46 protein-coding genes are annotated in these 57,671 nt (G+C 46.0%); 29 read left to right on the top strand and 17 right to left on the bottom strand.

Features of this window, described 5'->3' with window-relative positions; genetic code table 11:
- The first annotated feature begins 267 nt into the window (after positions 1-267).
- From ACWHX8_RS09220 to ACWHX8_RS09195, 6 genes are all read left to right on the top strand, one after another.
- Positions 268-1,704: a sugar transferase gene (locus ACWHX8_RS09220; RefSeq protein WP_447971659.1), complete on the top strand. Its 1,437-nt coding sequence runs from the start codon at positions 268-270 to the stop codon at positions 1,702-1,704.
- Positions 1,705-1,791: 87 nt separating this feature from the next.
- Positions 1,792-2,814, top strand: coding sequence for an NAD-dependent epimerase/dehydratase family protein (locus ACWHX8_RS09215; RefSeq protein ID WP_447971658.1), 1,023 nt, complete (start codon positions 1,792-1,794; stop codon positions 2,812-2,814).
- Positions 2,815-2,864: 50 nt separating this feature from the next.
- Positions 2,865-3,635, top strand: coding sequence for a WecB/TagA/CpsF family glycosyltransferase (locus ACWHX8_RS09210; RefSeq protein ID WP_447971657.1), 771 nt, complete (start codon positions 2,865-2,867; stop codon positions 3,633-3,635).
- Between the two features lie 76 nt (positions 3,636-3,711).
- Positions 3,712-4,638 carry a class I SAM-dependent methyltransferase gene (locus ACWHX8_RS09205; RefSeq protein ID WP_447971656.1) on the top strand — a complete coding sequence of 309 codons (927 nt, stop codon included), beginning with the start codon at positions 3,712-3,714 and terminating at the stop codon, positions 4,636-4,638.
- A 133-nt stretch (positions 4,639-4,771) separates the two neighbouring features.
- Positions 4,772-5,755 carry a GDP-L-fucose synthase family protein gene (locus ACWHX8_RS09200; RefSeq protein WP_447971894.1) on the top strand — a complete coding sequence of 328 codons (984 nt, stop codon included), beginning with the start codon at positions 4,772-4,774 and terminating at the stop codon, positions 5,753-5,755.
- 125 nt (positions 5,756-5,880) lie between these two features.
- The gene (locus ACWHX8_RS09195; protein ID WP_447971655.1) at positions 5,881-7,005 is read left to right on the top strand and encodes a bifunctional UDP-4-keto-pentose/UDP-xylose synthase; all 1,125 of its coding nucleotides are present in this window, start codon (positions 5,881-5,883) and stop codon (positions 7,003-7,005) included.
- Positions 7,006-7,146: 141 nt separating this feature from the next.
- On the opposite strand, the gene ACWHX8_RS09190 is transcribed toward ACWHX8_RS09195, so the two are convergent.
- Positions 7,147-8,388, bottom strand: a complete 1,242-nt coding sequence (locus ACWHX8_RS09190; RefSeq protein ID WP_447971654.1) for a glycosyltransferase family 4 protein — start codon at positions 8,386-8,388, stop codon at positions 7,147-7,149.
- Positions 8,389-8,710: 322 nt separating this feature from the next.
- On the opposite strand from ACWHX8_RS09190, the gene ACWHX8_RS09185 reads away from it, so the two are divergent.
- From ACWHX8_RS09185 to ACWHX8_RS09160, 6 genes are all read left to right on the top strand, one after another.
- Complete coding sequence (locus tag ACWHX8_RS09185; RefSeq protein WP_447971653.1) at positions 8,711-9,874, top strand: glycosyltransferase family 4 protein; 1,164 nt, start codon at positions 8,711-8,713, stop codon at positions 9,872-9,874.
- A gap of 116 nt (positions 9,875-9,990) precedes the next feature.
- Positions 9,991-11,289, top strand: coding sequence for a hypothetical protein (locus tag ACWHX8_RS09180; RefSeq protein WP_447971652.1), 1,299 nt, complete (start codon positions 9,991-9,993; stop codon positions 11,287-11,289).
- Positions 11,290-11,411: 122 nt separating this feature from the next.
- Positions 11,412-12,110, top strand: a complete 699-nt coding sequence (locus ACWHX8_RS09175; protein WP_447971651.1) for a hypothetical protein — start codon at positions 11,412-11,414, stop codon at positions 12,108-12,110.
- Between the two features lie 57 nt (positions 12,111-12,167).
- Positions 12,168-13,112, top strand: a complete 945-nt coding sequence (locus tag ACWHX8_RS09170) for a sulfotransferase domain-containing protein (RefSeq protein WP_447971893.1) — start codon at positions 12,168-12,170, stop codon at positions 13,110-13,112.
- 179 nt (positions 13,113-13,291) lie between these two features.
- Entirely contained in the window at positions 13,292-14,758 is a 1,467-nt protein-coding gene (locus tag ACWHX8_RS09165) for an O-antigen ligase family protein (protein WP_447971650.1), read from the top strand.
- A 10-nt stretch (positions 14,759-14,768) separates the two neighbouring features.
- Positions 14,769-15,944 carry a glycosyltransferase family 4 protein gene (locus tag ACWHX8_RS09160; protein WP_447971649.1) on the top strand — a complete coding sequence of 392 codons (1,176 nt, stop codon included), beginning with the start codon at positions 14,769-14,771 and terminating at the stop codon, positions 15,942-15,944.
- Between the two features lie 6 nt (positions 15,945-15,950).
- Here the strand turns inward: ACWHX8_RS09160 and ACWHX8_RS09155 are convergent, their stop codons facing one another.
- The 8 genes from ACWHX8_RS09155 to ACWHX8_RS09120 all read right to left on the bottom strand — a co-directional run bounded on the left by ACWHX8_RS09155 (position 15,951) and on the right by ACWHX8_RS09120 (position 28,241).
- A complete protein-coding gene (locus tag ACWHX8_RS09155) occupies positions 15,951-18,794 on the bottom strand; it encodes a right-handed parallel beta-helix repeat-containing protein (RefSeq protein WP_447971648.1) in 2,844 nt (947 codons plus the stop codon).
- Between the two features lie 654 nt (positions 18,795-19,448).
- On the bottom strand, positions 19,449-20,846 hold the full coding sequence (locus tag ACWHX8_RS09150; protein ID WP_447971647.1) for a right-handed parallel beta-helix repeat-containing protein: 1,398 nt from the start codon (positions 20,844-20,846) through the stop codon (positions 19,449-19,451).
- Positions 20,847-21,141: 295 nt separating this feature from the next.
- Positions 21,142-21,915 carry a hypothetical protein gene (locus tag ACWHX8_RS09145; protein WP_447971646.1) on the bottom strand — a complete coding sequence of 258 codons (774 nt, stop codon included), beginning with the start codon at positions 21,913-21,915 and terminating at the stop codon, positions 21,142-21,144.
- A 62-nt stretch (positions 21,916-21,977) separates the two neighbouring features.
- On the bottom strand, positions 21,978-23,471 hold the full coding sequence (locus tag ACWHX8_RS09140) for an AAA family ATPase (RefSeq protein ID WP_447971645.1): 1,494 nt from the start codon (positions 23,469-23,471) through the stop codon (positions 21,978-21,980).
- Positions 23,472-23,476: 5 nt separating this feature from the next.
- On the bottom strand, positions 23,477-24,967 hold the full coding sequence (locus ACWHX8_RS09135; RefSeq protein ID WP_447971644.1) for a GumC family protein: 1,491 nt from the start codon (positions 24,965-24,967) through the stop codon (positions 23,477-23,479).
- Positions 24,968-25,076: 109 nt separating this feature from the next.
- Positions 25,077-26,237 carry a polysaccharide biosynthesis/export family protein gene (locus ACWHX8_RS09130; RefSeq protein WP_447971643.1) on the bottom strand — a complete coding sequence of 387 codons (1,161 nt, stop codon included), beginning with the start codon at positions 26,235-26,237 and terminating at the stop codon, positions 25,077-25,079.
- Between the two features lie 57 nt (positions 26,238-26,294).
- Positions 26,295-26,990, bottom strand: a complete 696-nt coding sequence (locus ACWHX8_RS09125) for a polysaccharide biosynthesis/export family protein (RefSeq protein ID WP_447971642.1) — start codon at positions 26,988-26,990, stop codon at positions 26,295-26,297.
- 552 nt (positions 26,991-27,542) lie between these two features.
- Positions 27,543-28,241, bottom strand: a complete 699-nt coding sequence (locus ACWHX8_RS09120; RefSeq protein WP_447971641.1) for a polysaccharide biosynthesis/export family protein — start codon at positions 28,239-28,241, stop codon at positions 27,543-27,545.
- Between the two features lie 574 nt (positions 28,242-28,815).
- Between ACWHX8_RS09120 and ACWHX8_RS09115 the strand changes: the two genes are divergently transcribed.
- The 6 genes from ACWHX8_RS09115 (at position 28,816) to ACWHX8_RS09090 (ending at position 33,523) form a co-directional block, all read left to right on the top strand.
- The gene (locus ACWHX8_RS09115) at positions 28,816-29,043 is read left to right on the top strand and encodes a HEAT repeat domain-containing protein (protein ID WP_447971640.1); all 228 of its coding nucleotides are present in this window, start codon (positions 28,816-28,818) and stop codon (positions 29,041-29,043) included.
- Between the two features lie 318 nt (positions 29,044-29,361).
- On the top strand, positions 29,362-30,135 hold the full coding sequence (locus ACWHX8_RS09110) for a HEAT repeat domain-containing protein (RefSeq protein ID WP_447971639.1): 774 nt from the start codon (positions 29,362-29,364) through the stop codon (positions 30,133-30,135).
- 69 nt (positions 30,136-30,204) lie between these two features.
- Positions 30,205-30,738: a peptide deformylase gene (gene def / locus ACWHX8_RS09105; RefSeq protein WP_447971638.1), complete on the top strand. Its 534-nt coding sequence runs from the start codon at positions 30,205-30,207 to the stop codon at positions 30,736-30,738.
- A 100-nt stretch (positions 30,739-30,838) separates the two neighbouring features.
- Positions 30,839-32,563, top strand: coding sequence for an ABC transporter ATP-binding protein (locus ACWHX8_RS09100; RefSeq protein WP_447971637.1), 1,725 nt, complete (start codon positions 30,839-30,841; stop codon positions 32,561-32,563).
- Between the two features lie 108 nt (positions 32,564-32,671).
- Positions 32,672-32,854 (top strand): DNA gyrase inhibitor YacG, encoded by a 183-nt coding sequence (locus ACWHX8_RS09095; protein ID WP_447971636.1) that lies wholly within the window; start codon positions 32,672-32,674, stop codon positions 32,852-32,854.
- A 123-nt stretch (positions 32,855-32,977) separates the two neighbouring features.
- Positions 32,978-33,523, top strand: a complete 546-nt coding sequence (locus ACWHX8_RS09090) for a hypothetical protein (protein ID WP_447971635.1) — start codon at positions 32,978-32,980, stop codon at positions 33,521-33,523.
- A 22-nt stretch (positions 33,524-33,545) separates the two neighbouring features.
- On the opposite strand, the gene lpxD is transcribed toward ACWHX8_RS09090, so the two are convergent.
- Positions 33,546-34,589 (bottom strand): UDP-3-O-(3-hydroxymyristoyl)glucosamine N-acyltransferase, encoded by a 1,044-nt coding sequence (lpxD, locus tag ACWHX8_RS09085; protein ID WP_447971634.1) that lies wholly within the window; start codon positions 34,587-34,589, stop codon positions 33,546-33,548.
- 300 nt (positions 34,590-34,889) lie between these two features.
- Here lpxD and ACWHX8_RS09080 point away from each other — a divergent pair, with 300 nt between their 5' ends.
- Together ACWHX8_RS09080 and ACWHX8_RS09075 are read left to right on the top strand one after the other, a co-directional pair.
- A complete protein-coding gene (locus ACWHX8_RS09080) occupies positions 34,890-35,249 on the top strand; it encodes a VanZ family protein (protein ID WP_447971633.1) in 360 nt (119 codons plus the stop codon).
- Positions 35,250-35,354: 105 nt separating this feature from the next.
- Entirely contained in the window at positions 35,355-36,086 is a 732-nt protein-coding gene (locus tag ACWHX8_RS09075) for a tetratricopeptide repeat protein (RefSeq protein ID WP_447971632.1), read from the top strand.
- Positions 36,087-36,208: 122 nt separating this feature from the next.
- On the opposite strand, the gene ychF is transcribed toward ACWHX8_RS09075, so the two are convergent.
- The 4 genes from ychF to ACWHX8_RS09055 form a co-directional block, all read right to left on the bottom strand.
- Complete coding sequence (ychF, locus tag ACWHX8_RS09070; protein WP_447971631.1) at positions 36,209-37,279, bottom strand: redox-regulated ATPase YchF; 1,071 nt, start codon at positions 37,277-37,279, stop codon at positions 36,209-36,211.
- Between the two features lie 86 nt (positions 37,280-37,365).
- Positions 37,366-38,730, bottom strand: coding sequence for a lipase/acyltransferase domain-containing protein (locus ACWHX8_RS09065; protein ID WP_447971630.1), 1,365 nt, complete (start codon positions 38,728-38,730; stop codon positions 37,366-37,368).
- A 375-nt stretch (positions 38,731-39,105) separates the two neighbouring features.
- Entirely contained in the window at positions 39,106-39,555 is a 450-nt protein-coding gene (locus tag ACWHX8_RS09060) for a DUF5069 domain-containing protein (RefSeq protein WP_447971629.1), read from the bottom strand.
- A gap of 78 nt (positions 39,556-39,633) precedes the next feature.
- The gene (locus tag ACWHX8_RS09055; protein ID WP_447971628.1) at positions 39,634-40,308 is read right to left on the bottom strand and encodes a DUF3386 family protein; all 675 of its coding nucleotides are present in this window, start codon (positions 40,306-40,308) and stop codon (positions 39,634-39,636) included.
- A gap of 230 nt (positions 40,309-40,538) precedes the next feature.
- Between ACWHX8_RS09055 and ACWHX8_RS09050 the strand changes: the two genes are divergently transcribed.
- From ACWHX8_RS09050 to pelG, 8 genes are all read left to right on the top strand, one after another.
- Positions 40,539-41,465, top strand: a complete 927-nt coding sequence (locus tag ACWHX8_RS09050; protein ID WP_447971627.1) for an NAD-dependent epimerase/dehydratase family protein — start codon at positions 40,539-40,541, stop codon at positions 41,463-41,465.
- Between the two features lie 3 nt (positions 41,466-41,468).
- Positions 41,469-44,258, top strand: coding sequence for a bifunctional glycoside hydrolase 114/ polysaccharide deacetylase family protein (locus ACWHX8_RS09045; protein WP_447971626.1), 2,790 nt, complete (start codon positions 41,469-41,471; stop codon positions 44,256-44,258).
- 28 nt (positions 44,259-44,286) lie between these two features.
- A complete protein-coding gene (locus ACWHX8_RS09040; protein ID WP_447971625.1) occupies positions 44,287-48,045 on the top strand; it encodes a tetratricopeptide repeat protein in 3,759 nt (1,252 codons plus the stop codon).
- Positions 48,046-48,061: 16 nt separating this feature from the next.
- The gene (locus ACWHX8_RS09035) at positions 48,062-48,592 is read left to right on the top strand and encodes a penicillin-binding protein activator LpoB (protein ID WP_447971624.1); all 531 of its coding nucleotides are present in this window, start codon (positions 48,062-48,064) and stop codon (positions 48,590-48,592) included.
- Positions 48,592-49,941, top strand: coding sequence for a PelD GGDEF domain-containing protein (locus tag ACWHX8_RS09030; RefSeq protein WP_447971623.1), 1,350 nt, complete (start codon positions 48,592-48,594; stop codon positions 49,939-49,941). The genes ACWHX8_RS09035 and ACWHX8_RS09030 overlap by 1 nt, the downstream gene beginning before the upstream one ends.
- On the top strand, positions 49,901-50,926 hold the full coding sequence (locus tag ACWHX8_RS09025; protein WP_447971622.1) for a hypothetical protein: 1,026 nt from the start codon (positions 49,901-49,903) through the stop codon (positions 50,924-50,926). The genes ACWHX8_RS09030 and ACWHX8_RS09025 overlap by 41 nt, the downstream gene beginning before the upstream one ends.
- 115 nt (positions 50,927-51,041) lie before the next feature.
- Positions 51,042-52,592 carry a GT4 family glycosyltransferase PelF gene (gene pelF / locus ACWHX8_RS09020; RefSeq protein ID WP_447971621.1) on the top strand — a complete coding sequence of 517 codons (1,551 nt, stop codon included), beginning with the start codon at positions 51,042-51,044 and terminating at the stop codon, positions 52,590-52,592.
- Entirely contained in the window at positions 52,556-53,926 is a 1,371-nt protein-coding gene (pelG, locus tag ACWHX8_RS09015) for an exopolysaccharide Pel transporter PelG (RefSeq protein ID WP_447971620.1), read from the top strand. Before pelF ends, pelG begins: the two co-directional genes overlap by 37 nt.
- A gap of 37 nt (positions 53,927-53,963) precedes the next feature.
- On the opposite strand, the gene ACWHX8_RS09010 is transcribed toward pelG, so the two are convergent.
- The gene (locus ACWHX8_RS09010; RefSeq protein ID WP_447971619.1) at positions 53,964-54,551 is read right to left on the bottom strand and encodes a hypothetical protein; all 588 of its coding nucleotides are present in this window, start codon (positions 54,549-54,551) and stop codon (positions 53,964-53,966) included.
- A gap of 501 nt (positions 54,552-55,052) precedes the next feature.
- Between ACWHX8_RS09010 and ACWHX8_RS09005 the strand changes: the two genes are divergently transcribed.
- Positions 55,053-55,811, top strand: coding sequence for a transglycosylase SLT domain-containing protein (locus ACWHX8_RS09005; RefSeq protein WP_447971618.1), 759 nt, complete (start codon positions 55,053-55,055; stop codon positions 55,809-55,811).
- 31 nt (positions 55,812-55,842) lie between these two features.
- On the opposite strand, the gene ACWHX8_RS09000 is transcribed toward ACWHX8_RS09005, so the two are convergent.
- Entirely contained in the window at positions 55,843-56,817 is a 975-nt protein-coding gene (locus ACWHX8_RS09000; RefSeq protein ID WP_447971617.1) for a hypothetical protein, read from the bottom strand.
- Positions 56,818-56,981: 164 nt separating this feature from the next.
- Entirely contained in the window at positions 56,982-57,650 is a 669-nt protein-coding gene (locus ACWHX8_RS08995) for an SOS response-associated peptidase (RefSeq protein ID WP_447971616.1), read from the bottom strand.
- Between the last annotated feature and the right edge of the window lie 21 nt (positions 57,651-57,671).

Below are 57,671 nucleotides of genomic sequence, written 5' to 3'. Positions count from 1 at the left end.
AAACCCTTAGTGAAATAACGACGTCAATATATAGCATTGAATTTAAAGATAAAAATAATATTTTCTCTCCATGAGAAATAAGCCTATAAATTGCATGCCTATTTATTGGCTCTGTGGGTTCAACAAGTCTCGATTTTGATCAATTCACCTATTTGTTTTCATGATCACCTCTCAATGATGTCTCAGTGAGCCTTGTTGCCATAAGGTAACTAGCATCATGCACACTAACCGTACTACGCGCTGATTTATCGAAAGATGAATGGATATATGCAAATTCGACGAAAAATTTTGCTTGAAAGCCTCAAAGGAGTTGATCTTATTCTTTTGGGACTCGCATTTTCCCTTGCGGTTGCCCTTGCATACTCCTCTTCAGGAAATATTTCATTCAGCGAGTTTTTTGCGATTCGCGTTAAAATCGAAAACATTCTTTTTGTCAGTGGCATGGTTATTGTGTGGCATAGTATTTTTTCATTCTTTCAAATCTATGAATCCCGGCGTCTCTCAACCCTCAAGGACGAATGCCTCGATCTCCTGAAGGCCATGTCGCTTGCGACGCTGGTCTTAGTGACAGCAGCCGTGATTTTTAAAGTCGATATCATCACGCAATGGTTCGTTCTGGCTTTTTGGAGTGTGGGGTTGATCCTTCTTGTGGGCAGTCGACTCATTTTGAGATTGACGTTAAAGCAAGCCAGGCTGAATGGACGAAATATTAGAAATATTTTAATTGTAGGCACCAACCCGCGAGCCGTGCAGTTTGCACGAGATATTCAAGCGAAACCTGAGTTAGGGTATAAACTTGTTGGATTTTTAGACGAACCCTGGGATGGAACTGAAAGCTTTTCACAAACAGGGTATTCGATTGTCTCGGATTTCGAGAACTTTCAAAGTTTTCTTCGGTGTTTTGTGATCGATGAAGTCATGATTGCGCTTCCTGTAAAGTCCTACTATGCACAGGCAGCACAAATCGTGGAACAATGTGAAGAGCAGGGGGTCCTCATCCGTATCTTAGGCAACATGTTTTCACCTAAGGTTGCCCATGAACGGGTCGAACATTTTGGGACGCATTCACTCTTGACACTGCAACCTGGGGCACTTGGGGATCAAGCCTTTTTCTTTAAGCGAATTATCGATATTTCAGTATCGTTGCCTCTTCTGATGATGTTGCTACCATTTTTTGCCTGTATTGCCCTTGCGATTAAACTCACTGAAAAGGGTCCCGTTTTTTTTGCTCAAGAACGTATTGGGCGCAATAAACGGCAATTTCGTCTCTTTAAATTTCGTACGATGGTGCCTGGTGCAGAAAAGATGCTCAAAGAAATTGAACATCTCAATGAAGTGCAAGGAGCCGCGTTTAAGATCGAGGACGACCCCAGACTCACGCCGTTAGGACGCTGGCTGCGAAAAACAAGCATCGATGAACTCCCGCAATTTTGGAATGTGTTAAAGGGTGACATGAGCCTCGTCGGTCCTCGCCCCTTACCCATTCGAGACTTTGAAGGGTTTACCGAAGATTGGCACCGTCGACGTTTTAGTGTTCCCCCTGGGATCACCTGCTTATGGCAAGTGAATGGGAGAAGTCGGCTTTCTTTTGAAAAATGGATGGAACTGGATATGCAATATATAGATCAATGGACACTGTGGCTGGATCTCAAGATTCTCTTGAAAACCATCCCGGTAGTCTTGAAAGGAACAGGCGCGGCATAAACAATCGCCACTTGGATAGTGAAGGGTAGAAATTATCTTGTATCTTTTGGAACAGAATCATCATGCAATAACGATTAGGAGGATCGAATGAGTAAGGATCGAGTCTTAGTTACTGGTGCTGGAGGATTTATCGGCCACCATTTAGTTACCGCGTTAAAAAAGATGGGATACTGGGTTCGTGGGGTAGATATCAAAAATCCTGAATACGCGAAAACGGATGCTGATGAATTTTTCTTGTTGGACCTTCGGCGCTGGGAAAATTGCCTCAAAGCCTCTGAGTCGATCGACGAAGTCTATGCTTTGGCTGCCGACATGGGAGGAATGGGATTCATTTCTAACCATCATGCCGAAATTTTGCACAACAACATACTAATTAATACCCATAGTCTCGAAGCCGCGCGTGTGCAAGGTGTGAGTAAATACCTGTTTACGTCGTCTGCATGCGTGTATCCTGAACATATGCAGACCGATACCAATGTTATCCCTCTGAAAGAAGACGATGCGTACCCTGCTTTTCCGCAAGACGCATATGGGTGGGAAAAGTTAGTCATCGAACGCCTCTGCATGCACTATCGAGACGAATATGAATTATCAACGAGAGTTGTACGCTTCCATAATATTTTTGGTCCTTTAGGAACATGGGATGGGGGAAGAGAAAAAGCTCCAGCTGCCCTATGCCGAAAAATTGCAAAGGCGAAATTAACGGGGGATTCGACAGTCGAAATTTGGGGTGATGGGGAACAGACCCGATCCTTTTGCTACATCGATGATTGCGTCGCCGGATTGATTAAACTCATGAAATCAGAATTTTCTGACCCTATCAATCTTGGGCAGGATCGTATGGTATCAATCAATCAGTTGGCGGACATCATCGCGAACGTCGCAGGAGTTTCGATAACACGGAAGCATATTCCCGGCCCGCAAGGTGTACGGGGTCGAAATTCGGATAATACATTGTTGCGACAGGTTCTGGATTGGGAACCAAGTATTTCCCTGGAAGAAGGGTTTGCCAGGACCTATCCTTGGATCGAACAACAAGTTCAAGAACAAAAGCATGGGGCCAAGATGGTGACTGAGGTTGTCTCGGCTACCACCAGCGCAGCGAGCTAGACACTAAGGGGGGAATGAAGAATTGAGCATGCTATGGTGGTTTTGGCCAAATGAATGATCAGGTAATCCCACGCGTGAATGTGCTTGGTGTCGGGGTGAGCGCTATCAATATGACGCAGGCCATCGATACCTTTGACCAGTGGATTCGAAATAGAGAACGCCACTATGTCTGTATTACAGGCGTGCATGGGGTAATGGAAAGCCAGCAAGATAGCCGTCTTCGTGATATCCATAATCAAGCTGGGCTTGTCACACCCGATGGAATGCCCTTAGTGTGGATTAGCCGTTGGCAAGGTTATTCAAATGTTCATCGTGTGTATGGGCCGGACTTACTGCTACGTGTCTGCCAACATTCAGTCTTAAATGGATACCGACATTTTTTTTATGGTGGAGCTGACGGCGTCGCCCAAACATTGGCAGATCGCCTTGTCAGCCGATTCCCCGGGTTGAAGGTCGTGGGTGCCTATTCTCCACCTTTTCGAGAGCTGACGTCCCAAGAAGATGAAGAGATTCTATATATGATCAATGAGAAACAACCACATTTTGTCTGGGTAGGAATGAGTACCCCGAAGCAAGAACGATGGATGGCTGCGCATCAGGGAAAACTTTCGGCTGCAGCTATGATCGGTGTCGGTGCCGCGTTTGATTTTCATGCAGGGCTGAAAAAACAGGCCCCGCATTGGATGCAACGCTCTGGCCTTGAATGGTTTTTTCGACTTCTTACCGAACCACGACGATTATGGAAACGCTACCTGACAAATAATCCGAAGTTTCTCTATGCCATGTGTTTGCAAACATTGAAAATTCGTCAATATGAATAAATTCTTCTCTGTGTTACGAGAGTTAGGATGACTCCTTCTTCAAACGCAAGATTTATCGAAAGTAGATTGGCTGACCATGAACGCAAAAAAAATTGCTAAGTCTTGCTTACTGACAACGCAAAAGATTTGCCTGAAACTTGGCTTTCACCTTCTTCCCGTGCATCACTATACCTCTGTTCCAAATGTGCTTGAACTTCAACGAGAGCCAGACCTATGGCGAAGAAAGTCAGAATTACCTGGGTTACTGATTAATCTGGAAGAGCAAGCAGCTAATCTCAAGACCATATGCATGCCGTATCAAAAAGAGTCTGAAGGGAATAAAACCTATAGAGAAGCGGTTGCAGAGCATTGGGGACCAGGCTATGGGTATATTGAAGCCCAGGCATTGCACGCCTTCATTCGCCATTACAAACCTAAAAAAATCATTGAAGTGGGAAGTGGCGTGTCCACGTCGTGTATGCAAAAAGCTCTAGATATGAATTATGAAGAAATAGGCGAAAAGGCAAAATTGCTATCGATAGAACCCTATCCTTCAGAAAAACTGAGGCAAATGCCGGGCCTTGAACTTATTTCTGAAAAAGTACAACGCGTGCCATTCGATGTTTTCTCTGAGTTAGATAGCCATGATCTCTTATTTATTGACTCTTCTCACACTGTACGAGTAGGGGGAGATGTAAATTACCTAATCCTGGAAGTGTTACCACGTCTAAAGAAAGGCACTCTTGTTCATTTTCACGATATTTTTTTCCCATATGATTATCAACGGGATGTACTTCAAACGCTATTTCATTGGCCTGAAACATCGCTGCTACAAGCCTTTTTGTGTTTCAATCAACATATTAAAGTGATTTTTTGTCTTAGCCTTATGCACTATTTCCAAAAGAACGACCTTAAGTCTGTATTTCCTGAATACGAACCCCAGGTAGATAACACTGGGATTCCAATCGATTCAATGCAAATGCATAAACATTTTCCCTCATCCATCTTTTTTCAAATCCAATAGTGCATATACGCGAAAAAATACACCCTCACGAGTCCAGAACAATGCGTTTTTATATGAAAAAGCCCATAGACTGTCACCACTCCTTATGCATTATTCTGAATAAGGGCTTAGCTCACCCGATGATCAGGACATGATGAAGCTCGATAGTAGAATATTTGTGGCTGGCCATAAGGGAATGCTGGGATCGGCTATTGTGAGAACCCTTTTGGATCATGGCTATTACAACCTTGTACTGAAATCGCGTCAGGAGTTAGATTTAACCAGACAAGCCGATGTTGAACAGTTTTTCTCATCTGAAAAACCTGAGTATGTGTTCCTGGCTGCAGCAAAAGTTGGAGGAATTTTAGCGAATCGCGTGTATCCCGCCGATTTCATTTTTCAGAATCTCACGATTGAAACACATATTGTGGATGCCGCCTATCGTCATGGAGTGAAACGATTACTTTTTTTGGGAAGTTCTTGTATGTATCCTAAAGAATGTCCACAACCCATGAAAGAGGAGCATTTGCTTAGCGGATACCTTGAGCCGACAAATGAACCCTATGCAATTGCCAAAATTGCTGGTATTAAAATGTGTGAGGCATATAATAGACAATATGCAACGCAATTTTTGAACGTACTCCCTCCTAACCTTTACGGACAGGGTGATAATTTTGACCTTGAGACAAGTCACGTGCTCCCTGCGTTGCTAAGGAAATTTCATGAAGGTCGTGAGCAGGGAACTCCGGTCTCGATTTGGGGTACTGGTCAGGCTGAGCGTGAGCTATTGTACATTGATGATTGTGCCGATGCCTGCGTCTTTTTGATGAACCTACGTGCCAAGCCTTTTCAGCAACTCCTTTGCTATGAAGCTGGCCCGATCATCAATGTTGGGACGGGTGAAGGGCAGTCTATACGCGAATTAGCTCACGTCATTCAGCAGATCGTTGGATACGAAGGAGAGGTGGAATGGGATGCAACAAAGCCAGAAGGGATGCGAACGAAAGTTCTTGATGTCTCACGGCTCGATCATTATGGTTGGAAGCCACAGGTTTCGCTGAACGAAGGGATTCAACAAACGTATGATTACTATCTTCAACTGTTAGATCAAGAAAATGTCAGAGAGGTAGCGTACTAAATGAGAAATAATATTTTCCATTTTTCTGTACCTAAAAATAAATCGGTGCGACCCGTGATCATGCAAGGTCGGCAAGCTGATGGCCACCTGTATAGCGGGTATTGTATTCAACGAGGAGGCCTCGAATGAAAGTCCTAAGTCTTGGTGGAGCTGGTTTTATAGGGTCACATCTCACAGAACGGTTGCTGCATGAGAACCACTCTGTGATGGTTGTGGATTACTATGATGACAAAATTTCGGAATTGATTGGACAGCCTGGACTAACCTTATTGAAACAAGACATTCGCGAAGACAATTGGGGACTCGAAGAGCATGTCAAAGATGCCGACGTAGTCATCGATCTGATCGCGTATGCCAATCCTGGCCTCTACGTGAAAATGCCTCTCGAAGTTTTTGAGCTCAATTTTACGGAAAACTTAAAAATCGCCAAAGCATGTCAAATGTTCAACAAACGTCTTATTCAATTCTCAACCTGTGAGGTCTACGGCAAGACTCCGGCAAGTTTTCTAAATGGTAATTTGGTGAATCCCAATGACCCTACCCATGCAACATTTTCCGAAGATCACACCAATTTGATCATGGGGCCAATTGAAAAGCATCGGTGGATCTATGCGTCTGCCAAACAATTACTAGAACGTATCTTACATGCCTATGGTCTAGAGCAGGATTTTAATTATAGTATCATCCGTCCGTTTAACTTTATCGGTCCCAAAATTGACTATCTGTTGAATGAAACAGATGGCATTCCGCGAGTGTTTTCTTATTTCATGGATGCGTTGATTCATGGAGGTCAAATGAAGCTCGTCGACGGAGGGAATCACCGGCGCTGCTACACTTACATTGACGATGCGATTGAAGCCATTTACCGAATCGTCCAAAATCCCAATGGAGTTTGTGATCAAGAAATTTTTAATATTGGTTCTCCTCAGAATGAAACAAGCATTAAAGATTTAGCTGATTTAATGAAGAACATTTATGCTAACGATGTGTGGCAAGAAGGAATGCCGGAACTTCCCCAAATTATAGACGTATCGTCTGAAGAATTTTACGGAAAAGGGTACGAAGATTCAGATAGACGTATTCCGGATATTACCAAAGCCAAAAGTTTACTTGGGTGGGAGCCAAAATGGGATATGGTTAGCACGCTCAAAGCGACGATGAATTATTACGTCACCGAATATCGTTTGCACTATGGAATGCGATCATGGAAACATGACTTGCTAAAGAAGGCTATGGTCGCAAAGCATTAAGACGTGTGTGTATTTTTCTGCAGACAAGGTGAAATTGTGATTCTTGGAATGGCTCGAAGTTAGGTATAGTGAGGCAGTTGACTCTCGTGCAGTGGGAGCATTGACTACATTCCCGGCATGAGTAAATAGGAGCATTATGAATCACGTGACTGTCGTTTCTTCGCATAGCTTTTTGATACGTAAGGCCGTTATTTCCCAGCTATACCCTTCTTCGATCAAAATCGCTTGCGCCGCTTCGCCCAAACGATTGCAAAGTTCTGGACTGCTTGCAAGTTTGATGATGGAGGAGGCAAGAGCATTTGTATCTCCAACGGGGAAGAGTAATCCGCCACGACCTTCTTGAAGCATTTCAACGATTCGTTCAAGACTCGATGCCACAATGGCAATGCCTGTCGACATGTAATCAAGAAGTTTTACCGGGTCAAAATAGAATGGTTCTAAGGACAGAAATGGGGCAACGGCTATATCCGCAAGGTGTATATGTTTCAACATCGTTTCTCTCGGAAGCCATCCGTGAAAAGTCACAGCATCTTCGAGATCCAATCTCTTGCTGAGTTGTTCATCCGAACGACGCGTTAATCCATCGCCGATCAATTCTAGCCGTGCATAAGGAATTTGCTTCTGTACAAGCGCAAACGCATGGAGCAGGGTTGAAACTCCATGATAGGAATAAAAACTTCCAACAAAAATAATGGTCAACGGCTGTTTGAGCGATTGATGAGTCACTTGGCGTCTCGGGATAATATTGACTCCATAAGGAATGAAACGAATTCGCTGAGCTGTTACTCCTTCGTCCATCATAACTCTCAACATTGGCTTTGACACGATACGGATAAATGTAGCGCGACGCCATTGTATACGCTCAAACATTCGCAGAAAACGAGACTTTCTCCATCCGCGAAATGTGCGTTCTAAATAATGAGGCGAATGCACTTCGAGAATGATTGGACATTTTAAGGCTAATCCGACTAATAATGGCGTCCAATCACAATACAGTACTCTCCCATAGATCACGTCAGGAGAAAGGCCGGTCATGGCTTTGACTTGTCTCCATCCGGTATAGGTGTTTTGGATTCCACGTACAATCGCAATTGGTTCAATCAGAAGATGTTGAAGCCAGCGTGGAGCATGAGTTTGAAGGAATACTTGCAGTCTCCCTGTTTGTAATGAAGAATGCGTCGCCGTATGATATTCGTTGTTTGAGAACTCTGGAATTGTCGTAACTTGTATGCCTAGACCACGCAGTTCGTGGACAAACTTTTGCCCCCAGGTCCCTTGTTCGCTTTCAGACCGGTTCAAATAATGATTGAGGTAAAGTATGTGGAGAGAAGATGGCAAATTGCGACTTACGTTATGATCAATCGGATTGCTGTAATGTTTCACCTGAGGTTTAATCCTTAGTGTTATTATAACGAATGAAAATAGCCCGTTCAAAAGAGTACTTGGCTATCCATACGACATGTCCTTGGACAACGGCATCAAGTTCCGAACTAACTCTTTTTGATAAACAGTCTCTAAGGGTTGTACTGACGTGCATAATATATTGCGGATCTTTAAACCTCTTAGCCGCCCCACTGACCATTGTCTACAGTTGACGTGTTGACAGAACAGTCGAATAGAAGGAATCGTGAAAAAACTAAAAGTACTGCTTTCATCCTATACGTGTTGTCCTGGCAGGGGATCGGAACCAGGAGTTGGCTGGAACATGGCTTATCACTTGGCGCAGATTCATGATGTCTGGGTTCTCACACAAAACTACTACCAAAGGCCTATTGAAGAGGAATTAACCAAAAATCCGGTATCCGGTCTTCATTTCGTTTACTATGATCTACCGTCCTGGGCGCATCAATGGTGGCACCGTGGGCAGCAGGGAATACAACTGCATTATTACCTTTGGCAGCTCGGAGTCTATAACGTGGCCCGTCGTCTGCACCGCCACGTTCTCTTTGATGTTGCCCATCATCTTACGCTCGGTCGTTACTGGACGCCGAGTTTACTCTTTAGGTTGCCTATTCCATTTATTTTTGGTCCAGTGGGAGGTGGAGAGTCAGCTCCTTCTGCATTTTTTTCTAGTTTTGGGCTGAGAGGATTTATCTATGAATATGTTCGTACGGCGGTAAGATTTTTCGGTGAATGTGACCCTTTGGTTCAAGCTACGATTCGAAATGCCAAGGTAATTTTATCGCCAACTGTAGAAACTCGTACTCGTTTGAAGGCACTTGGAGCCAAGCGGATCGTTTTTTTTCCTGGACAAACCGGTATGAATCATCATGAAATTGATAGTTTATTAAGAACCGAGAGTGAGAGTGGCAACGTAGATCTTCGATTTATTAGCATCGCTCGATTACTCTCTTGGAAGGGAATTCACCTCGGCATTCAAGCTTTTGCTGCGGCGAATATCGATGGTGCCGAATATTGGATTCTTGGTGAAGGTCCTGAACGAGTTCGCCTGCAAAAATTGTCAGAAAATCTAAATATTAGCCATCGTGTCCATTTTCTTGGAAATCTTGGTCGAGTTGAAACGTTTAAAGAATTATTGGCATCGCATGTTTTCATTCATTTGAGCTTGCATGACTTTTCTCCGACCGTCTGTCTGGAGGCCATGGCTGCACAATGTCCCGTTATTTGTTTAGATATCGGTGGCCCATCAATGCAGGTATCCGAAAAAGCTGGCGTGAAACTGCCAGCTTCTACCCCAGCACAGGTTATTAATGATGCAACTACCGCAATGAAATTTATGGCCAGGAATCAGAACGCACGTCAACAGATGGGACAAGCTGGTCGCGAACGTGTCATCAGTGAGTACAGTTGGGACCGAAAGGCCAAATTACTTGACGGGCTGTATCAGCAAGTCATCCAGACAGATTAGCTGCAACAGAATTTTGGGGGAAGGATGTGTTGCTCTTAGACCTCAGCGTGGACATTAGTGTTTGCTTGCAGTTTAATTGTGTGGATGGTATGTCATTTATTTGAAGTGGATTGAACGTGAAATCATTTTTTTATTGGATGGAGAAGGCCGGGTGGGCAATTCTTGATCACGGGTCCTTCGCTGTGTCAAATTTTTTGGTCAACCTTCTTCTCGCTCGCTGGTTAAGTGAAGGTGAATATGGAGTGTTTACTATTAGCTATGGCGCTTTCCTTTTAGTCGGTACGATTCATTCGGCTTTGCTGGTCCAGCCACTTGTTGTTTTCGGAGCTGGCCGATACCAGGAACGAATGCTTGAATATTTAGAAGCTGCGCTACTCGGGCATTTCCTTGTGTGTTTAAGCATTAGCGTAATTTTTACGATTACCGCCGCCCTGTTCGTGGCAGTCAATAATCAGGCTATGGCTGTCTGCCTGTTGACACTTGCTTGTGTCAGTCCTTTTATCCTCTTGCAATGGCTGCTGCGTCGTGCAAGTTATTTATGCTCAGATGGTAGCGTGGCTGGTCGTGCTGGATTGGGCTACACCGTTCTGCTCTTAACCATGACGATACTATTGGTCCAGAATGACTTACTGTCTCCGGTGACTGCATTGGCTATTATGGGAGTTTCAAGTTTCATGAGTGCCGGATGGATGATTGTTCGGCTGCGACTTTCCTTCGTACTACAAAGATGGACCGAATATCGGCAGGCCGTTCGCGAACATTGGAATTATGGTCGCTGGTTGATCGGCACTGGTGTCATGGCGTGGGCCATAGGGAACATTTATTATTTTTTGTTACCGATTTGGGGAGGGGTGGAGACGGCAGCCGCTTTTCGAGCTTTACAGAATTTCTATTTGCCGGTGACTCATCTAGCTGTCGGCCTGATCAGTATCATCCTGCCATTTCTTGTCAGGCACCGTGGATCGACACAATTTTCGTCTGTAGTCTACCGAATGCTTGCGACTTCTTGTATCTGTACAGGGTTGTATTGGTTCATACTTGAACAGAAAGGTGAACATTTGTTGGAGTGGTTATATCAGGGAAAGTTTACCGAATATGCCGGACTGATGGGTATAATTGGTCTTACCGCTATGTGTTATGGCATAACCTTTATTTTTCGGCTGGTGCTATTGGCAATCGAAAAACCTAATCTTGTGTTTAAAGCAAATGTTCTCTCAATGATTTTCATTCTTTTCGTTGGAATTGGGATTGTGATGATTTGGGATGTGGTGGGGGCGGCATACGTAATGCTCGCCTCATTAGCCATAACCGGATTTTGTATGGGAATTTATGCATACCACGCAATTCGCAATGCTAACGAAGATGTCCTGAATATAAGAAAACCTCCAAGATGTGAGGGAAACAGTGTGCCGTGATAATCACGATGCAAGGCAAACTGTTGTGAGTAGGTTCATACTGATGCCTGAGTATTTTGGTTTTTCGTAATACTTTGTACTGATCTCTGTAGTGTATAACCTGAGCCACTTGTGATCGACATATGACTGCCGTAAAGCCTAAAATTTTTCAACTGGCATCGAAAATACTCCCGCATAATAATTCGAAGACGGTTGCTCCGCCAGGAATTTTGAAGCAGTCGAAGGTAGGTCGACCAATTATCGTTTCTTCTTTAATGCGGAGTGGGACACACATTCTAATCGATCTACTCTTAAATAACTTTTCTGCATATCGGAACTCTCCGTTGTATATTGATTTAGATGTGTATCTCACAAATAGGTTGCCAAAAGAAAAATTATTTTCATGTGGAACCTATGTCTTAAAAACCCATTATCCACAATGTCAACACGATGTGCCTGCTGTTCAGACAATTAAAGAACTCGCTAGTTGTTCTTACATCATGCAGCCAATACGACCTGCACGTTCGGTCTACCGTTCATTGAAAAACTTTTCGTATGCCGACGAATACGATTCTTTATTAAAAGAGAAGGAGTGCTTTCATGAATTTTGGGAACCGTATGCTCCTCATCAATTTGCCTTTAATGATCTTATTAACCAAACAGCCGTGATGAATATTCTACGCAGCATAAGTGTCGTGATTGAGCAAGATGTCCCATCGTCACCAATTTTTCCACCATCCAAAACTGATATCCAGCGTGTATATTTTTACAAAACACTCACACGATTGATCGGACAATATTCTCCGGTCATTAACACAACCGTGCAATTTTCAGGATCCTGACGATATTTCGTTAGGGTATGAGCTGATGAAAGGATAAGGTGAGAGTAAGTGAAGAACATGACACGTCCAAAATTGAAATTTGACTTCATATTGTTAGGGGCTAGAAAATGTGCCACGACTTCTCTCTATGCGGCTTTACGCACTCATCCAGAATTGTGTCTTCCGTATGACAAAGAGATTGACTTGTTTGCTGAGGAGGAGGCGTATACATTGGGTGAGACACATTGGCGTTCTTATTATCAGAACGATTGGGATCCTGCAAAAACCTTAAAGATCGGGAATTGCCATACCTGCTATTTATACCATCCGCAGGTCCCAGATCGTCTAAAACAGCATAATGATTCACTGAAATTAATTGTCACGATTCGAGAACCTATTGCACGCGCAAAGTCAGATTACATATATCACAAACGGCTAGGGTTGGAGAGGCGTACATTCAAGGAGGCTATCACTCAGCAGTTAGAAGGTCACAATTTATCGAATCCTAGCTTCACGGATCGGTATCTCTTTTCCGGCCTTTATTCTGACCATATTTCTCAGTATCTTCAAACGTTTGGGAAGGAACAAGTTCAGATTATCTTCTTCGAAGATTTAGCCAGGCAACCGAACGAATGGTTGCAAAAGGTGTTTCAATTTCTTGATATTGATACTTCCTTTATACCGCCGTCTGAGTCAATGAGTAAAAATAAAGCCTCATTGCCCATTATTCCCTCATTGAGCCGGGCCCTTATACAGTTTCGGCTTTTACCCAATCGTAGGACGAAATCTTTGATTCGACAATTATTTGGAAATACTCTACTCGTCAACATGAAGCAATCTCTAGACAAATTTGAGAAGTCCTTGTTGAGGCCGTCAAGCCATGACCTTATAGGACAAGAAATGGATAAAATCCTTCAAGAGTATTATCACGAAGAGATTATTAAGATTAAAGAATTGATGAGTGGACGTCTTCCTGAACAATGGGAAGCATGTTTGACCTCATATCAATGTCAAAACATTTAACACCCCTGATGTTCTTAGATGAGACTGCCCCCTAGCCATGGTGTCACTAGGACACGCCTCAGATTCTTCCGTCTCTCTCTCGTCCAATACTCTGGCGCTCGCACTTTGTTGTTCACATGCAGTGTTAAACAAATGATTTCTGCTGGTTAATGATAAACTTTCGTGCATGGGAATGGGGAATGACGCTGTTCATTGCATCAGCCCTGGGCCTTGGCATTTTGTTCGACGCGGCGTACGGGTCGGTGATTCTGACTGTTGGCCTTTTGCTAGCAGGAGTCACGCTTTGGGCGAAAAACTATTTAACAGAGTGGTTTCTTGGAAGTCTCGGTATTCTGTTGGTGGGCTATGCATTTCTCGGGCGCACATTTGCTTATATTGGTATCCCTCCGTTGTTTGTCGGAGAGATGGTGCTGGGGCTGGGAATGCTGGCCTTTGTCGCGGGACGAAAAGTTATGGCACCGATTCTTCGATTACCGCTTGTTCTGCTTCTTGTTATCTACGCCTTATGGGGATGTATTCGAACGATCCCATATCTTGAAACATATGGAATAACCGCGTTGCGAGATGGCGTGATCTGGGGATACTTCATTTTTAGTGTCTTGATAGTTGCCGGGTTATATCAAACTGCTTGGACGTCTTCTGTTCCTTCACTCTATAGCAAATTTATCATGCCGTTCCTCATCTGGGTACCCGTTAGCACGATCGGCTCAAAAGTTTTCGGGGACGACATACCGCTATTTCAAGGATTTAAACCGGGTGATGCGGCTGTGCATTTAACCGGTATTGCAACATTTCTTATTCTTGGCATTCATCAAACAATCAGGCAACCCAATGATGTGTGGAATGTGAATGTCCGGGAGTGGAGTTATTGGGTTTTATGGTTGTTTGGGTTTTTCCTTCTCGTGACACAATCTCGATCCTCATTTCTCATGGTTGTGATTTCCTTAAGTCTTGTCTTTCTGTTGAATCCTGTGGGTCGATGGGGCAAACCTGTCCTTACATGTCTCTTCCTCGGGTTTTTAGGACTCGTGATTAATATTGAAGTTGATATTGGAGATGTCCGCAAAGTTTCTCCTCGGCAAGCTCTAGAGAATGTTGTGAGTATTCTTAGTAGTGAGGATGTTAATGTTAGCGAACTGAAAGGGACAAAGGAATGGCGGTTGAATTGGTGGGAGGTTATTATTCAGTACACCTTTGGAGGAGAATATTTCTGGCTTGGGAAAGGGTTTGGGGTCAACTTGGCTGATGCCGACGGTTTTCAAGTGATTGAAGATGGGGCTTCGTTAAGAAGTCCTCACAATGGACACCTTACCATTTTAGCACGAGCAGGAGTTCCTGGATTCATTTTGTGGGTACTACTCCAAATAGGTTTTGCGATACAAATGGTTTATGTCTATGTGAAGTCAGTAACATATCAGCAGGATTTGTGCAAAAAACTAAGTATATGGGTCCTTGCATATTGGTGTGCGTGCATGATCAATTCTAGTTTTGATGTGTATTTAGAAGGCCCACAAGGCGGAATTTGGTTTTGGTCGGTTATGGGGGTTGGCTTTGCCGTCACCTTGTTGCAAAAGAGTGACTACGAACAGTTGCTTAAAGAACAAAGTACAATCAACCCCGAAAGCCAAGCGAAAGAAAAGAGATAATAGCTCTCGAGTGAAAATTCTTCTTGTCCATAATTATTACCAACAACCTGGTGGGGAAGATCAAGTCTTTCATGACGAATATCACTTGCTCTTGAAACATGGACATGACGTAAGTCGCTTCACTGTTCACAATGACCAGGTGAGGCACTTAAGTACATTACAACTCATCCGGACTTCTTTGTGGGGTTCAGCGGTTTATGAAGACTTTGTGCAAAAGCTTCGTACCGTCAAACCCGCTATTGTTCATTTTCATAACACCTTCCCTTTGCTGTCTCCTCAGGCCTGTCAAGTGGCACAAAATGAAGGTTGTGCAGTCATTCAAACGCTTCATAACTACCGCCTCTTGTGTCCTAAGGCCATTTTTTTTCGTGACGGATCGGTTTGTGAGCAATGCCTCAATCGCGCCATGCCGTGGCCTAGCATTCTTCATGGATGCTATCGAGACAGCTATGTGGCCAGTAGTGTCGTTGCGACAATGTTATGGTTACATCGCCATCAAGATGTCGGTATCCTGGGCGTTAATCGATTTATTGCCCTAACTGAATTTGCGCGAAAAAAATTTATTGATGGAGGATTACCAGCGGATAAATTGACCGTAAAGCCAAACTTTGTTTCGCCCGATCCTGGAATGGGAGATGGGGATGGTCAGTATGCCCTCTTTGTCGGGAGACTCACTCCGGAGAAAGGGCTCGCAACCCTAATTCGGGCCTGGGAGCACATAGGCCCCATTCTTCCCTTAAAGGTTGTTGGCGATGGGCCTGAACATGAATTCATGAGACTTGCTTCTCAAAACAACAGAGCAATAGACTGGCTGGGCCGTCGAACACGTGATGAAGTCGTTGAGTTGATGAAAAAGGCGAGTGTACTTATTTTCCCGTCTGAATGGTATGAAGGGTTTCCCATGACGATTGTTGAAGCCTATGCCGTCGGGTTACCCGTCATCGCATCAAAAATCGGAGGAATGGCAAGCTTGATCTGTGACAAGAGGACGGGGCTGCATTTTTCTCCTAACGACCATCATGATTTATGTGAAAAAGTAAGAATGTATGTGGGAAATCAAACGTTGCAGCGCGAAATGCGGCTCTGCGCACGTGCAGAGTATGTTCTTAAGTATTCAGAAAAACGGAATTACCAACAATTAATCGAGGTATACCAACAGACTCTCGAAACCGTGGAGCCCATCTGATACAGGTTAGGGCGACTGTTTGGCTTCTATTCGAGAAAAGGTTCCGTTTACATCATTTCTGAATGTCATCCATTCGTCTTCAGCATACAGAGACCATAACCAACGAAACGGCTTTTTGAGGTCGCCGAGTATGTACGTATTACTAACGAATCGATTGTTTTGAGAAGTAAATACTGCGTTACTATGTCGTCTGTCATATACTAGCCCAGTTCCTTTGCTGAGTGAAATGAAATTGTGATGCACGTGAAGATTCAACAGTAACGCAGATCCCTCAGAATTTAATCGGCTTTGCTGAATACCAGCAATACCACCCTTATTATCGCTGACCAAATTATAACGGACTTCAACATTAGATGAAGAATATACAACGATTCCGGACCCCCAAAGCCATAGTGGATAGCCGAAGCCGTTTCGCTCAGTCAAATTGTGCTGGATCAATGCAGAAAATCCTACTTCATGATAAATGCCGCATCGTGCATTCTCAAACACATGATTACCTTCGTACAGTATGTCCCGATTATCAATATCGGTCCACAGACCACAGCCGATATTATGATGGGAGACATTGTCAATTACCCGTAGATGATGTGTCTTCAAGAATTTGGTCCCACCTGCTTCAAAATCCCAACTAAAGTCCTGAGTGTTATTGAAGGCAATTTCATTGCCTTCAAGGATAATATTCTTTCCTGTTCCACCGATCCCGAGTTGCCCATTATTATGAACATGGCAATTGAAAACTTCCATGGCATCTCCTGCCCTGATTCCCCATCCATGATTGAGACGTATTTCGGAGTTTTCGACTCTCCAGTTTTGTCCTTGCGGCTCATGAAGGGTATTGCGGGCATGAATGGCCCCTTGTCGTGCGGGGTTCGCATACTTTTCAATGATTAAATTTTGGATTGTGACATTGTTGGCGTTGCCGAAAAATGCATGAGAGGTGACACTTGTCTCGACTATATGTCCCACAGGATTGTCAATCATGTAAATCTTGTCATTCTTGTAATCAAAAAACCATTTCCCTGGTTTCACACGATCGAGACGCGTGACCTGAAGCAACGGTGTGTTATCAAGAAACAAGTCCTCTGGATAGCGACATCCATGTGCTTGTGCCCCAGACTCCAATACCATGCAGGCTGTTTGCAAGGACTCTACCTCTCCTTGTTGGGTTTGATTATGGGCGACCCAGTATGGTCCTTCGCGAGTAAATACGGATAACTTTTTGGCACCAGAGAGAATCGCGCCGTTTTCTCCTAAAAATATATTTCTGTTTTTCGGGACAATCTGTTGAAAACGATGTAGACCTGATTTAATCAAAAAGACCGTACCTTCGGGATGTTGATCGACCTTAGCCTGAATGTTTTGTCCTGGTCTGATGGGGACAGCCAACTCATCGTCTATAGTGCGCGATTGACGAATAAAGAATCGGCCATTCGCATCATGTCCAAGCGCACGCCATTCGGACGGAGTCATTCGGCGGTCCGACCATCGAAAAAACTTGGCGTCATCAGGAATGACGTACGTGTTATTTTGGTACCGATTATTGCGGCTTTCAAACAATGAGGTATTGCCCGTGTCCTGAACGAGTCCTGATTGACCAGTGTTCATCGCAATGTGATTGTGATGTACGAACAAATTGCGGACCTCATACGGGCCGTATTTGCCTGTTCCGACTTTCTGTTCAATGGCGGAAATGCCATCGGCGTTATGAATCACCGTGTTGCCGTATATTTCTACGTTTGGTGATGAATGAACAAGAATTCCTGATCCCCACAGCCATCTTGAAAATCCATATCCGTTGCCTTTCACCCAATTATTGCGAATCATCGCGGCATAACTAGTCATATGGATAATTCCAGCTTGAGTATTGTCAAGGATTCGATTGCCTTCGTAGAGCGTGTTGATATTGTCGTCATCGATCCAGAGACCCGGTCCTTCATTCCGTTGAATGATATTCCCTCGAATCACGACATTGTTTGTTCGAACGAATTTTACACCGCCTGCCTCCCAACCTGTACTAAACCCCTGTGTATTATTATGTGCGATCACATTGTTTTCTGCCACGATATCGTCTCCACTTCCACCAATACCTAATTGACCATTATGGTGAATATGGTTCGCAATCAATTTCATGCGATGTCCAACCCGAACTCCAGATCCGTGATTAAATCGTACTTCGACGCCTTGGATATGCCAGCCATCGCTTACATGCCCTTTTGCCTTGTCTTTACCGTGTATGGCACCTTGCTGTGCCGGATTGGCATATTTTTCAATGATCAAGTTTTTGATTGTCACATTCGTTGCCGTTCCAGTAAATGCATGCGGAATCACACTGATTTCAACTGTTCGATTTCGAGGATTGTTGGCGATGTATATTTTTTTATGATTACGATCAAGGAACCATGTGCCGGGTATAACCTCTGATAGGCGGGCTACTTGGGTTAACATGTTTCCATCGATAAAGAGATCTTCTGGAAATTGACATGCCGTTTGACGCTGACCATTTGCTTGAATTTTACAAAGACCATGAGGTTGACCCAACGACCACCGATACGGCGTCGTCCAACGGTCACCTTCAGGGGAAAAGTCGCTCAATAAAGCCGATCCTGAAAGGATGACTCCAGATTGACCGATAAAGCTGTGTCCGGATTTCGGAACAATCTGTTGTCCTCTATAGAGACCAGGTTGCAAGAGAAACGTCGTTCCTTCAGGGTGAGCATTCACAAAAGTTTGAATATTACTTCCTGGGTCAATCACGATTGACGCGTGGGATTGGGGTAAAGGTGGCATCATACCAGCAAAAAATATGACGATAATCATATAGCCCTTGAGGTGTTGCGCGCATTTCTTCATAACGATTCTCAATCTCCTTTGCTCTCGCGTTCTTTTGGCGGTGTGCTGGAATGGTTGATTAAATAGCTGTATGCAGAACTAATGCCATACAGAAAGTATTTGTTGGCCCGGAGCGAACGAGAAGATGTGTATGAATACGCGTAATTCAGGCAGATGGGTTATGTATCAGAAACAACAAAGAAAATTGATGATCTAAGAAGCAAGATGTGTTGAAACTTACGTTGAATGATGACGTTACGTGACGCAAGTCGTTTGAATCGAGAGGAGCAATGGATGAAGGCGATGGTGGAATGAGAGGAAAATATTACCCATGAAAGATGCAGAATGTACCTCGGGTCACGAGGATCGATGTCTCTATAGCCGTCTCAGTTATGTCGAATCTACAGGTCTCCGCACTGAATGCTGATTAACCCTTTGTGATTGAACCGTCAATTGCCTGTAGGTCCTTATCTAGGCTGGCATAACCTTCCTTTATATTCACGTTGTCTCGCGCGGAGAGCAGTGGTCCTCAATATTTGGACAGTGGATTAAAATGGTGGAACTCTCAAGGATCCGCTTTATTGATTGGTCGATATGAAAAAGAAATAGGGAATGTATGATTACAAACTGAACATGTATAGTATTGAGTGGATAAAGCCATGGGAACTGTACAATTCATTGAGTGCTAGAGGCATGAGGTGAGCGGCCTAACTTCCCCTCCTTATCGTGCCCATAATTTTGCCATTCTCGAAAGGTTTGAAAATGATTCATCCAGAGAAAATATTTTTTCCTGTTACCATGAAGATGATAGGTATTGTATTCAAAACGATTGTTGTGTTGCGTAAAGCAGGACATGTCGTTCATATCTTGAACGAGTCCCGTGTTGCCTTTCGTCATGCTGACGACATTATCATGCACCGATAAATTCTTAACAAGATGAGGTCCATACTTTCCTCTTCCACGTTTTTGTTGAACTGCCCCGATTCCATCGGCATTGTTCTCGACGCGATTTCTATAGACTTGGGTATCAGAGGAGGCGGCAATAAGGATCCCAGAGCCCCATAGCCATACAGGAAACCCTAGTCCGTTTCTTGTGACAACGTTATCTCTAATGATTGCAGCATAACTGATCTCGTGGAAAATCCCTGCTCTCTCATTGTCTTCTACTCGGTTTCGTTCGTATAAAGTATTGATATTATCAATGTCAGTCCAAAGTCCAGGCCCTCGGTTGTGGTGTACAAAATTGTCACTGACAATGAGATGCTGTGTCTTGACAAACTTTGTTCCACCAGCTTCCCATTCTCTTCTGAATTCCAGTGTATTATTATGTGAGATTTCATTGTGTTGAATCAGAATATTGTCACCAAATCCCCCAATGCCGAGTTGTCCATTATGGTGGACGTAGCAGCGTAGAACATGAATGCGTTCTCCCGATCGAATTCCTATTCCATGGTTAAGTCTGACCTCGGAGTCTTGGATAATCCAACCTTGTCCGTGCTTGGCATGGATAGCTCCATGTTGTGCCGGATTGGCATACTTTTCAATGATTAACCCACGAATCGTCACATCTTTGGCCGCACCTTCAAATGCATGACGTGTAATACTCGTTTCAATTCTATGCCCAACAGGGTCATCGGCTAGATATATTGAATCATTCTTATAATCAAAATACCAACTATCCTTCCCAATGTCAGATAAGCTTGTAACTTGTACTAATACCGTATCATCGAGAAATAGATCTTCCGGATATCTACAGCTAGTAGACTCATGTCCGTTTGGTAATTTTTGACACTTGCCATGGACCTGCCCTTGTTGGGTTTGGCCAGTCACGACCCAATACTTTCCCTTCTTGACAAACCCTGTCAATTCGCGTGCACCCGATAAGATCGCACCGGCTTCGCCTACAAACGAATTGCCGTTTTTGGGAACAATGCGTTGTAGACGATGGACGCCCTTTTTAAGAACAAATTTTGTGCCGGGAGGATGACGCTCAACCAGAGATTGGATATTAGTCCCCGGGTTAACCTTGATTGAACTCCGATGGTCAAGCCCCACCGTGCTTGTATTTCTCACATAGGAGCTATCAGAAATGGCCGCTGTATATGACAAGGGGAGTGATCTGTCTATCGGGAAACTATAACTTTCCGAGCTTAAACCACTGCCACACAAAAACACAGCGAATATTATAGAGAGAAACATATCAATAAAGCGTACGGGGAGTATCATTTGAGAATTCCTTATGATAGTGAGATTCACAATGAATTGATTGCGGGATTAGTAGTACATTGATAAGACGCACTACGATAGGAAGTTATGATGCGAGTGAAGATCTTGCTATTTTATAGAAACCAGTAGCTGTTTATTCATGTCAGAGGTGTTTGTAGAGCCATTTCGGTATGTAATGAAACTCCTTATTAAAGACAATGCCTAAAACCGTTCCTCCATTTTTCTCAACCCGTTCTTTAACGTTTTCAACGACAACAGAGCGAGATTTTTCCGCTTGAATTACTACGACCACACCATGAACCCGTCGGCACAACTCGAGGCCATCAATTGAAGAATGAATCGTTGGCGAATCAATAAGGATGTAGTCAAATCTATATTGTGCACTCGTTAAAACTTTTTCTTTTTTCTCTGAGACTTCCCGATTGGCTATCGACCGTACCTGCGATGAGAGTGATGCAATAAATAATTGGGACTCGCCAACTTGACACACAGCCTCACGAATATCTTCTTCATTCATGATAGCTTGCTCGAGAGAAAGGCCAGGAAGTACGCCAAAATACTTGAACTGCGCTTGCGCCTGATGTGCATCGATAAGAAGAACGGATTTACCGTATATCATGGCAAGGACCTTGGCATATTCACGAACGATTGTTGATGTCCCGTCGTTGTCTTGAGAGCCAAGAAACTGAATGATATTTTTCTTACTATTATCCAGTAAACCTGAAAGATTTTGGTGAAGTTGAAGCATTTCTCGTTCAAGTTGAATCGGGAACTCTTCGGCATGCTTCGGCTGATCGAGAACTCGTATTGGAAGGATCTTTGGGGATTCTTTTTCTGGTCGCTCTTGAAGAAGACGGCCTTTTCCCTGCTGTCGATCTGTTTGAGCTTGCTGTAAGGCTTCATAAACTTTACTCATAAGGTCTCACTCTGTATGAATGAAAATAAAAAATTCACGGAGTTTTATATAAGGTGAACAGATCAGTCGGCAGACAACTCTGGGCGAATCCGTGGAAATGTGATTGTTTGTCCAGGGAACAGCCATTTGGCACTTCGTATATGCGGATTCTGTTCTAGGACACGACGGATATGCTGAGGACTTGACCTCCCGTACGTTGAACGTATGAGTTTATCAAGTGTGTCCCCACGCTTAACATGATACACCTTCAAGGGTAACTCACCGACGCGTGCTATACTTTGAGGTGGGCGTACGAACTCTTGAGATTGTTCAGATGACTTTGCATGAATCGGCTGTTTTTCACGTTGACGAAGGGGAGGCTGAGCTGCCTGCGGAAGCTTTGCCTTTGGTTCATCAATTGATTGTTCTTGTGTTTTCGGATTTTCAATATGAGTAGCTTGTCGTGTCTGTTGATCAGCATGCTGCATGTGAGGACGTTCTACATATGACTTATTCAATAAAACATCTCTCGGCGCAACTGGTGTCGGTATCGGCTCAGTAATTTCTAAGGGCATCGTTCGGGATGCTGGCATTGTGGACTCTGTCTTTTGAGGCGAACGCACTACGTTTTGAGTCAGTTGCACGGCTTCTTGGGAATCAAGAGATTCAAATAGAAAAAAATCGGTATTGGCTCGAATCCAAGGAATCGAAAAAATAAAGACCCCGGCTGCAATTGCCGCTGCAATCCACTTCTTACGTGTTTGTCTTGTCGTACCTTTGAGATCCGAAATGACTTCTTTGGCGATTTTTCCTGGAATGGGTTTGACTTGATATGCATATCCAGTGAGAAGTGTATTATCGCACAGTATATTCAAACGCCTTGGAATGCCTCGTGCTTCATGAATAATCAATGTAAGCGCAGGTTTTGAAAAAATAGTAGAAGATTTTGCTCCGGCTTTTGCCAGCCGATACTGAATATAATCAAAGCTTTCAGATTTAGTCAGAGGTCGAATGGTCGCGCGAATGGTAATACGTTGCTTTAATTGACGCAAGGCATCTTGATTGAGCAAATCTTCTAATTCAGGTTGACCAATGAGAACGATTTGAAGAAGTTTATCTGTGGTCGTTTCAAGGTTCGACAGCATACGCAAATTTTCAAGCGTAGCAAGCGGCATGTTCTGAGCTTCATCAATCAACAGCACAATGGTTCCGCCTTTTTGATATTCTTGAATTAAGACGTCCTGGAGTTGCTGAACCATGGCGCTACTATTCTGATCGGTTGGATGATGCCCAAGCTCACTTAACAGGCATTTCAATAAATCAGTAAATGTTAAATTTGGATTATAAATATAGACCGCACGGTCTTGAGAGGCATCGAGTCGTTCAAGCAACGTGCGAAGAATCGTAGTCTTTCCAACACCCACCTCGCCAATTATAGTAATGAACCCTTGCCGTTCTTCTACACCGTAGATCAGGGAAGATAAGGCTTCCCGATGGGTCGCGCTCGAAAAAAGAAAGCGCGGGTCTGGCGTTGTATGAAACGGTTTTTTGGTGATCCCGTAAAAGTTTAGATACATAAGCCCTACGTAAGGTCTTCGTGATAACGAACACTTGTAAGAGTTGGAAGTCCGAGTGCACGCGCAGCATGTTCAGAGCGTGTATACCCTCCTTGAAAATACTCAGAAAGAAAAGCCAAGCTAATACCGGCTATACTGCCGAGGATTATCGAAATCAGAATATTTAACGCTACCTTGGGAGCGATCGGTTCCGCTGGGACAACAGCAGGTTGAATGACGCTAATATTCGCTAACTTGAGATGATCCATTTCTTCAGCGACTCGTGCATCTTCAACTTTACTCAAATAAATGGTGTAATTTTTTTCTGCTGACTCGATCTGCAGCTGAAGGGCCTCAAGTTCTTTGGCCAATCTATCAAGTTTTGATAAATCTTCCTCCAACTCCTGCAACTGTCCTGTAATGGCTTTCACACGAGAGTCTAGAGAGCGAAATTCAGATTTTGACTTATGAATTTCAATGAGAAGTTCTTGATGGACTGGATTTTGGATTGTCGTGACCTTATCACTAAGGATTGATTCTTGTTCTTGGATAAACTTCTGAATCATCTGGATTTCACTTCGAATATTTACAACGAAACGACTGGTGTCTTTGTAGCGTGTGGAAAGATTCTGTTCTTCAAGTTGTAACTTCAAGAGATTGGATTTGGCTTCATCGATCACTTTTTGCCGTTCGGATAGGCTTGTATGAGACACGAATTCAGGTACTTCTGCAATTTGTTTCAGGAGTGAATCGAGTTTGCTCTTCAGACCTTCTCTTTCATTTTGAACTTCTCTGCGAGAGACATCCAGGTTTCTACGCTGTTCGAGAAGAAGGTGCTGCTCCTCTTCGAGTGAAGATAGCCCATGCTGACGCTTAAAGTCTTGCAAAGCACCCTTAGCATTTTGCAATTTATTATGGTAATCCTGTACTTGTTGCTCGAGAAATTCAAATTGAGGATTACTGAAAATCTCCAAATGTTTTTCCAAGAGGTAGTCTATCAAGAGGTTAATAGACTTCGCAGAAATCTCTGGATTATGATGCTGGAAACCCAAGTTAATGACATTAGAATCTTTGACGCCCGTCGCCCGAAAATTCTCCTGCATTTCCAGAAAACTGGCTTCAAGCTTCGAGATATCTGAGGGCGGGGAATCAGCAATGTCAGGGTACATCATTTCGACACTCAGGGTCTTGATAACCTGCTCCAACAAATCTCGGCTAGAAATAATTTGAAGTTCAGATTCTATGACTCGTTCTTGATCAAACGACACGGACGGATTGACGCTCCCGACTTCAGGACGGTAAATGTGTTCACGGCCCATCTTGACCATCAGACTTGACGTCGCTTCGTATGTTGGAGGAATTAAAAAAGAACCAATCGTCACCAACGCCACAGTCCCGAACAGCACCCCTAAAATCTTCCCTCTGTGCTTAAATAAAATAGTCAGGACATCTCGCAAGCTAATGTGTGGTCCGTCATGTTGTGGTGATATAGCCTGTTGCTCTCGTTGCGGTATCATGGGTTTTTGTAATTCTTCATGTAGGTGAAATGTTTATAATAGTATGAGGCGATCAACACAAACGTTCGTTATAAAAAATGGCGCAGTGAAGAATTTCTGAAAAATTCAATCATCGAGAATGCTTGGTAGCTCTGGAGCGCGTATCGATATTCGTCGTAAATGAACGTAGAATCACTGTAATCGATGGATTTTTTAATTCATTCTCGTAATGGTGCTTTAGAAGAGCTTTTAACTCCTCTACGGTTTGCCCTGAAGCCATGACTTCACCGATAAGTTGCAATGAGATCTTTCCATCAGGCCGTACCGTCGCTTCTTGATTAAGGTCGGGATTAAAGAAAAACTTCACGTCGAGTAAATCACCAACTTGAACCCGGTAATCATCCAATGGCGTGGTCCCGACCATCGCTAGATAATCTTCATAAACACGTTCACTCGCCTCAACAGTACGAAGAAGTTCCCGAAATTCTTTTTCGAGATGATTCAACCGTTGGAGTTCTTCGTCAATTTCAAGGATTTGCTTGTGCGTAACATTCCGTCGTGCTTGTTCAGAAACAAGTTGTGCCTCAGTGCGAAGGATTTCAATTTCTAGCTCTTGATACACAGGATTTTTTCCCGTTGTGATCATATTTTCAAGTTCTGCCGACTGCTGTTTCTTTAAGAAATTCTTCACAAGCTGAATTTCTTTCTGTACACTCTGGATAGCGCGACTATTGGCTTGATATTTTGTTAAATATTCTTGTTCTTTGATCTCGAGGTCGAGGAGGTTTTTTTGTGCCTCTTGAAGAATTTGTTGTTGATTCGTCACGCTTGACAGTGGCACCTTCTCTGGAATTTTGGTGATCTGCTGCTTCAACCACATGAGTTTTGTGTCAAGACCGCTTATATTATTCGCTGTTTCCTTGAGTAGGGTGTCTAATTCTTTTCTTTGTTCAAGAAGAAGTTGCTGTTGATCTGCAAGCGATGTGAAGGCATGTTGTTTTTTAAATGCTTGGACTTTTGCCTCAGCTTGAGCGAGCTCATGTTTATAGGCATGTAATTGGCGTTCGACAAAGGAAGGAGTAGGCAGAGTACTTGTCGGTGGTTGCCCAGTTGCTATATCGGTCCGTTGAATCCTCTGTCCGGTGGGAACGGACTCAAGCGACTGTGCAGTTCCAACGCCAAGCGTCAAAATTGAAAGTGAGTAAAGGAGTACCCGTAATTGAAAACGCTGAGCATATGAACGAAAGAAATTCGGAATTTCCAATATTTTCTTCTTCCTAAAAATCTGCATAATATGAACTTCCTTACGATACGTTCATCTTCGATAAAAGGAGGCACTGTAGTTGTATTAGAGAGGGAAAAATGCTCCAAAGTTAATTGGAATATTTTGACGAATATATTGATCGACCCAGAGGTTCACATCCGCAATGGGTGAACGTGGAACATAGACAATATCATAAGGCACAAGGCCTATATCCTGCGTAAAATCCTCCCCGGAGAGTACGGCCTTGAGATTTACCGGAATAACCAGTGGTTGTCTGCCCTGAATTCGTCGGATAATTAAGGCTTCGTCCCAGGCCTCCTCTGTCGCGCCTTCTGCCCGTGATATTGCCTGCATCACGGTCAATGGCCCTGTTAGTTCAAGTTCACCAGGCTTTTCAACTTCACCGTCGACATAAATCCTCGCACCAAACGCACGCACGATGACCGTGATTTCCGGTTGTTTTAATTCTCGATCATATTCTTGTGTTAAGAGCGCCGAGAGTGCATTGGGCGTCCGTCCCGCCGCAATGGCTTCCCCAACTAATTGGAGGGAAATGCGCCCATCCGGCCGAACCGTCACAAGCTCATTTAAGTCCGCATTATAGAAGAACTTAATATCTAACTCATCGCCAGGTTGAATGATGTACTCTTTCATCAAGGTGGGCCCAACCTGCCCTACCGTCGTCCCGGGGGAACCAACCGACGTGGGGCTTTTGACAACCACGCTGGGCGAACAAGCCGTCAAGAAAAACATCAGAAGAAAAATACGTCCCGCAATCATTTGTACACGGTCCTTTCGTCTGCAATCTTTATTGAGAGATTTTATTGAAAATGCCTTGAGGGATATATTTCAGGTTTTGCCGTAGTAATGTAATAGATGCGTACGCTTCAATTTATGATATTGCTAGGCATAGGATAAAATTTAGGAATATAATTAATTGTCGCCAGGGTGAGAAAAAGCTCAGGTTCTATACCCTTGGCATTGTACTTTCATAATATTCTCTTTTTTCTATTTACAATCGTCGCAATAGATAAATGCGGTGAAAATGCAATGAACATACCTATTGGGTGATGGGAGAATACATCACCTGGAAGTATAGAAAATTATACTCAAGATTCCTTGCTAAGGCTACTACTTTTGCAACCGGAAGTGCATGGCATAGCATACAGCATTATTACGTATTTAAGTATTTAAATCTTAAATTTTATTTTTAAAACTTTACTCCAAGGCAACATAGCCATCACATACGCATAAGTGCGGGGCAGAATATTTTGACTATTCCCTGTGATTGCTTCATCCATTATGCATGCCGGAAAACTCAGGTGGTAGGCTCTAATTAATTGGGAAAAAGGCTCCGAACCTTATTGGAATATTTTTGCGAATATATTGATCGACCCAGAGGTTCACGTCCGCAATGGGTGAACGTGGAACATAGACAATATCAAAGGGCACAAGACCTATATCCTGTGTAAAATCCTCCCCGGAGAGTACGGCCTTGAGTTTCACCGGGATAACCAGTGGCTGTCTGCCCTGAATTCGCCGGATAATTAAGGCTTCGTCCCAGGCCTCCTCCGTCGCGCCTTCTGCCCGTGATATTGCCTGCATCACCGTCAAAGGCCCTGTCAGTTCAAGCTCTCCTGGCTTTTCAACTTCACCGTCGACATAAATCCTCGCACCAAACGCACGCACGATGACCGTGATTTCTGGTTGTTTGAGCTCTCGATCATATTCTTTTTTCAAGAGTTCCGTCAGTGCGTGGGGCGTCCGTCCCGCCGCAATGGCTTCCCCAACTAATTGGAGGGAAATGCGCCCATCCGGCCGAACCGTCACAAGCTCATTTAAGTCCGCATTATAGAAGAACTTAATATCTAACTCATCGCCAGGTTGAATGATGTACTCTTTCATCAGCGTGGGGCCAACTTGACCAACCGTGGTCCCCGGTGAACCAACCGATGTTGGACTTTTCACGACAACACTGGGGGAACAGGCGGTCAGGAAGAAGATAAGAAGAAAAGTCAGTCTCGCAATCATGAGTATATGGCCCTTTCAACGAGAAGTTTCAATGAACGTGGGCATTGACATTCGTTATGAAGAAGACGCGATGTGAGAGGAACCGTGATCACACGTATAGCTCCCCAACATCAAGACAATAGTTGCGTATTTTACTATGACGATGCATGCTCGCCCCCTCAAAAACAGATGACTGAGTCTTCATTTAGAGGGCCAGGAAAGTCCAAAGGCTGTATAAAATAGTCATATTAATACGAAACGTCAATTTGAGAAACGGTAATTTCTGTACTAGGAAAAACCCTGCGCAATGAACATTACGCAAGGCGGGCAAGATCTCGCTTCTCGCGTGCTCAGGATAGGACTTTATAATAAAAATCCGTCGTTAAATCCACTAGTATTCACACCGGAACATTCGTAGGGTCAAAAACAAGCTCCTTGTCCTATTGATGGGAAATTGACTCAAGCAAATTTGACATTCTGTTATTTCGTTTAGCCTTTTTACACATTTGTGTAAAGAATATGACAATGCTGACCGATCGAGCAATTTGTTTCATATCATTCGTACACCACAAACACTTCACGAGAGAAAGCCATCATGCCGACAACAAAATGTTCTCAATCCGTGAAAGGGAATATTCAAGCACTGTTCTTTCATCATGATCCCGAAACGCGTGGGCTAGCTGCTGAAAACTTGGGAAATGGAACGATGGGAGTGGCGAGTGAGCGGGCAGCATTAGAAGCCTTAACAACCGCGCTCCGTGACCCAGCCAATATGGTAAAGGATGCTGCGCTCCAGTCACTCGTGCGACTGGGAGTAAAATAAGTCGATCCTTTGAGATTAAGACAATCACACTAGAAGTCGAATAGACTATCAACCTGACAGTTCGCGTCGTCAGCTTCGATTACGTGAGGGTACAGCACGCGTTCCTGCATCGACGTCCCATTTCAATCCCTCATAATACAGCCGTCTCAGGCCGCACGTCTCAACGTTAATGCGTGTAGCTCAATCTTGACCACTTTAGGTCTAACCGACTAGACTGGCTGAATTATTAAAGAATACCTATTTTTCCCACACATATGAAACTTGAAGTGGAGACGCACGATGCTGACAAGGACTAGGTGGACAAGATGGCAGATACTGATGTTCCTCATCACCCTGGTGACGACCTCTTGCAGTTTGGCAAATGCGGCAATCGGACAGTCGGCAAGAAGCATTCTTGTCCAGGAGTATGATCCACCGCCCAAAGCAGAATTTCCAGACATTCCGAAGGCCACCCCAGCTCCAGACGTATTAACTCAGAAAGATCGCGATCGGCTGGACTCTCTTGTCCCTCTCTTGGCCGGCAAACAAGAGCTCTGGGTTATGGGCGAATTTGTGCATTATGCGAAGCACTCGGTCCCGTTTGTCGTGAAAGCTTTGAAGATGCCAGGCCCACGAATACGATATAATGCTATTGAGACACTTTCCATGATCAAAAACCCGGAAGCCGTACCTGCACTCTTGGACGTCGCCACGAATCCAGAGGATATTTCTCGGGTACGCTCTCATGCCATTCGCGTGGCAACTCGCTTAGATGCAGATCAAGTGCATCCGGCAATCAAAGAAATGGTCAAAGATGAGAATTCAACGATTCGAAGAACAGCCGTGTTCGAAGCCAGGAACGTGAGAAAAAAAGAAGTCCTCCCAATCTTGATTGATACAATTGGGGATCCTGAAAAGTTTGTCTCGATTACAGCACTTGAATCCTTCTGGAGACTGACCGGGTTTTCTGGCGCTCAACATAATTGGGAAATGTCGACGGAAGAAGAGCGGAAAGAATGGAGCAAGGAATGGTCGGCGTGGTTGAAAGAAAATGAAAACCGATTTGAGCCATCAAAATCTCAAAAACATCCATTCGCCTCACCTTCGAGCTGAAGGGCTCAGGGAACATGCGTATTCGGTCAACATCAGCCATCAACAATAGATACACACAATAGGGAGACGATGATGGGCTTACTACCAATAGCCAAAGTTGGAAATCCAATATTAAGAAAAATTGCCGAACCCGTAGAGATCAATCGCATTCAGACTCCGGCATTTCAAGCATTCATTGCCGACATGTTCGAAACCATGGTTGAGAATAACGGCATTGGTTTGGCAGCCCCACAAGTCTCATGCTCCGAACAAGTTGTCGTCATGGAATGCAAAGGCGACAATGGATTTCCACGAACCGTCTTGATCAATCCCAAAATTATATTTTACGGCCCCCAGCAAACCGAAATGTGGGAAGGCTGTCTCAGCATTGATGGGCTTCAGGGACAGGTGACACGTCCCTCAATGATTCGCGTGCAGGCCCATGACCAAGAGGGGACTTTTCAAGATTGGGAAGCTCAGGGCCTCTATGCCGTATGCATTCAACATGAAATTGACCACTTGCTTGGCAAACTGTTCATTGATCGAATGGCCGACATGTCAACCTTGACACAACTGCAAGAATTCGAAACGTATTGGCAAACAGAACCAGCCACCGTAATTTAATCCCCCTTGTTTCGTACGAACGAACACCGAATATTCAGTTGAATCTGCCAAACCACATCTGAAGTACATCGTTCATGATGGAAAGAATAGTTGAGTATCTGTGAAACCTTTAGGACGTGTGCTTTCCTATCTCGCTCCACATCGATCACTGGTGACGCTGACCTTTCTCTGTGCCGCACTTGCAACCGCGCTTGACCTCCTTCCACCCTGGCTCATCAAAGTTGTCATTGACGATGTCATTCCCAATCAAGATACCGAGTTACTGCCTTACGTCCTCATTGGTCTCTTCTTGGCCTACACCTTCAAGAACCTCTTCAACTCGTTACGGATTCGGTTTAATAATACATTAGAACAGCAAGTGGTCTTTGAATTACGTGGTCAGGTATTTTCAGCATTACAACGTCTTTCACTGAACTACTTTGAAAATCGGTCGACAGGTGAAATGATGTCGCGGGTGACGAATGACACCGAACACGTTGAGCGCATCTTTATCGACGGTCTTGAAGGCATGCTGACAGCCTCGTTGACGTTAATCGGCATCACCATCATTCTGTTCACCCTCAATTGGGAATTAGCCCTCTTGGTTCTCCTGCCTGTACCAATTCTCATCGTAGCGGGGATTGGGTTTACGCGGCGAGTCCATCGGCATTATCACGATATTCGTCGAGAAGCCGCTGATCTCAATGCCTATCTGCAAGATGCCTTATCAGGAATTCGAGAGACCATGGGCTTTAATCGTCATGGTTATGAAGAGGAACGATTTACGAAACGCAGCAAGGACTACAGTCAGGCCAATCTGAAAGCCATGTACCTCTGGTCGATCTATTCTCCAAGCATGATATTCGTGGGGAGTCTCGGAACGGTTCTCATCTTATGGTATGGCTCACAACAAGTGATGGAAGGTCATCTGACCTTAGGTGAATTGGTCATGTTTTTGTCATACCTTGTATTATTTTATACACCCGTCAATCAAATACATTCAGTCAATCATTTGCTACAACATGCCTTGGCAGCCAGTGAACGTGTGTTTGAAGTATTAGATTTTCAGCCGGACGTGGTTGACCAACCATCCGTACACCCAACGACCACACGGTTACGAGGAGCCGTGGCACTCCAACGCGTCTCGTTTTTCTATCGTGATGATGTCCCGGTCTTACACGATGTGTCTTTGAATGTGAAGGCCAGTCAGCAAGTTGCCTTAGTTGGTCACAGTGGCGCAGGGAAAAGCACCATCATAAAATTGCTTATGCGGTTTTATGATGTCAAGGCTGGCGTCATTACGATGGACGGGCATGATATCCGAGATCTTCCCCTAGCTTATCTACGTACCCAAATTGGCTTGGTCCAGCAAGAACCATTTTTATTTAATGGAACGATTCGACAGAATATTGCCTATGGCGATCTGCATGCGACACCAGAACGTATTGAAGCCGTTGCAAAGGCCGCACGGGCGCATGAGTTTATCATCGACCTTCCTGAAGGCTATGACACCTGGATCGGTGAACGTGGCGTGAAACTATCGGTTGGTCAAAAACAGCGCGTCTCAATCGCTCGCGTGCTGTTAAAAGACCCGCCAATTGTGATATTTGATGAAGCCACATCCAATATCGATACAGAGACTGAAGTGAAAATTCGCGAAGCCCTGACGCATCTGATTCAAGGACGAACAACATTTGTCATTGCCCATCGATTGTCGACCTTGCACAATGTTGACCGTATTGTGGTATTAAAGCATGGACACATTGTCGAAGAGGGGAGCCATGCTCAACTTCTTGAGCAGGGTGGAATGTACACAGACTTATATGAGGCGCAGTTTCATGTATAGCAACCTCGTGGTTCGTCGCTTGTGATTCGTATTTCGCAGTCAGTCATTCATGTGAAGGGTTCTTTCACGAACGACGATTCACGAGCAACAAGCAACGAGTGAAACGCCATGAACTGTCCAACGTGCAGACGCCAAATTCGACGGGAAGACAACCCCTTTCGTCCATTTTGTTCAGAACGATGCCGCCTCCTTGACTTGAACGGATGGCTGAGTGAGCAGTATCGGATCCCGGCGGAAGCATTGACGTTTGATGAAACTGAAGGGCGAAACCTCGAGGACGATCATGAATAAGATGAACAGTCCGATAAGACCATCGACAAAAGACTTTCACATGAATCGGCACCCTCATGACATGGCAGCTCATGTCTGTCAACCTCACAGGATCATCAGTTCACATTCACAGATCTAAAATCAATGGCCAAAGTCATTACTACACGAAAAGTTCAGGGTGAAGTCGAACGAGCGCACGACTACGTGCGAACTCACATTCTGTTTCCAGCGGGAATGACAGGCTTGATCACCATGGTCATAGGAGTCATCGGACTTCTTGTCCAGCTCTGGAACGGCACGTACTCCTGGGAAACCTTTACCTCAAGCTCAGGGTTGTTGGTGATTGGGGTATTGGTGGGACTAGCGCAGACCAAGTATCATCAATTTTTGTTACGGGAATTCCCGGCCTTCTTTGCCAGTCGTATGAGAACGGCCACCCAACGGTCCATTCAAAAAGCTAGAAGAGCTGCAGTCGAAACGCCGGTGGAACACCGAGGGCGCGGACTCATTCCGCTCTGGTATATCCTAGGCATTGTCGGGTTTATTGGAATCTCGATCCTGACCGTCCTGGCAGGGTATGTCGACCCCGTTCCAGCATTTGCCTTGCCTTGGGCTGGCTACTTTTGGGCCAAAATGTTTTTCTGGAAAGGCATTATTCTCCCTCCCGGAAAGAAGGGAAAAAAGAGTTAGGGCTAACAACTGTTAGTCGGTATTATGACTCGGACTCCAGTTTCGCCAGTTTCGCCTTGAGGTCTTGAATTTCTTTCCGCATCTCTGGCAATCGTTGAATAAGCGCTTGCGTTTTCAGCCACGATGCATAGTCAAATGCCATCGAACCACCCACCGCTTTTTGGGATTCTACTGAACGACTCACTCCAGAACCCGCCGCGATTTTTGCTTGATCTCCAATCGTTAAATGATCGGTGAGTCCAGCTTGGCCGCCGATGAGGACATGATGTCCCACAGTTGTACTTCCCGCAATGCCGACTTGTGCAACAAGTATGCAATCTTCCCCGATTTGGACGTTATGTGCTATTTGGACTTGGTTATCGATCTTCGTGCCTCGCTTAACGGTTGTCACACCAAAGGTTGCGCGATCGATTGTGACATTGGCCCCCAATTCAACGTCATCTTCGATGATGACGCTGCCAAGTTGCGGAATTTTTTGATGCCGCCCTTGATGGGCTACATAGCCAAACCCGTCGCTACCAATGACTGTACCACTATGTATAATGACTCGTGCGCCAATCTGACAGCCTTCTAAGACCGTGACGTTTGGATAGAGGATCGAGTCGTCGCCAATGACCACGTCACGGCCTAACACGACTCCCGGATAGAGCGTCACACGCGCACCAAGCTGAACGCGATCTCCAAGCGTCACAAAAGCGTCGATGGATGTGTCTGGTCCAATACGAACATCACTTCCCTTCACCACCATGTCGGCAATTCCGTGACGAGAAGCAGGAGGAAGGAAATACCGTTGCGTGAGACAGGCAAACGCATACAATGGGTTAGAGGTGATCAGTTGGGGCCGACGTTCGCCTTCGAGTGGTTGGGGGATAATAAAAGCCGACGCGTGGGATTCACGAGCGCACGAAGAAAGTGTGGAATCCGTGACAAAAACCAAGTCTCCAGGTTCAGCCTGCTCAAGACTTGCCACACCTGTCAACAGCACATTCCCATCACCTTCGACGTGACCTTGAATATATTGTGCAAGTTCGTCGAGACGAACACCTGGATTCAGTTTTGGTAGCATACGTTGTAAAGATGCGTCACATACATTTGTAAATTCATGGTTGAACGCCTTCCCCTTGAATGATCGGTGATGACCATGTTACGTATTTGAAACTAGCTAAAACTCTGCTTACAGTCAAGTGACAATGTGTACATATAGATTTGTTCAAGACTGGCCTATCATTCAAGATCATGAGAAGTCCTGAGACAACAGAGTCGGGGAAAAAGAATGTCTTACAAATGACCGTTCAATACAAAGACTTCTTTATGCAGAGATGTTCCTAATGACCGATAGATACAAAAAAACTCAAAAACACACTTCATGATCTATTGGTTGCCAGTCATCCTCTATGCGGGGCTGATAGTCTTTCTCTCGTCATTATCTTCCCCGGGAGTAAGCTTTATCACAATCATTCCTGGGTTTGACGACAAAATCATACATGCCGTTGAATATGCCATTCTCGCCATTCTCTGTTATCGAGCCCTGCTCCATACGACGACACACAACCGGCTCTTCTATTCACCAATGCTGGCGATCACCGCTGCAGTGGTATTCGGCATCACGGATGAAATCCATCAGGCCTTCGTGCCATTGCGCCAACCGGATGTCTGGGATGTGCTTGCCGATGGCATTGGGGCGTCAGTCGGAGTTGGGCTGTGGAAGCAGAAGTTTTATCCCTGAATCGTTGCCGTAGGTCACTTCAGGCAGATCTGTTACAATGAGGCAGAATCGTGAGAATGTGCCGAGCCACACCACGACGCATGAGGCAGGCCGTCCTGAAAGGAAATGATGAGAGAACAGGGAACATGCATAGCATTTCTCATCACATTGCTATCGCTTTGCATACCTGTCGTCGTCACCCAAGATGCAATTGGAGCTGATAAAGATTCCTGGACGACTCAAAATGCCGAAGGCCTCAAGGCCTATCGCCAACAAGACTATGAACACGCCATTCAGCTTTTCCATGACGCGCTTTCAAGTCTCTCCCCTGATACCCAACCGCGAGCAGAAGAAGCCACCACACTGAACAATCTTGCAGCCGCGTATGAAGGACTTGACCGTTACGATGAAGCCGAGCTGCACTACCTCAAGTCCCTGACCATTGTTGAACACATTCAAGGGCCGAATCATCCAGATTTAATTTTAGGACTGACAAACCTCGGGATCTTGAATCGAAAGCGTGGACAATTCGCACAAGCCGAACGTCTGTACCAACGAAGCCTGAGCATTATGAAACAGGTCTTAGGCGAAGATCACCCCCACCTGATTCCTCCACTCTTGGATTTGGCGCATGTGAGTCAGGCACAAGGGGAGTTTGAGCGCTCAGAAAATTATTATAAGCGTGCGCTTGAAATTGGCGAGACCGAATTGCCGTCAGCTCATCATCAAACACAATCAATCCGCATGCAGTATGCGACATTACTCCGGCATCTGAACCGTGTCGCCGAAGCCACGTGGCTTGAGGACCAGGCCCGTCATGAACTCAATGCTCCATCGCAAAGCCCTCTTATTCAGTAATAGGTCCAGGAGTAGGGAAGCAAGATAGGTGACAGGCGCGATACGTTCGACTTCAACCTAGGGAAAATGCCGAGGCGGGTGACTATCAAGAATGCCAGGCGTACAGCCACGACAAAAGCACATTACACATTAAACTTAAAGTGACAGACATCTCCGTCTTTGACAACATATTCTTTGCCTTCCGAACGAATCAGTCCTTTCTCACGGAGTATGGCTTCCGAGCCATGTTGATCGATATCAGAATAGTTATAGATATCGGCCTTAATAAACCCTTTCTCAAAATCTGAATGGATGACGCCAGCGGCCTGTGGCGTCTTCGTACTGAGTGGAATGGTCCACGCTCTCACCTCTTGAGGACCTCCCGTAAAATACGAGCAGAGTCCCAATGTCGCGTAAGCGGCAACGATGACTTGCTCAAGACCACTGTGTTCCATCCCGAGGTCTTGCATGAACATCTCTCGATCCTCTCCGGCAAGTTCCGCAATTTCACTTTCGAGCTTTCCACACAACACGACGGATTCTGAGCCACGTGCCTGCGCGAAGGCTTGAAAGTCAGCAATGACCGCCGCATCAGGCTGTTCATCAGTATTGCCAACATACAGAATCGGCTGTGCCGTCAGTAAAAAATAGGGCTTGAGCACGTGAGTGTCGAGACCCAGCGTGCGCGCCGGTTTTCCAGCTTCAAGCCCGTTTTTGAGTGTATCAAGAATTTCCAGCGTTTCTTTTGATAGTTTATCGCCAGCGCGGGCCTTGCCTGAGACCTTGTCATATTGTCGAGAGATACTGTCTAAATCCGCCAGCATTAACTCAGTCTCGATGACCTCGACATCGCGTTTCGGGTCGACGATGCCCATTGTATGGACCACTTCGGTATCTTCAAAAAGGCGAACCATATGAAGAATGGCATCCACTTCACGAATATTCGCAAGAAATTTATTGCCAAGGCCTTCCCCTTGAGAGGCACCTTTGACTAATCCAGCGATGTCGACAAATCGACACGAAGCTGGAATCGTTTTTTTAGGTTGAAAGATTGAAGTGAGTCGAGTCAAACGCGCATCTGGAACACCCACTACGCCGACGTTGGGTTCGATTGTGGTGAAGGGATAATTCGAAGCGGCTGCGGTGCCAGACGTCAGGGCATTAAAAATCGTGGATTTACCCACGTTTGGAAGTCCAACAATACCAATTTCCATAAGAAGCGCACTGTAGCAGAAACATCGCACGTAGATCCGTAAGTCAAAAGCCCTATCAGAAATGATAGGGTAGGACTGACGGCACTCTATGGCATGTTGAGGAATGAAATGATGTCTTCCAAAATCCGTGAATCCGTCACCAGTTCAGTATGCACAACTTCGTAGTCTCGAACAGTCGTATGAAATGAGTCACGATAGGCCGCTGGAAGCCACGCAGAACGAACGGTGACCGTCTCGTCGCCATCGTCATACAAAACAGCCGGATCAATCGTTAACTGAAAATGCTCTGGATCCATATTATCAAAATATAGGGAATTTGAGCCTTGGCCACGCTGTCTCAACCACACCCCGCTGGCAAGGGTCGGCGTACCTTTCGCATACAGATAGAACAGTCGAGTCTGGTGTGGAGCCGCTCTGTCCAGGAGGGGAGCACGAAGCATCTCAAGGAACTGTTGCGAACGATGGAGCCAAAATTTCGTATACTCAGCGCGACGCGCGTTAATGTCGCCAGACAACGTTTTGGGGGCATTCAGCAACCCCCATCCCGACTGCGTCCAATTGTCCGAGTTTCGAACCATACGGTTCAGAGGTTCCAGGCTCGGCGTCAGAAGTTGATCGGTATCGAAAAGCGGTAACGTGTAGTAGCTAGAAGGAAATGAAGAATAGGCCTCAGCCGTGAGCATCGACGTATTGAGCTGTACCGCCACGCCATAGTTCATATTACGTAATGAATTCATCACGCCTAGAAACGGGACTCCAGCCATGACAACCGCAGACACATGCGCTGCGCCTTCCCATGTTTCACGGGCCTCGGCGATTTCTTGTGTACCGTAGCGCAAGTAGTAGCTGACAATGAGACCTCCAAGACTATGGGCAACGAGTGAAATATCTCGCGTGCCTTCCGCTCTGAGCTGTTGAATCATGACGTCCAGACGTTGGACGGCATCGAGCAAATCGCTTCGCCAATCATAGGTGAATGCGATGACCTTGGTGTTATCACGCGTCTCCGAATCAAGTGCGTCGATCAAAGAACCATAGACATCCACCGCATAGACGTATGGAATAACGGAGACGTGATCAAGAATGCTGCCCGGACGAAGGTCAATCGCCTTGGTCAACCCAAGACCTTGAATGGGAAGCGTCAACGGTTGATCGCCAAACAGCGCTTCGCTCGCCGATATCCAGACAAGATGTTCGTCTGAATTTCGCACCAATCGTGTCCCATAATAACCGGGTACGACAATAATCGCCGATTGGTGTTTGTCGATGCTATCAGGTGAGCCAACATGGCCTGCCCCGCAACCGGCTAACGACCCGAGAACGAAAATCAAAAGAAAAATATTTTTACTCAACTGGGATATTGAGGGAGAAACCACGATCGCATGTATGAGCCAAGGTGTGCCGACTATTCGGCCAATCCGCTGTGCGAAGAATAGGCTAAAATGATTCATGGCTAACACTTCAATACAACGAGACCGAAGGACGCAGTCGGATCGTTTAAGCGCGGAGTGTCATCAAGAAATTGAAACCGTAGACAGGGCGTAAAGACATTAACCCTCGAAACGGTAGTTGAGCGCGAAAAAGCTGTGTAAACTATTTGTGTGCAGAGGTAATGTACAAAACTCGTAGTTACCTTGTGGGTGATGAGAGATTTGTACATTTGCTCGATGCATAAAGATCTGCAATGGAAAACCTAGCCACGATCGTTTTGTGTTCCGTGCCATGCAAGAGGGCAGCCTTAGTTGAACGTCTCGTTGCAGCCCACTCTTTGGATTGCAGGTGGCCAGGTGTGCAGAATTTCGAGAACTCTCTCACAGCATGGGTTTTCACGGTGCAAGTTCTGCAGGATTTCGCATGGGTACATCTCTCCCTTCCTCCAAATCCAGTAAGTCTGCCCATGCCGTGATATCGTGACGGCTGGGATCGAGCGAGTCCCGAACTTCTCGAAAGAATAGTCTCTTTTCTTCAGTATCAGGACCTCTATTCATCATCATGATGGCATTCCAGTCCTGAATTTCTTGAGCAGTCCGGTTGGTTGCATGACGTGAAACCCATTCTAGGACCTCTTCATCTGTCCGAGATTCAACAGCCGTCAAAAGATCCTCTGCCTGGATGGAGGTGAACTCAAGAAAGCGGGCATCTAATGGGCAGGGGTAGATGTACTCACCAAGTGTTCCGGCATGTTTGGCGCGGCACTTATCAATCATGCGTGGCAAGTGAAGGTACGGGCCTAACCGTTCCTTTACACTACGGGGAAAGTAGGTCTGAAGATCCATAATAGGAGAGACCGTGATTGAGGCAACAAAAAAGAGAAGAGTCCTGCCAGGGACTCTTCTCTTTTCATGGAAGAAACCTTACAGCATTGTGTGATTATCGAAGGTTAAGGTCTTTGTCACAATGGCATTGTTTTCATACGAAATAATCCGTCGGGTCGCAGGTAAATCTGATGCCCCAATGCGAGTATGTGTATCTGAAAAACTTTCAACATTGGTTAATGACCCATCTTTGGGTGAAAAATAATAGACCGTGTATCGAGTTGTCAGATTTTTTTTGTCTTGCGTGAGCGCACTCTCTTCGACATTGATTGTGAATGCGACATAGGGCATCTTTCGATTAATTTGCGTGATACGGTTATCTTTGACTCGATACCAGGACCCCATGCCATCTCCGTTAATCGTGACACGTTGCCCCATCGGATGACTGTCATCACCTTCCAACGTTAAGGCGTATTTCCCATCGGACTCTTCAAAACTTCGAGGCCCACGATGCGTGGCGATCATGCCAATTTGATTTTGCGCCCACTTTTTCAGCTCTTCGTCGGCAATGTCTACGGTGACGTCTTTAGAATTTTTGACTGTAACCGTACCCTTTGTTTCTTTTCCGTCAACATTGATTCGAAGATCAGCTTGAAAACCTTTAAAGTCTGACTGCCAGCGAGCGGTCCGTTCAAATGCTCCTCGCAATAAATCTTTGGCTTTGGGATCGTCCTGAACGGTGGTTTCATTTTCCTCTCGAGTATACATTTCCATATCGAATCATCTCCCCATCGTAAAATGAATGAACAATAAACCTGATCGCTTATGACATGGTGTCGACGGTATTATAGAGAATCACGTTTCTGCTGAACAACCACACACGTGAATTCACGTAAATCCAAACAAATCGTTCACATCGGAGGCCTTAAACCTTCAGATCGGAGAATGATCTGTATGCATTGTGGCATTCCACTTGCCTTACTCTCTAAAAGGAGACTTTGCTTATGCACGTACTCGTCACAGGTGGAGCAGGTTTTATTGGCTCCCATTCAGTCGAAGCCCTCTTGAACATTGGCGCGCGCGTTCGCGTGCTTGATAATTTCTCAACCGGAAACCGGCAAAATTTGCCGAGTCATGCAGATTTAGAAGTCTGTACCGGAGATATTCAGAGCCTCAAGGACATCGAACAGGCAGCCGCAGATGTCACGCATATTTTACATTTAGCCGCGCAGGTTTCTGTTCAAGATTCCATGGTGCATCCGTCCAAATCCTGTGGCATCAATATTCAGGGGTTTGTCAATGTGTTGAGCGCCGCAAAAACCCGCCAGGTGGACCGAATGGTCTACGCCTCGAGTGCAGCAGTCTATGGGCAGCCACAACAGCTACCTATTTCCGAGGATGATCCAGTTTCCCCGCTTTCACCATATGGACTGGAGAAAAGCGTCAACGACCAATATGCGGATTTATTTCATTCGGTGTTTGGCTGCTCACTGCTTGGCCTACGCTACTTTAACGTGTATGGCCCGCGACAAGATCCCACGTCCCCCTATGCTGGCGTCATCAGTAAGTTTCTCAATTTCATCCAACACCAACAACCGCTCACAGTGTTTGGCGATGGAAGGCAAACACGAGACTTTGTGTTTGTGAAAGATGTGGCACATGCCAATGTCCAAGCGCTCCTCTCCACTGCCACCGGGGTCTGTCATGTGGCCACGGGCACAAGCCGGAGTCTGTTAGACATGATTCACGCGCTTTCGACCTGCGTGGGCTATGAGCTTCAGGTTGTACACCACGAGGCACAAACAGGAGATATCCCGCACTCCTCCGCTCATGTTGAAAAACTGGCTCAGGTCTTAGGCGTGCAGTGTTCCACTCGGTTTGAAGATGGATTGCGGCTTCTCTTGAAAGACGTTATGGATTCAAAGGGGTAGGGCATGCGATACCGTGTAAGCTTCAAGACAGTCTGCACAACGATCGGCATTGTCGGCATGCTACTGCTCCAGACTGAACATGGCTGGAGCGCTGACTTTAGCGTAGCATTGTTCTATGGCGATGAGGCTCCCCTTGATGAATTAAAGGCCTTTGATGTTGTCGTCGTTGAACCCGATCATCAATATGACCCTGATGTCTACCGCACATCTCAGAGTGAACTCTTTGCATATGTCAGTCTCGGTGAATTTTCCTCCTCTCGTGCCTATGCGAAGGCGATTCCGAATCAGTGGGTGTTAGGAAAAAACACCGTATGGGATTCGCACATTATTGATCACAGCCAGGAGGCATGGCCAAACTTCGTGACCGAACACATTATCGGACCACTCTGGGAGCAGGGATACCGAGGATTTTTCCTTGATACGCTCGACTCCTATCACCTCATAGCCACCACGGCAGAACACAAACAACAACAAGAGCGGGGATTGAGCCGGGTCATACATGCCATAAAAAAGGCCTATCCTGACGCACAGCTCATTTTCAATCGAGGTTTTGAAATTATTCCCAGTGTCCCCGAACATGTTTTTGCCGTTGCTGCGGAATCGTTATTCCGTGGATGGGACCAGACGACAAAACGGTATGTTGCGGTTCCTCAAAACGACCGGGAATGGCTCGTGCAGCAGTTACAGTCACTACAACAGGCGTATGGGATACCTGCCATCATCATCGATTATGTCGCGCCTCAACACCGAGTAGTGGCACGGGATGTTGCACAAAAGATTCAACACCTCGGCATGATTCCTTGGGTCAGTACTCCTGAATTAAATATGCTAGGCGTCGGAGCGGTTGAAGTCATGCCGCGAAAGATCTTGTCGATTTACGATGGCGCCAGAGATCCGGAATCTGGCCATAGCGACCTTCATCGTTTCCTTGATTTTCCGTTGAATCATTTGGGATACGTGTCGAAGCATTGGGATGTCCGAACATCGTTGCCGGACTATCCCTTAATCGGTCGATATGCCGGCATCGTGGTCTGGGTATCGGGCAATCAACATCCATGGAGTCACCGACTCCATCAATGGTTACTGAAACACACCCAGCAGGGAATCCGGGTCGTCCTCTTTAATTCATTTGGGTTTCCATTACAGAATCAATATTTGACCCCGTTCGAGTTATCCGTCGACTCCAGCGAGCAGCTCGTGACGGAGGTGCATTTTTCTGTCAAAGATTCTCGAATCGGCTATGAAATCGAACCGATTCCCAAACGCCGAGGCTTTCTGCCTCTGCGGCTTATAAATGGGGATTCGCTCTTACAGGTGGAAGCGGCTGAAGGACAGCGTCAAGATGTCATCGCCATCACCCCCTGGGGCGGCTATGCGCTCTTTCCCTATGCCGTGATACAACTTCCGGATCTTGAACATTCGCGTTGGGTCTTTGATCCAATTCATTTTCTCCGAGATGCCCTTCGATTAGAGCCGATGCCGGTTCCCGATACCACCACTCACAATGGTCGTCGTTTACTCTTGGCACACATTGATGGTGATGGATTTCCAAGTGTAGCTGAATTTCCGGGGAAGCGGTATGCGGGAGAAGTCTTATACCGCGACGTGCTGAGGAAATATCGGATCCCCACAACCCTCTCAGTGATTGAAGGGGAAGTTGGCGATCAAGGACTCTATCCGAAATTGACTCCACGATTTGAAAAAACGGCCCGAGCCATGTTTGCCTTAGACCATGTTGAACTCGCCAGCCATTCGTATTCCCATCCACTGGTTTGGCGAGAGTTTGTCATCGCAGGCCCCAATAGGCCCGGCGATTACAATTTAAATATCCCCGATTATGTATATGGCCCAGAGAGTCTTACACGTGAAATCAAAGGATCGATTGAGTACATCAATTCCAAGTTAGCTCCGCCTCATAAACGTGTTCAGGTCTTTTTATGGACAGGTGATTGTGACCCTGCGCCGGAAGCCGTGGGGTTAACGTATGAGATTCATGTTGGGAACATGAATGGAGGCGATACGACTATGACAGAACAACATAATTCGTTAACAACGGTGGCAGCGTTTGGGATTCAGAAGGGCAAACACTATCAAATCTATGCTCCGAATCAAAATGAAAACATCTATACAAATGAATGGACGGGGCCGTACTACGGATTTGATCGAGTCATTGAAACCTTTCAACTCACCGATCGTCCCAGGCGCCTCAAACCCATCAATATTTATTACCACACATACTCCGCAAGCAAAAAAGCGTCACTGGCAGCCCTCCACCGAGTCTACTCATGGGCAATGACGCAAGCAAACAATCCGATCTACGTCTCGGAATACATTCGAAAAGTTCATGATTTCAATACAATTGTCATTGCGAAAGCTGGTGCTTCGTGGAAAATTCGTGGAACGACCCACTTAAAAGAACTTCGAATTCCACAGACATTGGGATACCCAGATTCGCAGAACAGTCAGGGGATTGCTGGATTTTCTGATCATGAATCAGATCGATATCTGCATGTGACTGATACGCCTGAAGTGAGGCTGACGTTGACGCCGACAACACCGACCCTTCCATATTTACATGATACGAACGGGCAAATACTGAAATGGACACACAAAGGGACAACCCTGCAATTCACCATGAAAAGCTACCAGCCGCTTGAAGTGTCCATGGGTAATACGACGAAATGTACGGTAACGGCTAAGGTTGAACACGTTGAGAACCGACAAGAAGGGAAGCTATTAAACCTTTTTGTCACACAACAACGTGAAAAACCCATCAGCTTCACATGTTCTTAGACGCTCGGATCGTCAAACCAGAGAACGCTTGTTCTCACTCTGGTCCATCTCATTGTTTGCGATTGGCATCGTATTAGTGCTGATGGTGCTGTTTCCGAAGCAACGGATCATCAATCAAGTCGCACAGGCCAGTCACGCGTCGTCGGTCAGTACATTTTTCCTTGAAAATCTACTGAAATCTAAACCTGAGGATACCGACCTTCGCCTCTTGCTGACTCAACATCAATTGGCCATTGGCCATATGGAACACGCTCAAAAAACCATAGCACCACTACTCATGAGTGAGAATGTACATGTTCGGCTGAACGCACATGAAATAGATTTACATATGCTCAAAACCCGTACATTTGCCTTCCCGGCAGACTCGTCAGCACGTCGAGACGGAGTACAACAAATCGAACAGCGTATTCAACTGCTTGTACCTATGGCTCAGGACTTTGATGCTGAACGCCTCGACCAATTCGCTCAATTGGCCTTGATGATTGGAGAGCAAGACTTAGCGCAATCGATTTATGAACAACTCGCAAAACGACCGGAACCGCAAACCGTACAGTGGTATGCCAAGGCCGCAGAATTAGCACTCGGGCAAGGAGCCTACCAAAAGGCCGCAACCTTATACTTTTCCGCACAGCATGGAGTCAACAATCAACAGGAGAAACGTGGCTATTATGTAGCAGCACTCAAGGCATTACAATCCGGCAACCTCCTCAAACAGGCAATTGAACAAGCGAAACGACATGTGAGTGATATACAGCACGATGAAGCCACACTCATATTTCTCGTGTCACTTGGACGTGCGGCTGGCGATGGAAGTTTCGCTCAAAAATACGTAAAGGATTTACTGCAAGTGACGTGGACGAAGAACACGTTCCGATATCTTCCAGTGAATGCGGTGCGTGAAGCACCAACGCATACGCGGACATTTTTTTTAGCCCCAACACTCACCGAGATTGTCAATGATGAATATTTCAGAACACTGTCCTCACGCCATGAAACCTTTCACTCCCTGACTGTCGCGGCTCGACGTCGTGCCACCCCAAACGCTCAATCGAAGCAGCAATCGAAATTCCGAACATTTCATGATCAGATGTATCAACTTGGGTATGCGGTATTTTTGGAAAACCAGAATTTAGAGGATGCCTTTCAATTAGCACAGGCTGCGGTTCAACAGGCTCCGCATCTCGTAACATGGCGAAAAAAATATGCGCAAGTCGCTGAGTGGACAGGCCGCCAACAAATCGCACTCGCGCAATGGAGAAAGATTGCGGAAATGAAACCCAATCAAGAGCCATTTGGACAGATTCTGCGATTGGCTCCAGGAGCCTATGATGATGAAAATCTCGTGTTTGCCCTTTTGGGTTTGGGGAAAATTCGTACCTTATCAGAGTCGGAATGGCGAACATTGGCAGACGCATACGAACGGCTTGGGAAACCTGATGAAGCCGTGGCCTATTTGACGCATCTTCACCAACAAAATCCCAACCCAGCCTTTCTCGAACATATGGCCCATTTGTATCAACGAATGGGCCAAGACACAAAAGCCTATCGGTATTATCGAGAGCTCGAAACACAGTACGGCTCACGAGTAACCTGGGCAACACAGCAAGCGGGCCTCCTGTCATCTCGGGGACATGTACGGGAAGCCTATGACATGTTGAGGCATGTGAAACAACAGGCAAAGGATGATGACGACGAATATTGGAAATTCATTGGACATCTCGCATGGATGCTCGAGGATGATCCGCAAGCTGAAGAAGCGTACCAACGATTACGCGCACGACAACAATTATCAATCGAAGCACAGGAACGCTTGATTCTGCTGTTACGTAACACAAATCCTTTGGAAGCGATTGACGTGAGTCTTGCGGGATGGAAGACGTTTCACAGTCCAAAGTTTTTACTGCAGGCCTTAGATCTCCAATTACACGAACGGCAGATCGATCAGGTCCAATCAACATTAGAAGGACTTGTACCGTGGGAAGAAGCACTCATTGTGCATCTGGAACGGTATTGGATTATTCGCGCTGAGGTGATGTGGAAGATCGGCAAACACGCTGAAGCCCTTCAAGCGTATGAACGTGCCCTGAACATCAATCCGGAATCGAATGAGACGAAAGAAGCCATGTTATGGTTTTTAGTCGATCAACAACATCGAACCGCGTTAGCATTCTATCTCGATACGTGGCAAGACAGCATTGAAGCAGATGCACGACTCTGGGGTCCCGTCGCGGCGGCCTATGTGGTCCTCGATCGACACGCACAAGCCCTACCGTACTTTGTTCGACAACTCCAGACTCGGCGACACGATTATCTCTGGCTCTTGAACTATGCCGCAGCACTTGAGGCATCATCTCAAATCCGGCAAGCGTGGCATGTTCGTCAACATGCATGGCTTAAAATTCGTCAATCTCTCCTCACGCACCCCACTCAAATCCGCTCTACTGAAACCATTGAAGCCCTCGCAACATTGACACAATTGAACGATCCCGGCGACCCGCTTCTGACCCTGCTGCGAAATACAAGAACGCACATGACATCACCGGTCATGAAAGAACTCATATTAGCATGGTTTCTGTCTCAAGAAGCCTTCGATGCAGCCAAACAGTGGCTATGGAACGCCTATGCCCAACAACTTCGTGAACCGGGATGGGCAAAACTTGCGATCGCACTCGCAGACAATGATTGGGTTGAGATAGAAGCCATTACTTATAACTACACTGACAATTTGTCCATCTCTGATCACATCGAAGCCGCAAACAGGCTTGACCGGAAGACAATCGCTCAAGAACTAGCCTTTAATTCATTGACGCGTCACCCTGACCGCGACGCGACACATATTCAATTTCAAGAAGCCATTATGACAGCCGCCGATCGCATAACGTCGCACATCATGTTTGAAGAACGGCGTCCACTTTCGAGCTATGTATCCAAGACGGCAATGGCCATTCAATTGGGACGAATCGAAGTTCGGCCTGAAGCCTCCGTCGCCTGGCAAGAAAGTGTCGACTCGAAGGCATTAACCGGAGTCCCACGCATTGATCGTCAATTCGGCGTATCGTTGGCCTATCAATGGCCCGCAGGAACGATTCGGTTAACCGGATTTCATCGAAATGCGCTCGCACATGTGTTTGGTTTACAAATGGACTATGAGCAGGTCTGGAATGAACATCTCTCTTCAACGCTCACGATTGGACGAAATCAAAAGGCCAATGACTCCGTCGTACTCCAGATCGGGGGCATGAAGGACTTCATGAGAGGACAAGGCCTCTACTATGTTTCCAAACGTCAATTTGTCTCTCTTCAAATGGATGCGCAGCGGTTTTATAGCCAATCGCGTGACACTCTTGGCCGCGGGCTTGGAGTTGAAGGTGCCATCGGCCATCATCTTCGACGAGACTACCCAGACGTGACGGTTCGTGTGGTCGGAACCGTGCAACGATATTGGCGCGTGCCTGCACTGCCAGGCAGTATCACACGACTCATTCCCCATACGGATGAAGAACCAACTCCTCTTCAAGTTGTGCCGCAAAATTTCTCACAAGGTGGCATACAAATCAGTCTTGGTGATTCCATCCGTGATCTCTACACCAAAGGTATTCGGCCATTTGGGTTACTGGGGGTGAATTACAACAGTGCCACGGGTTTGGGACAAAGTATTGAAGCCGGTCTTATCAGTCGGTTAATTGGGCAAGATCACATCCAGCTCTCTGGCAGTTATATACAAGGAGGGTTTGGACAAAATGCCACGACCACGCAAGTCAATCTCCACTATCAACGATGGTTTTAAATTCATAGGTGACACAATGACAAAACTTTTCTGGATGGTATTCGCCATAGGCCTACTCACCGTAATGACTCATGGATGTACGGTCATTGATTATTCACGAGATCCGATGCTTGACGCGCATGCCCCCTGGGTCTTGCTCCCAATCGTCAATCACACCGAAACGCCGCAAGCCGGTCGTCGCGCTGAGGCTATTACCGAATCCTTGCTCTACAGCCAGGGTATGACTCAAATACGACGCTATCCATCGGCCCTGCAAGACGGCTCATTCATACTCGGATCCGACAATACTTTATACGAGTCGGCGTTACACTGGGCGAAGGAGCAAAAAGCCCGCTATGCCATAACCGGGACTGTCGACGAGTGGCGGTATAAAGTCGGAATCGACGGGGAACCAGCCGTTGGAGTCAGTTTACGAATTCTTGACTTACAGACGAATCACGTGGTGTGGAGCGCCGTTGGAGGACAAACGGGATGGAGCCGTGAAGCCGTAAGCGCCGTCGCGCAAAAACTGATTAAACGCCTGCTCAAGGAAGTGAGTGTATCCTAATGCGATTGCCCATTCACTTACGAGGCGTTCCACAACGCTGGCAGTGGGTGGAAACCTGCGTCCTGACGGGCGTGATTGTGGGACTCAGCCATTGGATGGTGCCTGAGGATCCATTTTTGACGAATATGGCATTCCCCTGGTTATGGATTGGGGCCCTCCTATTGGGGTTACGATATGGAACCTGGGCGGGGCTGCTCTCTGTCGGAATCATCCTGAGCAGTCTGTTTCTTGAGATACAATTCGGCCTGTTGAGTGGAGTGGCTGTTCCGAAAGCCTACGTGATCGGCGGAGTGTTGTGTATCGCAATCTGTGGTGAGTTTGGAAGTCGATGGAACATGTATTTCAAACAAATGGAAGAGCGAAACGATTATCTTGATCAACGTTTACAAGAAACGGCACGCGCGTATCATTTACTCGGCATGTCCCATCACAGCTTAGAGGAACATTTAATCAGTCAACCTCTTACCCTTCGTGATGCGTTAAAACGATTGCGGGGAATGCTCATCGATGAACACGATGAAATTCCCACAGCTGCCGCCGAACGATTCCTTGAGTTACTCACGCAATTTTTTCAATTAGAAGTCGCCGCATTCTACCGTGACATCCCGCCGCACCGTGTTGAGACACCATTGGCCGCAGTGGGTTCAATGGATTCCCTGCAGAATAGTGACCCCTTGATCCACCATGCGCGTACCACAAAAGAGTTTTCCCATGTCATGATGCCTCAATCGGTATCTGCCGTAAACTCGCACTATTTAATTGTCGCACCGGCCATGGCGAGCAACGGCCAGATTGTTGGATGGTTTGTCGTGGAACGCATGCGCTTTCTCAATCTTCATGAAGACAGCCTGCATATGTTGAAAATCTTTTTACATTATTTTGCCGATGGTGTGCAGGCCGCCGTGCTTGCACGTCCGATTTTGGAACAATTTCCCGAATGTCCAGTACCATTTGCTCGAGAATTACCTCGCTTAGTTCGATTGCAATATGAATTGGGACTTGATAGCCGAGTGGTGGTCTTTGACGTGTGCGCACCATCGATGCGTGAAGAAATCGTGTTTCACATCCTTCATCACACTCGTGGATTAGATGTGACGTGGGATATCCGTCATGATGACAGTCGTCGACTCTGCATCCTGCTCCCATTCACCGATGATGGGGCCATCGAAGGCTACCTTCTCCGCATTCAACAATTACTCAGGGAACGGTTTGGAAAGGGGTTTCAGGAAGCCGAGATTCACGTGAGTGTTCGAGGACTTCATGAACATGATCCTTCCACAATTGTCCAAGATCTTGTCGTAGGAAACTATGATCGCCAAAATATTCCTCTGCTTAGCGGCGTTGCTTGAAGGTGGCGCGCTGCCCTATCTCCTGTTTACGAATCGCTACCAAGACGATGCGATGGGACTCCTCCTTTTGCATGTCCTGGTCAGTGTAGCGGCAGGGTTACTGGGCAAAGACAGCCTCCCAGCTCGCTATCAGCATCCCCCCGGTACGGTCGTGTTCTTTTTGACGACCCTGACATTATTCATTCCTATACTGGGCGCATTTGGAGTTATGGCACTCGTCGTCATGACGAATTATGGAGTTGCCCAGGCAACGAACGGAAACATTCAAGAAGTCCAAGATTCCAAGTTTGCCGAGACAGGACTCGTAGACATGCTGCAGTATGGAAGAGGAGATTTACAGTCACGCTTTCAAGCTTCTGGGCTACTCACAGAAACACGATTAGATGCACTGGGAAAGCTACAAAGCTTCGAATCCCAGCACATACACACGACTGTCCGGCAAGCCCTGCAGGATCAAACCGATGACATTCGACTTGTAGCCTTTGGCATTTTAGATAAAAAAGAAAAGTCGATTAATGAAAAAATCAATCAAGAGCTCGAGTGGCATCAACAAGCCGAAGCGACATCGGAGAAACTGACTCATGCTCGCCAATTAGCCTATGCCTACTGGGAACTGGTGTACAAAGACCTTGTTGAAGGTGATGTTTTAACCTATGCCGTAGCTCAAGCAACCCAGTACAACGAAATGGTCCTGGCCGCCTATTCGGACGATGCGGGCATGTGGGCCTTGAAAGGACAATTAGCCCTTCATGCTCAAGAACGAGATCGTGCGCGGGATGCGTTCACCAAGGCGCTCGAACATGGAATTCCTGAAACACGAGTTATTCCCTATCTCGCCGAATTGGCTTTTTTTCAAAAGGACTATTCAAAACTTTCGACCCTCTTTGCGCGCAGTCACGAACTATCGCAAATTTCACTGCTACATCCAATTTTGAAATATTGGAATATTGAAAAACGTCTCGTGCGGGACTATGCATCATCATAAATATTAAGGAAATCATTCTGCATTATTCTCACGATACACAGGCGAGGGAAGCTCGACACGCAACATCCGTCTGTTCTGTTTTCCGATGCGACATCGAGCAGCAGAGAGGCGCATCATGGTGACGCTCCCACAGGCCGAAGAGGTTGATATTGCCCTGCTGTTAGAAGGGACCTATCCCTACGTGAGTGGTGGCGTGTCAAGCTGGGTCCACCAAATTATTCATGCCTTTCCTGAATATCGATTTGGTCTTGTGTTCATTGGAGGACAGCCGGAGGAGTACGATGGGATGCGCTATGAACTACCTCCTCAAGTGGTTCACCTCGAATGCCATTTTGTCCATGCCAACCATGGACACCCAGCCATTGAATCCATAGAAGACGACCGAAAACTGTTTCAATTTATCGAAGACGTACACGACGGCATGCGAGCTCCCGAAACATGTCCGGAAGGAATGGCGTTGACGCAGAAGATGATGACGATGTTGACGGAAAACCCGCAACGGCTTCAAGAGCAATTTTTGTACAGTGAAACAGCGTGGACGTATCTCTGCGACGCCTACCGCACGCATTGCACCGATCCGTCATTCGTCGATTATTTTTGGACCGTACGGAAAATGCATGAACCGATTTGGATGTTAGGAAAAATTGCGGCCAGTCTTATTCCAGCCAAAATTTACCATACGGTGTCAACCGGCTATGCAGGATTTTTAGGGGCCTTGTTGCAACAACGTACTGGGCATCCGCTCATTCTTTCGGAACATGGCATCTATACAAAAGAACGTCGCATTGATTTGTTTCAAATGTCATCGTTTGCCGATAATCGAACGTCATTGGAAAAACGGTCAGAACATTTAGGCTATTTCCAGCAACTCTGGATCAGATTTTTCGAAGCGTTAGGGACATTTTGCTACGATGCGGCCAATCCCATCATTTCACTCTATGAAGTCAATCGGCAACGTCAAATAGCCGATGGTGCCGATGACACTCGTACGCTCACCATACCAAACGGCATCCAGATCGAACGTTTTCGAACATTGCGTGCGCATCGGCCCATTCATCCGCCCCCTATCTTATGTCTCATTGGGCGGGTTGTCCCCATTAAAGATGTCAAAACGTTTATTCGAGCCATGCGAACGGTGGTCAACCGCTTGCCATCGGCAGAAGGTTGGATAGCCGGTCCTGAAGATGAAGACAAAGAATATGTTCAGGATTGCCGGAATTTAACCGAAAGCTTGGGGCTCTCCAAGCATGTCAAGTTTCTCGGGTTTCAAAGAGTCGATGACATTCTCCCCAAAATCGGGCTTCTGATTCTCAGTTCAATTAGCGAAGCACTTCCGCTCGTGGTACTCGAAGGTTTTGCCGCAGGCGTGCCCGCAGTGACAACCGACGTTGGCGCGTGTCGTCAATTGATTGAAGGGGAGGGGATAACCGAAGACCTGGCAGGATCTGCCGGGGCAGTCGTCAACATGGCAAACCCTACGGCCTTAGCGGAAGCGGCCCTGAATTTATTGGCAAATGAGCAGCGTTGGCATGCCGCACAACAAGCCGGCATTGAACGGGTTGAAACATTCTATACGCAACAACAAATGATCGATCAATACCAATCAATCTACACGAAAGCATTTGACGCATGGCAGGCATTGGATTTGAGCTCCGTAAAATCCTAAAAAAAGACAGCTACTGGTCATTGCTGAAAGCCTATGCCTATGCCGGCGTGATTAGTTCCGGACCGTGGATTTTATCCATTATCGGTATTTTAGTGATTGGCGTCATGAGTCTTTCCGTCGTGGCTCCAGAGACGCTGATTATTCAATTCCAACTGTCGGTCACCTACCTCATTGCCTTCAGTCTGATATTGACCGGATGTTTACAAACCTCGTTTACACGATATGTCGCGGATCGTCTCTATGAGCAAAAAGACGAATTAGTGCTGAGTAATTTTCATGGCGTGTTGTGTCTGGTCACGGTTGCCTGTGGAATTTCTGCAACAGGAGTCATTGCCTGGTTCTTTCCTGAGCAATCAATCGTATACAAGGTACTCATGATCGGCAGTTTCGTTGTCTTAGGAAACATCTGGATCGCGACGATCTTTCTGTCGAGCATGAAAGAATATAAAGCCGTCCTGTTGCTTTATGGATTTGGCTATGGACTAACGATTGGGGCCGCTCTCGCCATGCGGTCATTTGGATTAGAAGGATTGCTGTTCGGGTTTTTTATTGGACAGTTTAGTATTTTAGTCGGCATGTTGGGCCTCACCGTTCGAAATTATTCTTCCGAAACCTTACTGGCATGGGATTTTTTGAAAAAAGGGAGAATGTATGTCAGCTTGATCGTGTTGGGGTTGACCTATAATCTCGCGATCTGGATCGACAAATTTTTATTCTGGTATTACCCTGAAACGAGTCAGCTTGTGATCGGGCCGATTCGAAACTCCCCAATCTATGACCTGCCTATTTTCTTAGCCTACCTCTCTATTCTGCCAGGCATGGCCAGCTTTCTCGTTCGAATGGAGACAGATTTCGTTGAGCGGTATCAGGAATTTTACGATGCCATTCGAGGAGGAGCCTCACTCGATCATATTCAACATGCCAAAAATGAGATGGTACGGACGATTCGGCTTGGTCTCTTTGAGATCATGAAGATTCAGTTTGTCGTGTCCTTGCTCATTTGGGCTGTCGGTCCGCCAATCTTACGTTGGCTGGAAATTTCAGAATTATATGAATCCTTGTTGTATGTCGATATCGTTGCAGCCGGCCTCCAGGTTCTCTTCTTAGGCATATTGAACGTCATGTTTTATTTAGATAAACGGCTGATCGCGCTTGGACTGTCAAGCCTATTTCTCGCCGCCAATATTATTCTGACAACATGGTCCCTCTCCATGGGGCTTCCATATTATGGATATGGCTTTGCCGTCTCGTTGCTTGTCGTGGTCATTCTAGGAATGCATCTTTTGGACAAAAAACTGCAAAAGTTGGAATATGAGACGTTTATGCTCCAATAGGGGAGAATGATTCTGCGCCACATTGACGGGCTACGAACTAAGGATGAAGATTTCGGGATGAAGGGAGGAGCGCGACAAGCTCGAAAAGTATGTCGGTGGCTTTTTTCATTCCATGGCTCGTCAGGCGATAGTACCCCCCCTTACCTCGCCCTCGCTTTACGACAAACCGCTCGCAAATATAGGACTTCAGGACACGATCAAACCGTAAAATTTTCTGCGACGAACGGGCTAAGGCCTGATTGAGTACCGTTGCAGAAACCTCATGTATTTGTCGAAGTTCCTGGTAGCCCAACAGTAACATGAGAATAATATTCGCCGGAGTTTCATCGCGATGAGGAGGAATCCGGTAAACAAGAGCAGATGAACGAGAATCATCCTCAAACACGTCCAGAAGGAGCGTACGGGTTCCAGACTGATCCTGCGAGATGACGTGTCCCGACAGAGTCGTATTCAATACAGAAGGTTCCTCACGATGATTCAGCTTAGCAACCAGATCAAGAAATTTCTGAAACTGTTGTGCCACGGTATCGCCAGACCCAGATGCGACAAATTCATGCCCTTTTACTTTCACTCGTATTTTCAGGGTAGCCCTTGAGGCACTTGAAGATTTCTTGAAATTATCCAAACTTGCTCCTAAACGTGACGTTAAAAAATTATAATGTCATGTTTGTGCAGTATAGGAAAAATCTCAAGCAAACTGAAAGTCTCAGGATTACGAGAGAAATTTATAAGACGTTGATAATGGGAATGGAGAATACATCGAGGAGAAATATATGAGAAAGTTCTTCAGAAGTTTTTGAGAGATTGCTATAGCCGTTTCAACATACTTCCGTCTGTACGACGTGTGTTTTTGCGCTGCGTACATGATGTACATTCGATTGGAAGTTATTTGGGTTCGCTATAGCTGTTGCACGAACTCTCTTCATGTAATTTTTTATTCACTACTTGATACCTGGCAGCGGTTTCCTCTCATTATTCGGATTACTCATCAGTTGAGTGAAAGAGGCGTATTGCGTAGGCCGTCATTCTATGGGACCATGATAGAGTGGAAACAGGCATGATAAATTGGGTAGGATAGTAGAAGCTCACGTCTATCTGGGATCAAACTCGAAGGGGTGGCTGATCAGTGAATTACGAACGCCATGCCGTTATGGTTGCCGTCAACCAACTGGTGAAGGTCGCGTGCTCCATCGCGCTCATCACAATTGGAATCCTCCTCCTTTGGCAAACGCCTTCCTGGGAACAGCAAGCCGCCCTTAAAGAAGAAGTTCCCACACGACTCAAGACCAGTTTGTCAAAATTTGAAGAGCGGAAATTCTTGCGACATGTCAACACACGACTGCCACAATATCGAGAAGAGTTTTATCTGGCCGGGAAGAAATACGGAGTACCCTGGGTACTACTCGCTGCACAAGCGTATCAAGAATCGCACTGGAATCGTAATGCCGTAAGCCCAACGGGAGTCCGCGGGATTATGATGTTGACGCTCGACACGGCCTCTGACCTCGGAATCACCAATAGATTAGATCCTCGAAAAAGTATTAGTGGGGGAGCCCGGTATCTTGCACGGCTCTACGCCAACTTACCAAATGAAATCCAGGATCCAGACCGCATGTACTTTGCCCTTGCGGCCTACAATGTCGGAATGGGTCATGTTAAAGATGCGCAATTACTCGCACACCGACTCAAAAAGGATAAAACTCGATGGGACGAACTCCAAACAGTCCTTCCACTCTTGGCCAAAAAGAAATACTACAAAACCTTACCGAATCGCTATGCTCGTGGGTGGGAGCCAGTCCATTACGTCAAGCGTATTCGCGCCTACCATGAAATTCTCCAGTACCTTGAAAAACAGCAGTCTTCTTTCCCGACAGAAGAGCTCTAACGCCCTCTTACATCACACGTAAGGCATTCAATTATTTATGATCCGTAATCCCGATGGGCTCATCAGGGCTAGCCTTGTCAACCGATATTGCTCGATCATTTGGAAGAACAATTGCGCGAATTTTATCACCAAATTGAACTGACTCACTGAGTTTCGTTGCATCTGTGACCTCTATCCGAATTTCACCTCGCTCCCCTCTGACGACAATAAAATCTCCATCGAGCATTAACACTTCTGCCACAATTTCCCGGTTTCCTGGAAGTTCCGGACTCACGTTCTCCGGCGCAGAGGCCTCAGGTTGCATGGTGGCAGCTGGAGCCTCTTGGGCCGGCGAAGGCTGAGGAGCCGTACGAGGTGTTTGTGCTTGAAACCCGAGCGGGTCATCTGGTTTCGCACGTTTCACATAGATCGCTTTATCGTTGGGGAGAATTTTGGCTTTAATACGATCACCAAATTTAAACGTTTCGGTTGCCTTGGTGTCCGGAGTGACTTCAATGCGTACCTCACCATATTCACTTCTCACGATATAAAAGTCACCGTCAACCATGAGAATATCTGCAACAATAATTCTGTTTGTGGGTTCAATGTGAACCGGGGCCTCATCAGATTGAGCTGGAACCGGTTGATTCGCGGACTCAGAAGCGCCTGAAGGCGTTACCGGTTTATCTGATTCCGAAGATGACGTGGGAGCCTCAGCCGTAATCCCTAGCGGTTCATTCTTCCCAGCACGAACAATAGAAATGGCTGAGTCATCTGGTCGAATAAGGGCCTTGATACGATCACCAAACTCAAAGGTTTCCGACATTTTCGTATCTGGCTTCACTACGATGCGAATTTCTCCCAACGGCCCACGAACGATAAGAAACTCACCTTCAGTCAGCAATACCTCAGCGACAACGGTCCGAACAGCTGGAGGAGGAAACTCAGGCCCTTGAGCAAATGATAAGGACGATGAACTCGCCATGAAAGCAATGACAAAAAAGAGGTACCCAAGACGTTTCTTCATGAGCGTACTCCGTTATGAATGAAATAAATGGAGAACAGTGAGCATGGACTCACGTAATACACCTCACTCAAGCACATATGTTACCTAGCTCAGTAATTGAGGTAAATATGTAGGCCAAACCCTACGAATGCTTGCCTGCTGTAAGGCATATTTTGTACGGCGAATTATCCAGCAGGGGCGATACAGGCCGGAACGTCGTTCCGTGGATTGTTGACGAGAGGACTCACTGGGTACGCCTCCATCTCTTCAGAATCCATTGGTTGGAGTAACGGATGCAACAATGCAGGATTCTGAATCGTTGAATCAAGCCATACATGACAATCATGTGTGTTGAGAATCACCGGCATGCGTCGATACAAAGGCTGCATGAGGACATTGGGAGTCGTCGTGATAATTGTGCAGGATTGAATTGGCGACTCTATCTTCGCCCACCGCTCCCAGAGTCCAGCAAAGACAAACGGGCGATGGTCTTTAAAGCGAATGTAGTACGGTTGCTTGGCTGTGCCTTCTTGTTTCCATTCATAAAAGCCATCCGCCAAGACCAAGCAGCGTCGGGATTGGAAGCTCTTTCTGAAAGACGGTTTCTCTGCAACCGTTTCGCCGCGCGCATTAATCAGTTTTTGCCCAAGGCTTGGATCTTCAGCCCAGAAAGGAATCAATCCCCATTTCAGCATGACGCATTCTCGCTGATCATTTTCAGGGTCATGTCGGACACAGGCGACCATTTGGCCTGGCGCAATATTGTAACGAGGTGTGAGGGGAGGCTTGCGGAGAACGCGAAGCAGTTTCAGCAGGTTATCAAATTTCCCTGTTTGCGTATATCGTCCGCACATAAGAATTAGCCCTTGCCTAAA

Source organism: Nitrospira sp. M1 (assembly GCF_965152605.1).
This window is presented reverse-complemented; position numbering and strand designations above follow the sequence as displayed.

Coding starts and splice junctions, on each gene's coding strand:
- ACWHX8_RS09195 (WP_447971655.1), top strand. CDS start 5,881: ATGAAAGTCCTAAGTCTTGGTGGAGCTGGTTTTATAGGGTCACATCTC.
- ACWHX8_RS09145 (WP_447971646.1), bottom strand. CDS start 21,915: ATGAGTAAAGTTTATGAAGCCTTACAGCAAGCTCAAACAGATCGACAG.
- ACWHX8_RS09120 (WP_447971641.1), bottom strand. CDS start 28,241: ATGATTGCGAGACTGACTTTTCTTCTTATCTTCTTCCTGACCGCCTGT.
- ACWHX8_RS09055 (WP_447971628.1), bottom strand. CDS start 40,308: ATGGAAATGTATACTCGAGAGGAAAATGAAACCACCGTTCAGGACGAT.
- ACWHX8_RS09130 (WP_447971643.1), bottom strand. CDS start 26,237: ATGCAGATTTTTAGGAAGAAGAAAATATTGGAAATTCCGAATTTCTTT.
- ACWHX8_RS09095 (WP_447971636.1), top strand. CDS start 32,672: ATGAACTGTCCAACGTGCAGACGCCAAATTCGACGGGAAGACAACCCC.
- ACWHX8_RS09050 (WP_447971627.1), top strand. CDS start 40,539: ATGCACGTACTCGTCACAGGTGGAGCAGGTTTTATTGGCTCCCATTCA.
- ACWHX8_RS09155 (WP_447971648.1), bottom strand. CDS start 18,794: ATGAAGAAATGCGCGCAACACCTCAAGGGCTATATGATTATCGTCATA.
- pelF (WP_447971621.1), top strand. CDS start 51,042: ATGGTGACGCTCCCACAGGCCGAAGAGGTTGATATTGCCCTGCTGTTA.
- ACWHX8_RS09205 (WP_447971656.1), top strand. CDS start 3,712: ATGAACGCAAAAAAAATTGCTAAGTCTTGCTTACTGACAACGCAAAAG.
- ACWHX8_RS09025 (WP_447971622.1), top strand. CDS start 49,901: ATGATCGCCAAAATATTCCTCTGCTTAGCGGCGTTGCTTGAAGGTGGC.
- ACWHX8_RS09000 (WP_447971617.1), bottom strand. CDS start 56,817: ATGAAGAAACGTCTTGGGTACCTCTTTTTTGTCATTGCTTTCATGGCG.
- ACWHX8_RS09080 (WP_447971633.1), top strand. CDS start 34,890: ATGATCTATTGGTTGCCAGTCATCCTCTATGCGGGGCTGATAGTCTTT.
- ACWHX8_RS09035 (WP_447971624.1), top strand. CDS start 48,062: ATGACAAAACTTTTCTGGATGGTATTCGCCATAGGCCTACTCACCGTA.
- ACWHX8_RS08995 (WP_447971616.1), bottom strand. CDS start 57,650: ATGTGCGGACGATATACGCAAACAGGGAAATTTGATAACCTGCTGAAA.
- ACWHX8_RS09115 (WP_447971640.1), top strand. CDS start 28,816: ATGCCGACAACAAAATGTTCTCAATCCGTGAAAGGGAATATTCAAGCA.
- ACWHX8_RS09045 (WP_447971626.1), top strand. CDS start 41,469: ATGCGATACCGTGTAAGCTTCAAGACAGTCTGCACAACGATCGGCATT.
- ACWHX8_RS09175 (WP_447971651.1), top strand. CDS start 11,412: ATGACTGCCGTAAAGCCTAAAATTTTTCAACTGGCATCGAAAATACTC.
- pelG (WP_447971620.1), top strand. CDS start 52,556: ATGGCAGGCATTGGATTTGAGCTCCGTAAAATCCTAAAAAAAGACAGC.
- ACWHX8_RS09165 (WP_447971650.1), top strand. CDS start 13,292: ATGACGCTGTTCATTGCATCAGCCCTGGGCCTTGGCATTTTGTTCGAC.
- ACWHX8_RS09185 (WP_447971653.1), top strand. CDS start 8,711: ATGGCTTATCACTTGGCGCAGATTCATGATGTCTGGGTTCTCACACAA.
- ACWHX8_RS09125 (WP_447971642.1), bottom strand. CDS start 26,990: ATGATTGCGGGACGTATTTTTCTTCTGATGTTTTTCTTGACGGCTTGT.
- ACWHX8_RS09200 (WP_447971894.1), top strand. CDS start 4,772: ATGAAGCTCGATAGTAGAATATTTGTGGCTGGCCATAAGGGAATGCTG.
- ACWHX8_RS09210 (WP_447971657.1), top strand. CDS start 2,865: ATGAATGATCAGGTAATCCCACGCGTGAATGTGCTTGGTGTCGGGGTG.
- ACWHX8_RS09140 (WP_447971645.1), bottom strand. CDS start 23,471: ATGTATCTAAACTTTTACGGGATCACCAAAAAACCGTTTCATACAACG.
- ychF (WP_447971631.1), bottom strand. CDS start 37,279: ATGGAAATTGGTATTGTTGGACTTCCAAACGTGGGTAAATCCACGATT.
- ACWHX8_RS09030 (WP_447971623.1), top strand. CDS start 48,592: ATGCGATTGCCCATTCACTTACGAGGCGTTCCACAACGCTGGCAGTGG.
- ACWHX8_RS09110 (WP_447971639.1), top strand. CDS start 29,362: ATGTTCCTCATCACCCTGGTGACGACCTCTTGCAGTTTGGCAAATGCG.
- ACWHX8_RS09215 (WP_447971658.1), top strand. CDS start 1,792: ATGAGTAAGGATCGAGTCTTAGTTACTGGTGCTGGAGGATTTATCGGC.
- ACWHX8_RS09075 (WP_447971632.1), top strand. CDS start 35,355: ATGATGAGAGAACAGGGAACATGCATAGCATTTCTCATCACATTGCTA.
- ACWHX8_RS09170 (WP_447971893.1), top strand. CDS start 12,168: ATGACACGTCCAAAATTGAAATTTGACTTCATATTGTTAGGGGCTAGA.
- ACWHX8_RS09135 (WP_447971644.1), bottom strand. CDS start 24,967: ATGATACCGCAACGAGAGCAACAGGCTATATCACCACAACATGACGGA.
- ACWHX8_RS09090 (WP_447971635.1), top strand. CDS start 32,978: ATGGCCAAAGTCATTACTACACGAAAAGTTCAGGGTGAAGTCGAACGA.
- ACWHX8_RS09220 (WP_447971659.1), top strand. CDS start 268: ATGCAAATTCGACGAAAAATTTTGCTTGAAAGCCTCAAAGGAGTTGAT.
- lpxD (WP_447971634.1), bottom strand. CDS start 34,589: ATGCTACCAAAACTGAATCCAGGTGTTCGTCTCGACGAACTTGCACAA.
- ACWHX8_RS09065 (WP_447971630.1), bottom strand. CDS start 38,730: ATGAATCATTTTAGCCTATTCTTCGCACAGCGGATTGGCCGAATAGTC.
- def (WP_447971638.1), top strand. CDS start 30,205: ATGATGGGCTTACTACCAATAGCCAAAGTTGGAAATCCAATATTAAGA.
- ACWHX8_RS09060 (WP_447971629.1), bottom strand. CDS start 39,555: ATGGATCTTCAGACCTACTTTCCCCGTAGTGTAAAGGAACGGTTAGGC.